This is a genomic window from Extibacter muris (assembly GCF_004345005.1).
In the GTDB taxonomy this organism is placed as follows: domain Bacteria; phylum Bacillota; class Clostridia; order Lachnospirales; family Lachnospiraceae; genus Extibacter; species Extibacter muris.
Genome location: NZ_SMMX01000003.1, coordinates 1 through 57,671, shown reverse-complemented (window position 1 = coordinate 57,671; position 57,671 = coordinate 1). Strand labels below are relative to the sequence as shown.

Here is a 57,671-nt window from a genome sequence, read left to right as displayed (position 1 = left end):
CATCTCAGTGCAGGCACTCAGCAAAGCTCTTGTTTGTACCCTGCGATTCAAGCCTTTCACACGGCTACGGTATGGAAGCACTGCAATCAGTTTTAAGTTCCCGTTTTCTTTCTGCAGTTCCAAAACAATCTCAGCAAAATATTGATCCACACCATCTGCAAAACCAGACAGAAAGACAGTGAAGCCATTCTTCACTGCTTTTTTTATTTCCTGATACAGAGCTTTCTTTATGCTGTTAATCTCTTTATCAGGCACATCCCTATGCCCGGTAATACAACATGTCTTTCCTTTCATTGTATCTCCTTCGTTCGATAGTTATATTTTTTCATCTTACCTAATTATAATAGATTTATTTTTTCAGGTCAATGTAACACCCCTTTTATTTTTGCGAATAAAGCATATGTGCGAGGTACAATCTATTAGAGAATGGAGGTGAAGACGATGTATGAAGATTTTGTCCCGGAACGGCTGGCAAAATTGCGATCACAAAAGGGTGTATCTGCACGCGACATGTCATTGTCGTTGGGGCAAGCAAACAACTACATCAATAACATCGAAAATAAAAAGTCACTTCCGGCCATGCAACCCTTTTTTTACATCTGCGAATATTTGGGCGTAACACCGTGGGAATTCTTCGATAAAGGAAACCCTTATCCAGAGGCTCTGCAGGAATTTATCGAAGAAGCAAAAAAATTGGATCCCAAGTCTATGGCTTATCTCCTCGGCATTATGAAGGAACTGAATAGCAAGAAATAAAGCGGCTGCGCAGGGTTGGCTGCTTTATTTTTTTATTGTCCCTTATTCAATCCTAAATCTTTTCTCCAATTGTCCTTTATTTATCCTTTTATCACTTGTATGGTCAAAACTTCACCGTAGGCGCAGCCAAACACCACACTGCGCTATCTGAAAAACCAAAAACGGAGCAAGCGTAGTCACGGATCCCTGCCTGCTCCATTTTATCGTTTTTTATATGTAATCACATTTTGGGCATTGCAATAATGTGTTTTCACTATCCTCTTTGTAAAAGGATATAGTTAATGCCGTTCCTCATTTTCTTTTAATAAACAAACTTGAGGTTTTACTCTCTGCTATGTTAATATTAAAATATGAGATGATACCATGAAAAGGAGGCTTGTGTGTATGCTTAGTCCTATCGTTATTGGTGCGTAAGCAAGGCTATCGCAACCATCAAATTTGAATACGTGTTGCAGATAGTCTTTGCTGTTCCTGTACAACAATTATTTAGGAGCGCAAAAATGAGCTATAAGAAAGCAACACACGTTCTGCCACAAGATTTATTGCTAAAAGTTCAAGAGTATGTTGACGGGGAATTTCTTTATATTCCCAGAGTAGAAAATAACAAAAAGGGCTGGGGAGAAACAACCTCAATCCGTCAAGAACTACAAGAAAGAAACAGACACATTTATGCAGATTATCTTGCCGGGATAGATATGGAAACTTTAGCAAAAAAATATTATCTATCTTTGAAAAGTATTCAACGGATTATTGGGCAGTTAAGGAATAATGATTAGAGAAAGGCTGATATGGTTTAAGGACCGTATCAGCCTTCCTCTTATATTCTTTTCATAAAAGAACATTAGGTTGGGTTTGAAATGATGGAATGATACAATTTATCCATCGAAGCAAAGGCGGTCTTTTATGAAAAGAAGTTGTGAAATTCCACCTCATTCTTTAATGAACTAAAACAAAGATGGAGACCAGCTATTAAGGTGATTTAAAAAATTTATCGCTATTGGTATACAGACCTCTTATTCGAGGTTGAATTCGATATCGTCAGTATGCATCTTCCAGATGACTCTGACGAGCTAGCCGGCACAATGTCCTAAGGCATTGTAGTGAGTCCGGCCTTCCGCTCTCTTGGCATCGTAATAAGCCTTGAAAGTTTCGCGTCAATGCTAGGCGGAGATCTTTAGATATTTGGCTTATATATAATTGCTTAAATTGCGATAATTCATGGAACGCAAGAGTACACTCCCATATTTCTCCGCAATCATTGAATTTGCTACAATTAGAGGACTTTCAAAATAATAGCCATTCACTTGTAGAAAAATATGCAATGGATATGGATTTTCTTTACAGAAACGGCGTTGATGAAGTCGATATACCTCAATATTCAATTATTGGCGAAGTCTTTCTACCCAGTGAAGATGTGGAACTTGAAATAAAAAGCAAATACCTATTTCCAGTAAAAGTGTCTGCACTAATAAGAGAAAAGTTGCATTTATCACAAGCTGAATATTTACGCTCAATTGATAATGGGAATATAGAAAGTATTCCAGCACAAGACTTAAAAAAAGGTAAATTAAAAAGAGGGATTACACTTGTTTTTCGGTCATGCCACGATTTCTTCATCCCTCACAAACGGATCTTCCCAATATCTCGAATCCAGTGAACGCTCCGCATTGTCTCCAAGAACATAATAGCTTTTTTCCGGTACTGTCAGACTGGCTCCGTTATGCTCTACCTGTTCACTCTCCTTTGCTGCAATGCGCTTGACCAGCAGCTTCCAATCGTGATGAAAAATAATGATGTCGCCGACTTCGAGTCTGGAGTAAATTCGGGTTCCTATGATATAACTGTCTTTTTTCGTCTATTCATAACTTGCCTCCAAAATAAAAAAAGCGGGATGCCGAAAAAAGCACTCAAGGCTCTCAGCATCCCTTATGTTTTGCCTGTCCTCATTCCGTCCCTCCTTTGTCTGTTGACGCTGCTTTACAAAGCCCAATGCAGCCGATCCGGAAAAGATCCTCGTAGGAATACATACCCACCTGATAAGGAGGCTCGGCTCTCCTCAATGACCTGCTTGCAGTAATACTCGCCCAGATAGCCAATATGCGCCTCCGATAAAGGTGCGCAGATCAAATCCGCCAACCACTGATAAGCGTCTTGTTTGCTCATCCTTCGTTTCAACTCTTTCTGATAATTCTTTACAATGCCTTTTACAACTCGTTTTAGCTTACATTCAAATTGGCATTGTATCGTTTTCTGGAAATCAGATGGTTTCATAATCTCACCCCCTTTCCAGCTATGCCTTGAAAAGTGTTTATTCCTCTTTCCGCACCATATCTGTACAGCAAGGTGTGATTTGTTAAGTTGAAACCGAAAAAATAGAAAAAATTTTTGGTACAAAATAAGTGCAGAAGGTAAAGCACTAATGATGTGCTTTATCTCTTAACTAAAAGCACCCAAAGAACCAAAATTCTCTGAGTGCCTTTATTGCCCGAGGGCCTGATATGAAATTGTAACAGATGGGCGGAGGGCTTGTGCCTCCGGACTCCCCATTCTGTGCTTCTTAGAAAAGAAGCAGAAGAAACAAAAAAAGTGCCTGAAAGTATATACTCTCAGACACTGTGTAACCGGAAAAACTCTAATCGCTCGAAAGCAATTACTGATACTGATATAGGTAGTATAACATATCTATTTCAGATTTTCAAGTGGTGGGAATGATTTAGCGAATCTCCCCACTAAGCTCTATCCTAAATTATCAATATCACCTGATTTTATAGCCGCAATGTTTTCTGCAATCTTCTCTATTGACCAATCCCACCATTTCAATTCGTTCAAGAAGTCAATCGTTTTATCTGAAAACCGCCTGCGAATTACATTTGCAGGAATGCCGCCGACAATAGTATATGGCGGCACGTCTTTTGTAACGACAGCACGAGTACCGATGATGGCACCGTCCCCGATGGTAACGCCAGACATAATTACCGCCTCATATCCAATCCAAACATCATTTCCTATGACAATATCACCTTTATTGTCCCATGCTGTAGCTACATCTTCGATATCCAGATCCCATTCCTCGAAAAAGATAGGAAATGGATAGGTAGAAAGGGATGCCTGCGTATGGTTAGCGCTATTGAATAAAAATCGCGCCCCACAGGCTATGGAACAGAACTTCCCTATGATAAGCCGGTCGTGATTGATAGAGTAGTGATACAACACGTTATTTTTTTCAAACATCTGCGGATCATTGACGAAATCATTATAAATGGTGAAATCGCCAATGATAATGTTTGGATTTGTTACAACACTTTTTAAGTAAACAGTTTCTTTATCCTCTGAGCGTGGATATACTTTATTGTCCGATATAGTCATTTTGAAATCCTCCTAATGTTTTGTATTATGCGACTATATCGGTAACTACAATGCAACGCTTCATCATTTTCACCTCACACGAGATAGTTTAGCATATCTATACGGATTTTCAAGAGGGGATGCCAACCTATATGAAATTAAGGCATTTGTATCCATCTCCCTAATTCCCTATCGCTATCCTATCGGCTTCTTCCTGTGTGATTACCCTGTTTCTTACCATGCTTTGCAGCACTTGCCCCACCCTCTGTAAAGCCAGTTCCTTATTTTCGTCCAAAGAATAAATGGACGGGGCATTGGGAAGTCCCGCCAATACCGCACATTCATAATCGCTTAATTCGGATGGTTCTTTTCCAAAATATCCTATAGCAGCCTCCCGGATACCGTAACAGCCATTTCCTTTACTCGCTGAATGGTTCCTTCTAAAATACAGGTCTTATCTTTCATGTTCCTCATCCAATCCTAAAACCGGTATATAAAATACTCTGCGGTACAGTGGCCTTTTCTTTCCACTGTACCGCTTTTCTCTTCCACTCACTCACAGATCGTTTATCGTTTCTGTGATTTCCATATTACGTATCCTTTTGGTTGGAGCGTGCACTGCCAAAACTGCCGCAAGCACAACAAACAAAATGATGATTGCCACCAGAGATACCGGAAAACTCCACACTGCATAACTGAAATGCTCTGTAATGAGGAAATCGTATAGCAGCTTGCTAAAAGGCAATCCAATCCCGCACCCGACTACACATCCCCAAAAAGCATAGGTAAATGCTTCTGCAGTAATCATCTTTGAAATCTGGCGATCATCCATTCCCACCGCACGCATTGCCCCATATTGCTTCATCCTTGCCGATACGCTCATGGAAATACTGTTGACAATGTTCAGCACCGTAACTAATGTGATAATTGCCAGAAAGCCGTAGACACAGGCAACAAATGCCAGATATGTTCCGCCTGTCTGCTCATCGCGCTTATCGCTAAAACGATAATCATTTCCTACCGTGTCAGAAATCGCCTGGACATTTGTATCCGTTGCATCACGCTCCATCTGTACCATGAGAAGTGAATAGTCGGTTTCACCCATCAAACGAGCAAAGGTTTCACCGGAGGTTATGAGGGTCATCTTTCCACCTGTAAGACCATCACTGCTAAATAAATCATGTTTTAGCAATCCGGCAATTTCAAGTTCTTCATCCCCGACCAGAATTTTATCTCCAATTTTCCAGGAACAGCTTCGATCCCATGTTGCAAGGGCATAATGGCTGTTCCCATAAATATCTGACAAATTGCTGCCCCGCTGCAGCATACCGTCTTTTTCCAGACACTCCAGATCGAAATCATCGAAAGAAATCACGTCAATTGTGCCGGAAAGCGTCGTGTCACCATTTAATCCTGCGGGGATATCAAAGGCACTCCTGCGGCCATAGACTTGTTTTACACCTTCCATGCTGCTGATCGTGTCCGCCAAACTGTTGTTGATGGAATTAACGCCATCACTGCTTGAAATACTTATATCAGCAGCTGCGGCGGATTGGGGCATCAAATGATTGACAAAATCAATCAGAACGGAAAAGCTTAAAAACAGGATAATGCTGAGGGCAAAGGATCCCGTCATCAGGATCAGGTTTTTCTTCACGGAAGCCGCATGGTGAATCCCCAGCGCAGTCTCAATTTTTGAAATCCGGGTGTTTACGGAACGACGTACCTTTTTGTTACTTTCAGAATTGCCTGAAACCGCCGTAATAGGAGACACCTTTGCCGCCCGTTTAGATGGGGAACTCGCCGCAAATAATACTGTCACAACACCAACGATAATACCGCTGACAATCCCAATGATGCTGACCCTGAAAAGAGGAATCTCGGAAAACTCTTCGCCAACAAGAAACCGCAAAGCTGCACACAGTCCCCAGGTAGTGACAATTCCAAGTCCTAAACCAATGGGAACCGCTGTTTTACACCAATTCAAAGCTTCCAGTCTCACAAAGCGAATAATTTGTTCTCTGCTCATTCCGATACAGCGCATCATTCCAAAGAACTTTGTTCTCTGAGCGACAATGCTGTTCATGCTGCTCGAAATCATCAATACGCCGGCAATCAAAATCAGAAAGAATAACACTCCCGCTATCAGGATCAGTGATTGCCCCATCTCACTGCTGAACAACTCCTGAAAGGACAGGCTGCCATGTTTCTCCAATAGCCTTGCCTGTTCCATTCTGGCGCCCATCTCTGCCATACTAAATACTGCCGTAACCATGAACACAGCAAAGATAATACATAGAAGCGTCATACGGTTCTGCCGTCTGCGGACCTTTGCGGAGATCGGGATAAGGCTAAGATAACTTCTCATTCACGGCACCTCCCCAGATCAGTTAGTACACCATCCATTACCTGCAATACCCGGTCTGCGGTCTGTGCAATACTGTTATTATGTGTAATCATGATAATGGTCTGCTCATACATCTTGGAAGCTTCTTTTAGAAGCGCAATAACCTCACTGCTGTTTTGAGAATCCAAATTTCCAGTCGGCTCGTCTGCAAGAATCAAGGACGGACGTGTGATAAGCGCACGGCCGATGGCTACTCTCTGCTGCTGGCCGCCAGATAACTGGTTTGGAAGATGGTTTCTGCGTCCTTTCAGATTCAGCACCTCAAGCAGTTCTTCCAGATATTTTTTATTTGGTTTCTGATAGTCCAGCAGTACCGGGAAAATCATATTCTGCTCAACCGTCAGCTCCGGAATCAGATTGAATCCCTGAAAAATGAAACCGATATTCCGGCGGCGGAAAACTGTCAGCTCCTTTTCTTTCATCGTAAAAATATCCTTGCCATCAATCCGTACCTTGCCGGATGTAGGCGTGTCAAGCGCCCCCAGCATATTTAAAAGTGTACTTTTGCCGGATCCGGATTCGCCGACAATCGCTACATATTCTCCTTTCGGAACAGAAAAGCTGACATCTTTCAGTGCATTTACAGCGGTTTCACCGCTGCCATAAGTCTTACATATATGATGGACTTCTAATAAATTCATAGGTAAGAACCCCTTTCAAAATATTTCGGATCAGCACACTGTTTTGTCTTCCGTATGCCTCACCGTAGTAAAAGGATAGCATCAAAACCCTACAGCCCTCTTACAGTAAGCCTACAATTTTGTAGGAATTAAGAAGTTCAGGACAAATGTAGTACCCATTCCCAATTCGCTGTGTACTTCTATTGTCCCTTTATGTGCCTCAACGATCATTTTTGTAAGCGGAAGCCCAAGGCCTACTCCCTGCTTGTCTTTGGAAAACCGGCTCCGGTAAAACCGCTTAAAGATATGATGCAGATCCTCCTGGTGGATTCCGCTTCCGTTGTCTTTTATAACAATCTGAATCATGGATACAGACTGCTTCCACTCGATTCGGATGAAATCCCCGCTGCCTGTATGGTCAAAGGCGTTCTTTACAATATTTTCTACCGCCTCTATCATCCAGTCGCGGTCACAAAGCAATAAGATTTGTTCTTCCCCTGACAAAACCAGTTCCTTTTCTTCCTGCTTCGCACGGTATGCAAAATGCAGCTCCACCTCTCCCATCATATCCGCCACATTTTCAAAAGCCTTCTCAAACACAATGGAGCCAGCGTCCAGCTTCGTAATCTTTAGCAAATTCTGCACCAGCATTTCAATCCGGTCAAGTTCCTTCTCAGACAGCAGTATGAGTTCTCGATGCTCTGGCAGCTCTGCCACCTCTTCCTTTAAGAGCCCATTATAAATATTTAACGCCGCAAGGGGCGTTTTCAATTGATGAGAGATATCCGATATGGTATTTTTCAAAAAGAGCTTTGATTTTCTCTCGTTTTCTGCACTCGCATTCAAGATGGCCGCCAGAGAATTCACCTCATGGAACAGTCTGTACAATTCTCCTTCTTCATCACATGCAATCCGAGTCTCACGGCTGCCGGTGATATACTCCGTAATTTGCTCCACGGCATTTTCCATGATTTCGTTCTGCTTTTTGAAATATCCATAGCAGACAGCCAATATAATAATTCCCATGCCCAGAGAAGATAGCAATATATAAAGGGCTGCATTTTCCGGTTTCAGAACCAGGAAGGCCACAGATAACAAGGTAAGAGCCAGCATACATATCAGAATTTTATAAAATAAGGCTTTGATTTTTTGATTTGCAAATATCCTCATTTGGCACCTCAACAATCCGTGTTCCATTTATAGCCCAAACGCCTGACCGTTATAATACGGGTTGGGTTCCCAGGATCGTCTTCAATCTTCTTCCGCAGTCTACGTATATAAACGGAAAGAGAATTGTTATCAATATAGTTTTCATCACAATCCCACAGCCTGTTTAAAATCTGCTCCTGCGAGAGTACCCTGTCTGGATTCTCCATAAACAAACACAGCAACTTATATTCACTGGCTGTCAGTTCAATCTGCTGGTTATTCTTATAGACCTCGCTCTTCAGGAGATGAACCGAAATTCCATTGGAATTCAGTTCGGCATCTGTCTCACTGAAATTATCACTCCTCCGAAGCAGGGCATTGACCCGCGACATAAAAATCGCCAGTTTGAATGGCTTCGTGATATAGTCATCGCCGCCTATATCGAGCCCCATGATTACATCCGTTTCCTCATCGGCCGCAGTCAGGAACATAATCGGTACTTTTGATGTCTGGCGTATTTTTCTGCATATATCAAATCCGGAGCCATCCGGCAATGACACATCCAAAACCACCAGATCATATTTCCCTTCTGCCCATATCTGATCTGCCTCACGGAAAGTTCGGGCAACATCCAGCATATACCCCTGCTTTTTTATGGCAAAGGACAATCCATTGATTAAACTCAGGTCATCCTCAACTAAAAATATTCGTTTCATTCATTTTTACCATCCTTCTTATAGACTCTAAATTTCATTAAAACCAGCTCTATGTCCTATTACCAATGCACTTATCGGGCAACAGTATGTCACAACTTATTTTACCCATAATGGCATATTACCACAACTTTATCCTCAACAGCACAAAAGAGTTGATAGACTCACCTGTTACCAGATGCCTGCTACCAACTCTATTCGTTCCTTATGTATATAACGAGATCCGTGACTTATCATTCAACTACAAGTGATAAACTCCCAGTAAAATCATCGCCTTTGAGAACAATAAAGTTATATCCGGCATCAAAAGTAAATCTATAAACATCCTCAGCAGTTACTTCCGCAATCATATGCTGCTCTTTATCTCCTAAAAGAATGTGCCCATCTGCACTTTCGAGCCAATAAAGAGCAGCCTTACCGGATTCAATATTTAGTGAATAAGTCACCTTCAGTGCACTGCCGTTCTTACGATCCGGCAAAGTGCCACCGAAAATATATTCTTCTCCGTTAAACCGGATGTACTCAGCTTCATAACTTCCAACATAATCATCCATACCGGGTTCCCGCTCACCTTTTAATTTTTTATCCTCGGTAAGTGTGTATTGAGTTATCGAATCTATCCAGTCATTGAATTCATTGAGCGTACCATCCTTCAGTTCACGGAACTCACTTATAATACCATCTTTATTATCTTCATACTCCTTAATGATTCCACGGATTAAATCCGTACCGCATCCCGTAAGGCATGTCATCACTATCACCAGAAGTAGCAATGCAGAAATTAATTTGCGCAACATAACGGGTCCTCCTTGATTTGTTAATTCGCTACGAAGCTTTTTCGCTGTCCTTTCATTCCTATAATGTCTAAGGGAAAATCAGATCAATAATCCGATACGATTTTATGGGCATTCAGTCGAACCGTTTCAACCAGTTCCAATAGTTTTTGCCTGGCAGTAGAATCTTTAAACACATCCAGTCCCTCCTTGGCTTCTTTCGCGTATTCATCCATCATTCTCAAAGTATACTGGAAGCCATTTGAAGCACTGATGAGTTCTGCTATACGATCGTCTGCCAACTCACTATACAGACCATTTTTGATATCCATTGCAATTTGTCTTAATTCGGCTCCATACCTGCAATCAGAAAATGTATGGATAGCCGGAAGCGTATAATATCCGTTCCAAAAATCATTATGTACTATCTTCCCTGGCAAATCTCCTGTAGGCAGAAAATCCATCAAGTCGTCTCTCAATTGAAAAATCAGGCCAAAGTTTTCAGCATATCGTTTGATTGCTGATATCTCATTATCACTACATTTTCCTTCATATGCACCGGCTTCACAGGCTTCCTCCTCATCCAGCAATATCAATTTTTTCTGTGTTTGCAGTTCATAAGCGCCTCTTTCCCATATTTTCATACAGAAAGTATGCCATAGTTACCTTACTGCAATATTACTGAAAGTCTACAATTTTGTAGGAATAGAATATCCGGGATACATGTAACCGCAGCCTTATCCCCGCTCTTAATCATCCAATACCTTTGACCATTATAACGAGCACTGACACTATACCAATCACAAGAGCGTGTCGCTTCCGTGCTAAACTCAAATACCCAATAAATTCACGGATTAACGCATTCAACGTAAAATACCATTTTGTCTTTGCCCCGAAACCCACACATTTTATTCCCTGCTGCTTTGCCAGAATCAATGCTCTGAACACATGATACGCCGTTGTAACGATGATAATTTTAGGGCTTTTTTTCTCCATCAGCTTCCTTGAAAACAACAGGTTTTCTTTCGTTGATACTGATTCCTGTTCCTTTATAATCCTATCTGGATCCACGCCTTTATCTACCGCATACGCAGCCATAGCCTCGCTTTCTGGAATGGCTTCACCAGGGCCTTGTCCGCCGGACATAATTAGTATCGCGTTTGGATTCCACTTCAGCAACTCCATTCCTCTTTCAATTCGGGCTGCAAGCAGCGGTGTGACCCGCTTTCCAATCACTCCACATCCCAGAACAACAATATAATCTGCATTCCTTTTCTTTTTGAAGTGAACAAGATTTAGGACAGCAGAGAGTGAATATATGGCCATTAAGGATAATAAATACACTGCTGAGAAACCAATAATTATATAAATAATTATTCCTACTGTATTCTTGTTCAGGTTTCCAATCATTGGCCAGACGGCCAAATACACAAATAGCAAGACAGAGAACAGCAACGACAATAAGTTGGATGGTTTCATTCCTTCATGCCTGGCGACCTTTATCCCTTCTATGAAAAACACCGCAGTCAAAGCGATTGGGAACACAAGTATGCAGCCTACGGCCAAAGCAAATAGGAATATCAGGATTACGATTACCACATCATGTGAAGCCAGCCACGCAGAATATTTATATAGAATAAAAAATAGTAGAATTTTTCTCTCTCGCACAAGATGAATAGAAGCCCGTCAAGGGATAGGAAAACGCCGAAAACCCGCATGAACACTACGTTTTTGTGAGTTATCGGCGTTTCTTTTACCCTCTGTTTTCATGGTGCTTTTTCCGTAAATGGTGCCCAAATTCCACGCGGGCATATAAAAGGCTGTAAAGAGCAGTAAAGAGATACAGCGGTTAAAGGTCTATTTCGCCGCGTTTTTTCTTTGCTGCCCTGTTTTCTTTTTTCGGCTCGGCTTCCTTTGGTTTTTCCGGGGCGGCTTTTTCCACCGCGCTATGGTAAGCGTCCAAAACTTCTTTTTTCCGTTCAAGCCGCACATCTACATAACGGGCGGTAACAGCTTCAAAGTTCATGGAAAGCCCAAGCGACGCGCCGATACCTGCAAGCGTATGTCCCAAGACTTCGCCAACCGTATAGAAGTCGCCTGTCAGTTGGTGCATATTGGTCGCTGCCGTATGGCGTAAATCGTGAAAACGAATGTGCGGCATATCCAAATCTTCAAGCAGCTTTCCGAATTGAGAGGACACCCACGACGCGGCGATAGGTGCGCCGTCCGGTTTCGCTACAACAAGGTCATTGTCATAGTAGGGCTTTCCGTCTTTTGCCGCCTGTTCTTTCTGTGCTTCCTGCATGGCAAGCTGTTTGAGGAAGAACGGGCGGGCAAGCTCTGTAATGGGTAGCTTTCTGCCGTTGGATTTTGGCGGTGCCATTTCTTCAATGACTTTTGTTTTCGGCGGTACCTTGAAAGGTAGCTGCTCGGTAACGTCAAAGGTGTTGTTTTCCAAATCTACATTGCGCCAACGCAAGCCTAAGATTTCAGAACGGCTCATACCGTAAAGCCCGCCCAAGATAACGGGCATTTCCCAAACAGTACCCTCGACACGCTGCATTAGGGCTTTCACTTGTTCCGGCGTGTAAGGGTCGGGGGTCTTGTCGCCTTTCCCAAACTTCGTAAGGGTATCTTTTGCCGCGTTGGTTTCGATATAGCGGTATTTGCGGGCATGGCTCAACGCCACACTCAAAACACGTTTTGCCCCGGCTGCGGTGGACGGTTTTAAGCCCTTGTCGATAATCTGCTGAAACATCTTGTCTACCATAGCAGGGGTAAGCTGATTGAGGGCAACGCCGCCGATATAGGGATTGATATAGTTAGCAATAGTCTTTTTGTACCCGTCATAAGTAGAGGGGCGCAAGTTCACTCTTGCATAGCTTTCCACCCAGTCATTGAGATAGGCAGCGACGGTCTGTTTCCTCTGTGAAGTGATAGAAGCAACTTGCCCCGGATTTTGGAGCTTTGTTTTCATTTCCGCTTCATGCTGTGCAGCTTCCTTTTTGGTGGCAAAGCCCTTTTTCGCATACGACTTCTTTTTTCCGTCCGGGGCGGTGTACTTTATGTTCACATCGTAGACTGTGCCTGGTCGCCCGGTCAGTACGCCGTTGCTGTCGCGTTTGTTTTTCACTTGTCTTGTTGAGATTGCCATAACTTAACCCCCTTGCTCTGCCGGGGGCTTTACGGCGGTTTTTACTCGCTCGTACCAATCCCATATAGCGGTATCGGCAATCAAGCGGCGGTTTCCGTTTTGAACGTATTCCAGTTCGCCGTTATCCATAAGCTCGCGTAATTTATTTTCTCCAATACCGCTAACCTTGCTCATTTGCTCTACCGTTTTCAGCATAGGTAAAACAGGGGCGGCATGGTTTGTAGTTTCCTTTTTAGCCATAGGAATACCCCCTTTCAAAATGGCTCAAAGGTCTGTTTTTGAATAAAAGGGGCTTTAATCGAACGGCTATTAGCATAGCTCCACGAGAATTTCACTCCTGCGTGGTTCTCACGCAGCCCTACCCATTGCCTGCGACGCTTCTAACGCTCGGACTGTGGCTGTAAGGGAGTATCATTATCCCTCTTGTGTGTCGTCGCCCGCAAGCTGCTAACTTGCTTTGCGGTGTGGTGTCGTTCGCTCGTTCCCGAAAGGGAAGTCATGACGCACCCGCCGTATGGCTCGGCACAAAAGGAACGTATCCGATTTGCCCTATACTGCGTCGCCGTTCTCTTGCGCCGCTTTCTTTTTCAAAGAGCAGAAAAGGTCAAGATAGAATAAACAGCGGAAAGGGGAACGCTGCTTGTCTGCTATCTCAAACTTTGAATGACAGGACAGCCCGCATAAGACGCGAACGTAATCGGTCGCGTATATCCTCATCTATGCCATAATAGATATTCCCGCGCTCGTCGCGCAGCTTTCGCATAGACAGGAACGCTATGTAACTTTCGTAATGCTGTACGACAATATTCATAGCTTCCGGGTCGCCCTTTGTTGCGGCTATGATTACCGGGTAAGGTAACAAACCGCGTTCGTCCTGTTCTGATTTAATATGTGCAGTCATAGGCTCGTTCATGTTCTCACCTCCTTTCGCTTCCCGCGAAAGCGGTGGAGTTTTGAAATGTCCCCTTTCGTAAACCCTCAAAACCGCGTACCCCCGAATAGTCGGAGAATTTGCGGAGTTTCTCAAAAAAACTTTCGATAAAATACAAAATGCGCCCGTCTGCAAGACGCAGACAGGCGCAAGGGAAACATAAAAAGTATTTAGATGATGTGATTGTTCATCTTCATGCCCGGAATACCCCGTTGCAGGGGATAGGCTTTTTTTTAGAAATTAGGTGGGCGAACAGTAAAAAAGGACACGATGATACCTCCTTGATACCGCCACCACTTTTATAAAATATTCAAACCTATTAAAATCAAAAAAAAGCGGCGGCTCCAAACAAAGCCACCGCGATTTTTGCACGCGAAAATACATCTGCTTCGTGACGGCTTTTTTTCTTTACCGCCACGTGGCAGATACATTATTTATGAAATTGATTTATATACAAAACAGTTACCCAAGCAATAAAATAACCAAAATGCCAAGTACAATACGATACCAACCAAAGATTTTGAAATCATGCTTTTTGATATATCCCATGAGAAATTTAATCACTAAAACAGATACAACAAAAGCAGTTATCATGCCGATTACCAAAAAAAGAAATTCTGTGATTGTAAACGATATTCCAAATTTCAGTATTTTAATTGCACTTAAACCAAACATCACTGGAACAGCAAGGAAAAATGTAAATTCTGCTGCTGCAATTCTTGATACGCCCAATAAAAGCGCACCTATAATCGTGGCTCCTGAACGTGAAGTGCCAGGAATAATGGAAAGCACTTGAAACATTCCGATTAAAAAAGCTGTTCTATAACTTATATCTTCCAAACTCGGTGTAATAGGAATATTCTTTCTATTCCATATTTCAATCACAATAAAAGCTAAACCGTAAATGATAAGTGTTGCTGCGATTACCATTGGGGTATGCAGATGTGCTTCTATATAATCATCAAATAGAATAGTTATGACAGCCCCCGGAATACAAGCAATAATTACTTTCAGCCAAATAATAAAGGTGTTCTTTTTTATTACTGGCTGCATTTTATCTTTTAGTTGAAATGGAAACATCTTTTTCCAAAACATAACGACTACTGCTAAAATTGCACCAAGCTGTATCACTACAAAGAACATTTCCTTAAATGCGGCACTCATGTTGAGGTGGATAAATTCATCTACAAGAAGCATATGTCCGGTGCTGCTAATAGGAAGCCACTCTGTAATACCCTCAACAATTCCAAGAAAAATCACTTTGAGAATTTCTATAGAGTCAAATTCCACTATTTTAAGTCCTCCTTTTTGAAATGAAAAAATGTTAGAAGAAAACCCATTACTGATACAAAGGTAATAAGCCCTACGGATAAAAACATAGGATAACCTGTGTTTTGTATTCTTTCGTTGACAATGAAAAATGTGGCTGTCCAAGGGTACAATGCCCCCATATCTTGATTGCTAAGAGCAGCACTTCCCATAACGATAACAGAAGCAATAATAATAGGCACTACAAATCCCTTTGTTTTTTGTGCAATATAAGCGAATGGAGAAACAGTCGCAAACATTAAAACACCACCAAAAAGAAATTTGAGCAGCCACACGCTTGCTGTAAAAAGGCAATATCCCTCTAAGTGAAATGCAATATGGTATATGCCTGATAAAATAAAAATACCTATCCATGTTACCCCGGTAAGCATGATAATCCAAAGAAATAAAGTGAAAAATTTTACAATCAATAGCCTTGTTCTTGAAATTGGGATAGGCAATATAGTTTTAAGCGTATGTTCCGAGTATTCACGACTAAACAGGTAAGCGATAATTGCTACATAAATTACCATATTGGTTAATAGCATGACATACATCAAACTATTGCTATAAATGTCTGATAAAGTAATTATGCGTTCTGGGTGTCTGAAATGATTTTGCAATGCCTCTGCAAACATTAAACATGGAGTAGATAAAACCCCTAATATACTGATTAGTACCATTTTTGACCGTTTTAACTTTAACAGTTCACAATGGACAAGATTAAGCAATTCCACCACCTCCAATCAAATTTGAAAAATATTCTTCTAAGTTTTCCTCGCTTATGGCTATGCCCGTTACCGACAATCCACTTTTTACAAATATCTTATTGATTTCTGCAACAGGAATTGAAAAATCAAAAATCATAATTGATTTTTCTTGTCTTGAATATTTGGTAAGTCCATAACTATCAAGTAAAATCTTTTCTGCTGCTTTACTGTCTGATACTTCAAATTTAATACATTTTCTGTTGCGTTTATGAAGTTCCGTCATGTTTACTTCTTCTACTAAAACACCCCTGTGCATAACACCGATAATATCTGCGATTTGTTCTATTTCACTTAAAACATGGCTTGAAATAAAAATAGTAGTTCCTTTCTTCTTACTTAATTCAGATAAGAATGAACGAATTTCAGATATTCCAATAGGGTCAAGTCCATTTATCGGTTCGTCCAGTATCAAAAGTTTAGGCTCGTGCATAATTGCCGCCGCAATACCAAGACGCTGTTTCATGCCTAATGAATAGTCTGAAAATATTTTATGATTTTCATGTTCTAACCCAACGGCTTCAAGAGCTTGTTCTATCTTAGACGCAGAAAGCCCACCACGCAACTTTGCAAGAATTTGTAGATTTTCCCGCCCTGTCAAATTATCATAAAAGCCTGGTGTTTCTATGATGGAACCAATTTGCTTATAAGCAGTTTGTGCATATTCTTTTGAGTTGCTACCAAAGAGCCTGATTACTCCTGCGGTTGGATAAACAAGTTGTAACATCATTTTCATAGCTGTTGTTTTTCCAGCTCCATTTCTTCCAAGAAGTCCATAGATTTTACCTTTTGGCACATGAAGATTGATATTATCAACAACAGTTATGGAACCGTACTGTTTTGTTAAGTTTTCTGTTTCAATAACATACTCCATATACATCAGTCCTTTCTTTTTGCTGTATGTGCTATCCACAATTCTATTATTAGCTGCTACATGAAAAGAAACAAGAAACGTACTTTCACAACAAGGGAAAAGAGCGAAACTTTTCGTTTCACTGCTCAAAATGCAATATTTTATAAAATAAAAAAGCCCCGACACTTATCGTGTCAGGGGGTTTTTTACAATGATTTTTCTTCATTTAGACTGTATTTCTTTAATGAGCAAGACAATTTTTGTTGCAAAGAGTAAGAAAAGCAGAGGTGTAACATAAGGTTCTCTTGCTACGGCAAATAAGCAGATTGCCAAAGCACCTAAACCAATAGAACCTTTTGTGATATAGTTACACCATGTATCTTTATGAAGCCTCATGAATGTCAATTTTGCAATTCCAAAACATATTAACAAAATAAAAATTGCCCAATATATAAAAAGGGTAAAATTTGTTATTTCTGTGAAAGATAGCAGATTGACAGAATATATAAAATCACCTTGCGTTTTTCTGTATAGCGGAAGAAAGATAAATACAATAGCTAATAAGTCTACAACACCGCCAATAATATTATAAATTCGTTTCAAATTAGAACGATTTTCGGTTTCAGCTAATTCTAATAATTCGTTGCCGGAAAGTAATTCGTCAATAGAAATAGCAAACAAAGAGGAAATAGCCTTTAATGACTCAATATTCGGATAACCTTTTCCACTTTCCCATTTTGAAACGGCTGCTCTTGTTACATATAACTTTTCTGCAAGTTGTTCTTGTGTCATGTTGTGCTGTTTCCGTAAATGCTGTAATTTTTCATTGAATTCCATTTATATCATTCCTTTCACATTTCTTTTTTCGGGCATCAAAAGGTTTTTCAGCGTCCTTTGGTATTAACCACATATAACCGATTTTTGAAACGCCCGGTATTCGATTTTCTTTGCAAAGTATCTGCACACGCCGTTCAGAAATGCCCCATTTTTCCGCTGCTTCGGGACAAGACATATATTCCATAGTTCAACCGTCCTTTCTTCAAACCTTATCAATATAATTATAATCGGATAGCCGAATAATATCAAGTGCGTAATATGCTCTATTTCTATCCATACTATGATGTGTGTAATCATATCTTGAAAGAGAGATGAAATATACAATGTAGGTGGGTGAAATGATTATGAAGCAGAACAAAGAAAAGTTTGATTTTAAGGCTTTCGGACAGGCTATCAAAGCGGCAAGAAAAGCAAAGGGGATTTCCCGTAACCAGTTAGCGGATAAGCTGAACATTGCGCCGCGATATATCGCGTCCATTGAGAACAGCGGGCAGCACCCAAGTTTACAGATTTTGTATGAGCTTGTAACTCTACTTGACGTATCGGTAGACCAGTTCTTTTTCCCGGAACGGGAACAGGAAAAGTCCACCCGCCGCCGTCAGCTTTATACTATGCTCGACGGTATGAGTGAAAAGGATTTGAAAATCCTGTCAGCTACCGCAAAAGGGATTGAGGAAGCCAACAACGAAACAACGGGGGAATAAAGTTCCCTCGTTTCTTCATAGAAAAAATAGTTTGAAACGTCGCAGTTTACGGCGTTTTTCTTTTGCAAAAGTCCGTCAATTTTGCCTTTCCAAGTGTTGTAGGTAGTGTAGGAATAAGTATCTTAATGAGAAAGCCCATGAAATCGGAAAGCAGCTTGCCGACGCGGTAACAAAGGGGCAATATGAATACGTCCTTACCACCCACATAGACAAAGGGCATATCCATAACCACATCATTTTTTGCGCGGTCAACTTTGTAGACTACCACAAGTACAATTCCAACAAGCGTACCTATTACGGAATACGCAACATCAGCGACAGGCTGTGCCGGGAAAACGGCTTGTCTGTCCTTGTGCCGGAGAAAGGCAGCAAGGGAAAGAATTATGCGGTGTATCAGAAAGAGAAAACCGCCAAAGCCAAATTAAAACTTGCCGTCGATACCCTTATCCCCCAAGTGTCCGATTTTGAAGAATTATTGCAGCGGTTACAGACAGAGGGCTTTATAATCAAACGGGGAAAATATGTGTCCTGTTTAGTGCCGGGACAGGAACGGTTTACCCGCCTTAAAACTCTCGGCGCAGACTATACAGAGGAAGCAATCAGAGAACGGATAGAGGGCAAACGTACCCGCGCCGCCAAAGCTCCCAAGACAGAACGCGGCGTGTCCCTGCTCATTGATATTGAAAACAGTATCAAGGCGGCGCAGAGCCGGGGCTATGAGCAATGGGCGAAAATCCACAATCTGAAACAGGCGGCTAAGACCATGAACTTCCTTACGGAACACAAGATTGAACAGTACGCCGACTTGACCGCGATAATTGCAGAGATACAGACAGAGAGCGAACAGGCGGCGGGCGTTTCCAAGCTCCCGAACCTCACCGCGCTGCAATCGGAATATGAAAAGCTCCGGGAACAGAAAGAAGCCCTTTACGCCGACTACGGCAGACTGAAAAAACAGGTCAAGGAGTACGACGTTATCAAACAGAACATAGACAGCATTTTGCGGCAGCCAAGAGAGCCGGAACGGGCAAAAGGAAAAGAGCGCGGGGAGTAGTTTTGTTCATGCTTATATGATATAATAGTTCCTATCAAAAGCAGTAGTTACATACCAAAGTGATACATTTTCAGCAAAGGAAGTGTCAGAGAATGGAACAGGAAATGCCGGACTATGAAACGATACGCGCCGCCGTTGCGGGCGAAAAGTGGGCGTTGGAAAAGGTGCTTGCTTGTTACGGCGACGAAATCAACCGCCTTGCAATGGTAAAAAAGCGTCAGCCGGACAGAACGACAAAAGAGGAAATCGACGAGGATTTACGGCAAACACTCATAATGAAACTGTTAGAAGCTATCCCACAATTCCCAATGGAAAAGGAGTGATACCATGACACGCGGGGAAATTTGTAAAGACTTTTTCAAGAGAACCGTTTTGCCCGCCGTTATCGCATTGTTTTTATTCTTCATGTTCAAGAACGTCTTTACAGAGGACGGGCAGACCAATTACTTTTATGTATGGCTGTGCTGCGGTATTCCCTTTGGTATTCGCCGTATGTTCGTATGGCTTGTACCGCATGGGTATGACATAGCCGGAACTGTGGGTATTGTTGCCCTCAACTTCATTTTGGGCGGCATTATCGGTGGGGTCATTTTAATATGGCGGCTTGTCGTGGCTGCATGGTATATCCCCCTTACGATATATCGTTTACTTACCGCAGATAAGGGCGCAACCCCTCAAATCAACATGGAAAAATAGCAAAGAAAAAGCCGGGACGCAGACAGTCGGTAAAGACTATCCGGGCCCCGGTTTTCTTATGGGTGCAGTTATGAAATGTTACGCAGTAGAACGCCGTTTTTGAGGAAAAGGTATAAAGCCCTTGCCCTATGGGAAAACGGCTGTCAGAAGCCCGTAAAACAAGGCTTTTTTCGCCCCTATCTCGTAACAAGGGCGCGCCGTTTTCTCATGCGCTCGGCTGCTTGTCTGCGGGTAATGCGTTTCCGGCAGTCCGGGCAGTATTTGACGTTGTTTGAACTGGACGCAAAGAGCGCGCCGCACTCGGTACAACGCTTTTTATCCTCGGTGTTCATCAGCTCCGCATATAAGAGCGTGTCGGCGGGAAGCACCGCCATACGGAACCACTTGCAGAGAAGCGAACAGGAAATAAGCTGTGGGCAGACACATTCCTCCCCGTCGTCAAGCAAGATACAGTTACCGTCTATGCAGTTGCAGCACTCCCGTTTTACAAGGGCGTTGACTTTCCGGCTTTGGGGCGGCGTAAGCCGCTTGCCCGCGCTCATGCTTCATCAGCGGCATACAGGGAAAGCTCGGCATATTCTTCATCAGTCAAAGCGTCCACTTTGGAAAGGGTGCGCTTTGCAAGCTCCCGCATATCTGCGTCTATGTAAGGCAGGGCGGCGGTCATGTTCTCTACAAGCTGCGCCTTGCCGCCCTCATGGTAAATGCTCAAAAGGTTTGTTTCCTCAACGGTTAATCTAATCATGCTCATACCTCCAAATCGTGATTTTTTGTTTTGGCTGTCTTTTTCTGCGCTGCCCGTTCCTTTTCGGCTTTGAGCTGCGCCCGGATGGATAGACGGTTTCTTTTCGGGCGGTGTGCCGCCTTGCTCTTTCTCTGCCTTGATTGCGTTTGCATAGTCGATTAGGGAAATCGGCTCGCCCGCCTTTGCTTTCTGTTCTAGTTCTGCGACAGTAGGGGTCTGCGGGGTGTTGTTGATAAGCCCGTCAAAATTGTTGTCGTTCTGCTCCACAATGTCCTCAATGGTCTTTAAGGGGTTTGCCTTTTCCGGCTGCTCGGCGGCAATGGCAAACGCCCTTGTGCCGTTTCCCATAATCAGATATTTCCCGTCCTCGGATTGATAATGTAAGCCATATCCGGTGGCTTCCATTTGCTCGCGGGTCATGTCCGTTACATAGAAAGTCCCTCGCGGTGTTCGGATTGTTTCGCCTGTTCCCAGTTCGTTGGGGGTAAGCTGCTTTTGCTGTTCCTGTAAAAACTCCGGCACTTCCTTATAACCGAAGCTGTCTACATAATGGGCTGTGTTCTCCCCGTTCTGATGAAGCACCACAATATCGGAAACGGAAAGGCTGTGTCCCTTAAAGTCCTGTGGGTGGTCGATATTGAAACGGGTAAAAATATCTTCAAGGGAAGTTCCCGCAGAGAGGGACGCGGTATAGACAAGCTCATAATTTGCCCGGTCTATGGTGTGTCCCGTCGCCTGTAAGCGGTCGTAAGGCTCAAAGCGCAAGTCCCGCGCCCGTTCCTCATGGACTAACTGGTAAATCCCGAACGTGTCCTCTTTCCCGTAAAGCAAGAGGGCTTCTTTCTCCGGCTCGCTTTCCCTTAGTTCCTGTTTCATGGCGTTGTACTCATAAAAGGCTTCCCATGCTTCCTTTTCCACGCCGAAGATACCGCCATTTGCTGCGTGTTCCTGTAAATCGGAATGGTCGGTTACGGTTCCCTCGGTGCCGTCCTCATAGATACGGAAAATCTCTATATCCTGTGAGAACAGTTTTTCAGCGGCTTCCTGCCGCAGAGGAAGCATACCGTCCCATGAATAGCCGTAGTCCTGCATTTCTTTCCGGCTAATGGTATCGTCCGGGGCGGGGATTTCCTTTGTCGGCTCTTTTTCTTCCGGCTGTGCCTGTGCGTGTTCTTTCTGCTCTTTGATATGCGCCCGCTGTAAATCCGTCGGTTTCTCCCCGGTAAGGGGCGCAATGGCTTTGACATAGTTTGCGGCAAAATAGGCGTTGTCGTTTAACTGCCTTTGCCATGCTCCGGCTTTGGGCGACCAACGGAAGCCGTTGCCCTTTAATTCCTCTCGTACCTCTGCATCCGGCTTTTCCTCAAAGAAGATTTGCAGACGGTTATCCTGTGTATTGGCTTCCACCTTGCCGCCCGCAAATTCCCAACCCACATAGCCGGTTTCCTTTTGACGGGAAAGGGATTTGATACGTTCTTTCACGCGCCGGATTTCCGCATTGTTGTTGGATAACGCCCATGTGGGATAGGGCTTGTCCTCATAGTGCCAACTGCTCGACATTTCCGCTTTCATCTTTTCGATACCCTCCGGCGATAAATGGGGGCAGCCGTCAAGGGTCTTATGCTTGCGATAATAGGCGTTTACCGCTTTCATGGTTTCCTGCGACTTCTCCAAGCCCGCAAGTTTCTTTTCCAGTTTTTCTATGGCGTTCGGGTTGTCTGCGCTGATACCGCCCATGCCGGTACTGCGGATTTTATCAAGCAAGCCTTGTATTTCCTGCCATTCCCGGTAGTTGGTATCGCGGGCAGCGTTCTGCTTTTCTTTCTTGTGTACAGGAAAATTGGAACCACCCGCAATGAGGATAGAGGGATCGCGCGCGTCAATCGCATAGCCCTTGTTCATGTTTGTCGCCAGTTTCCGGGCGTAAGTATCAAGCAGACTGTCTATTTTTTCGTGATACATAGGGTCTACCCGCGCTTTTTGACGCTCGGCAAGCTGTACGGCTTCATCAACGTACTGCCTGTATTCAGCCGTTGCGCTGCCTTGCCTGTAATCGGAATAGCTGTTCATTTCTTTTGCTCTGCGGGCGGCAGCTTCATTGATAGTGTAATAGGTGGCTGTGGTCTGTGGTGTTTCCTGCGGGGCAGCTTCCGGCGTTTCTGCGGTTTCTTCCTGTACCGCCTGTTCTTCCTTTGGGGCTTCCGGCTGTTCCTGTGGCTCTGCTTCGGGCTGTTCGGATTGCTTTGTAAGCTGTCCGTCCTTGTAGGAATAACCCTGTGTGGACCTATGTCAATACATTGGACACAAAAAGTTGAACTTTGCTCTCCCTGCATAACTGAAAGGAGAATAGTGTCTTAAGCTGCTAGAGCCTCATCTTCAACCTGTTGTGGTGTCTTGTAATCAAGAGCACTATGACGCCTTTTTCGGTTGTAGAATGACTCTATATATTCAAAGAGAGCATTTTTTGCCTCCTCAAATGTATGGTAAGTAGTTGTATATATTTCTTCCTTCTTTAATACAGAGTGGAAGGATTCTATACAAGCATTATCATAGGGATTGCCCTTTCGACTAAAGGAATGATGCATCCCTTGTTCTTGTAAGTATTTTTCAAATTCATCACTAGTGTATTGGCTGCCCAAATCACTATGTAAGATTATTCCGTTTGTATCAGGAATGTTTATACAAGCGTTCTTAACAGCCTGCGTAGCAAGTTCTGCGGTTATATTTTTACTATATGACCAGCCTATTATTTTACGGTCATATAAATCCATAACAGAGGCTAGATATGTCCAGCCTTCGTTTACTACGTGAATATATGTTATATCCGTAACAAGCTTTTTAAATACCGTATCAGCCACAAAATCACGATTAAGGATATTTTCCTTATCGTCAGGAACAGAGCCCTGATTCTTTTGATACTGATATTTTTTTACAACAATGCTTTTAATATCGAGTTTTTTCATATGACGCTGAACTCTTTTAACGGAGCATGTAATGTTCCTGTCATTAAGTTCTCTTTGAATTTTAATGGCACCATATCTCTTTTTAAATTCGGTGTACACAGAGAACACAGCATTGCTGAATTCAGCGTATTCCTGCTCTCTTTTGGATGGTACATGATTAAGTGCTGCATAATAAGTGCTACGTGGGAACTTAAGTGCAGAGCAGAGTTGTTTAATAGTATATTTACTAGCATTAGCTTGAATAAAGGACACGTATTCAGCTATTGATTTTTTGTGAATATGGCAGTAGCTTTTTTTAATATTTCATTTTCAATTTCAAGCTCTTTCATCTTTTTTTGAAGAGCCTTATATTCCTTTAATGAAATAGTCTCTGTCTCAGATACTGCAACAGGTGCAAGATTCTTAATCCAGGTAGAAACAGTGCCTTTTGGAATGCCATATTCGTTACTTAATTCAGTTACGCCTTTGCCAGCTTTGCAATGCAGATCAACAATCTGCTGCTTAAATTCTGGTGTGTAAGATTTTTGATTCTTTGCCATTTTTTGAACTCCTTTTTGATAAGTATAAGTTGTTCAACATTTCGTGTCCATAGTTATATCCTAACACCAATCCAGACTATACTGTTGGTTTTGGAATTTCACCAAATCGTGCGATTAACGCTTGCGGACTTTACCGCCAATCGGGAATTACACCCTGCCCCGAAGACACATCTATTCAGTTTGGGATATTATATCCGTTAATTGTGATTCTTCCGAATAAGCGTTTTCCGTTCCCAGCCTTTACTTCTAAAATAAAATAGCCCCAAAATGGCCGGCAGGACCGGTGAAAGAGCTTGTCCATAATAAACGCCCGGAAATCCCATATTGAGCGTAAAGGCAAAAAACCAGCTCACCGGCAAACGTACAATCACCGCATCCAGTAAAGCGTTGAACATGGCGATATTTGCTGCGCCCGCTCCGATGGCAAAGGAATCTAACGTATACATGACAGCATAGATCAGACTATTGACGCCACAGCAGATCCGCAGATAATAAATACCGTCATTCACAGCTTCAGGGCTGATGTTTCCAAAAAGCAAAATAAGTTGTCGTGCGAAAATTTGTACGCCAATTACGACACCGAGCGTTACCGCAGCATTCATCACTAAACTTACTTTTACCACCTTTCGGGCGCGCTCGATTTGTCCAGCCCCCATACACTGGCCTACCATTGCCGTTACTGCCTGCCCAATCGCCCAGCAGGGCATACCGGCAAAGGTGTTGATTTGCAAACCTACATTAGATGCAGCAGACACGGCAGTACCGAACTGATTGAGCATACCTGCCACAAGCAGATAGGCGGTATTGACTACGACCATCTGGATTGCTGTGGGCAGACCGACTTTCACAATGGCGGCCAGCTTATCCCATTGGATCGTAAACTTTCTGTGATTTTTCATAGAGAATAATATCTTACGTCGCTTCAAATAGAATAAAGAAATCACAAAAGAAATTCCTTGCGCGGTGATCGTCGCGTAAGCCGCTCCTGCTGTTCCCATTTCCAAAGGCCCCACCAAGATAATGTCTAAAGCAACATTGATGATGGTAGCAATCCCTACAAAATAGAGTGGAGATTTTGAATCCCCCAGTCCCTTTAACACAGAGCAGACCGCATTATATCCAAAGACGAACACAGTTCCACAACAAATAATTTTCATATAGTCGCAGGCGTCTTGATATGCGTCTGCGGGGACGTTTAACATCTTGAAAAGTGGCTGATAGGTTGCCAAGCTAACAATCGTTACGAGCAAGGAAGATACCAGCGAGAGCAAGGCCAGCATTTGAAAGGACTCCGCCTGGCCCTTTTTATCGTTTGCCCCCTTGTATTGAGCAATCAGCACGGCTCCGCCCATCGTCATCCCAATACAAATTGAATTGATGATATAGCACAATTTAGAAGCGTTGCCAATGGCCGCAAGGCCCGTATCACCCACAACCTGACCGACCACCAGCATGTCCACCACATTGTAAAAGGATTGCAGGACATTTGCTAAAAGTAATGGGATGGCGAAAAGGGCCAGCTTTTTAGGTACGCTTCCGGTTAGCAGGTTTTGTTCTTCAGTCATATTTATTTTCCTCTCCAAAATAATAGAGGGCACACGGTCTTGTGTGCCCTCTGTGTAATCATGATAAACCAAACAATCACAAAAGGCCACAAACAAAACATTGTCTGCGGCCTAAACAGTTAATTCTATCGTTGAACTGATAAAATGGTATAAAAACCAAAGACAGTTTCTTTCTGCCTTGGCCTTTCCGCTTTATAGATCAACTTTCCGAAAAGGCTCCGCACAATGTTTCGTGGTATAATCTTGTGTGGAGCCGAAATCAATACAAAACTTTCCGAACAACATCGTGCTCACCCTTTCTTATGATACTAGTTTTATTATAAGCATATACAGAGTGCTTGTCAACAGGAGGGGAATCTCAATGGCAAACGCTCCGAAGATTGCTCATATGGTTGCTTACCGCTTTGCGTTTCTGCGTTAATGCACCCCTCCTTTCATACAGACCGCTTTCATTCAGCTTTTCCATAAAGAAGTACGGAAATTCGCATATCATATGACTGTGGAAAAGCAAAAAATGCTTGACTTTCACGTTACGTCATAGTGTATGATGTAAAAAAGAAAATCAGAAAGGATAATCTGCTTATGAAAATTACTGCTATCCGTTCAGACGGCGTTTACTCAAAAATTATGGGTGCGCCGCAGGAAAAGAAAAACGATATCTACCGCTACGAGCTGATGATGTCGTTTCAGAAAAAATGGGACTGCTACGGTATCCCGATGAAAGCAGCTACGCCAAATGGCTATGACATTATCATGGCAAGTAAAATGCTCGGCCTGATGGAGCCGACTAAGATTGACAACTCCCAGCAAGAGAATATCAAGCTGATTTCTGATGAAACTCTTTGGACTGCCTGTGAAGAATCCATAACACGAGCTTTGAAAGGCTTTGAAGAACTTGGTGTGGAATTGCCCGTACAGGAATATGTGTTCAGTATTCTTTTGGCAAATCCCGAAAGCCCCTACATTACTATGAACGAGGGTTATTGTGGGGACGGTGGCATTCCCGGCTTCATTATGGCATGGCTCACGCCTAATGAATACACGATAGGCCGTCTGCCTGTTGCCCTTGCCCACGAGGTAAATCACAATGTCCGCTTTCAATTTATCAAATGGAAAAACGATATTACGCTTGGTGAAATGATGGTCAGCGAGGGGCTGGCAGAAAACTACGCCACGCATTTATTTGGAGCGGACAAAGCCGGCCCGTGGGTAACAAAAACGGACATGGAAACCTTGAATGAATATATCAAGCCCATTATCCGTGAGGGGCTTAGTGTGCAGGGGTTGGAAAATCTGAACGCATACCTATACGGTGATGAAATGGCTGCTCTACAAGGCTATCCGCCTGTCGGTCTGCCCTATTGTGCGGGCTATGCGTGCGGCTATCATTTAGTAAAACACTATTTGAAAAAGACAGGAAAGAGCATCGTTGAAGCAACCCTGCTGCCAGCAAGCGAGATTTTGGAAACAGTGGAGGACTTTTGGGATGAATAAGCAACCAATGACTGTACATGAGGTTGTTGATCTCACGGGAATAACCGCAAGAACACTTCACTATTACGATCAGATAGGACTTTTTAAGCCCTCTATCGTGACCGAAGCAAAGTACCGCCTATATACAGAAAGTGACCTGTGCCGTTTGCAGGAAATATTGTTTTTCCGAGAAGTTGGCTTTTCCCTAAAAGAAATCAAGCAGCTTTTGGCTTCCCCCGATTATAACCGTGAGGAAGTGTTGAAAAAACACATTTGTATTCTTGAAGCACAACGGGATCGTATCAATGCACTTATTAAACTTGTAGAAGCTGAAATAAGAGGGGACAGCACCCTTTCCTTTGAGGCTTTCTCTAATTCAAAAATTGCTCGGTTGCAAACGCAATTTAGAGAAGAAATGATAGAGCGTTGGGGCGATACGGACAGCTTCCGGGAATACGAGGAAAATTTCTCTACACAGGCGAGAAAACTTCAAAATGAACAGTTGGACGCCTTTTATTCCTTTGCACAGGAGCTTTTTGAAAGGCTGGCTTTATATGAGGATTGCTCTCCAGGCTGTACGGAAGTGCAGCAAATCGTACAGGAGTGGCAGCAGTACATCTCCGAACACTTCTATAACTGCGATAAACAAAGGCTGATTAATTTAGGAAATCTCTATGTCACCGATAAGCGGTTTTCTAATTTCATAAATCGTAATGGCAGCGGAGATTTAGCCGCGTTTTTGAATGAGGCGATTTCCATATTTTGCAATAACCCGAACGCCATCTGACGGAGCAATCTTCAAAACAAAAACAATAAAAAATGGGATCTGTTCTCTGGAAAAGGAGCATAAACGGAACAAGACCACAAGGGAAGTAAAATCCCTGTGGTCTTTGTTATGATACTTCAAATTTATAACCGACACCGACAATATTTTTGATGTATTCCAGACCATCCGGTGTTCTCTTCAATTTCTTCCGCAGATTGCTCATATGGTTGCTTACCGCTTTGCGTGAGTAAAAGGCATCATCCTCGTTCCAGACCAGCTCCATGATCAGCTCGTAAGTGAACACCCGCTGGGGATGCGTGATCAGCAGGGCAAGAATATCAAATTCTTTCGCCGTCAGATCTACCACTTGTCCATCCACCCGTACCAGCCGCTGCTCCAGGCAAAAGTATAAGTCCCCCATATGAATTTCTGTGAAGATACCTTCAGTCTCTGGCTGCAGCCCGTAAGCTTTGGAGCGGATACACAGGTTATCAGCTGAACCGCCATTCTGCTTTTCTTTGCTAAGAAGATATTTTACTAACTCTTGCTGCTGCCTTGCATCCAACAGCATAAGCAGCTTCTCTCCGATTTTATCTCCCGGCTCGGATATTTCCAGTACAGCTAATTTCCCAAGGGTATCACCTCCGTTTCCTTTACAGCCCTCCATCCTTCAGCAGTCTATGATAAACTATAAATATGACATCGTTCTGTCATATTTCATATCTTTTTTGCGCAATGAAGCCTTGCCCGGGCTTTATGCCCCTACCCTTTTCGCACTGGCCTTATATACTTAAAAAACTGTTCCGGATCATAAAAAAAGTACATGACTCTTCCCGGTGAAGTATCAAGGCAGCATCCAGCTTCTTCATAATCAAACTCGGCCATCGCTTTTTCTATCTTTTCCTCTACACTACAGTTTTCCTGCTCGTAGTTTAATGGACCATGCTCAAAAACAATATACTCAGATTCCGGAACATCCACCATAGACATTTGAGACGGTACATCTCCCGTATAATCTGAAGGAAGCCGCACTCCCCAACATTCCGCACGGTGGATCCCCCAATCGCAAAGCCTGCCGTTTGGATCGTTTATATACGCCATAATCTGTCCGCTGGCACAGTTGACTTCACTTCCGCCGGCATCGTCTAATTTTCCCTTGATACTGTCCAGCAGCCCGCAGATGGTTTCATAGTCCTGCCCCGGAATCAGATTCTGTTTCCGCCAGAAATCCCAATATCCATTACTCTCATAATTTTTAATGCAGAAAAAATTACAAACAATATTTATAGTATCTAAAAACCATTTCTCGTCTGGTTTTTGTTCTGGCATATTTCTCGATTACAAATAGGACATAGAATCCATTGATAATTTTCCATAGTATTGTTACCTCCTTATGTATCAAAACTGTTGAATTGGAATTTATCATAATGAATTAAGGATATTATAGGTTTAAGTAGTAGCAAGACTTTAATAAAGCAGAAAAGCCTCCATTGAATTTCTATACCAGATTAGTTACTGTGTATAACCTCCATATAAACGTCCTCTTCCATCATTTGTTCTTTTGATTTTTTATCCAGATATAGCAGATAACCACTCCGATTAAGGCTATCCCTCCCGTGGTTATATATGGTAATTCAATATTGCTTTCATACAGATACCCAGTTAATAAAGGAGCAATAACTTTGCTAAGATTTCCGGCGGTACTGGCAAATCCCATCAGTGTTCCTTTATGCTGATTGTCAGTTTTTGAAAGGGTTGCGTTTAATGTGGGTACTGTAATAGCAGAAGATACCGCAAATAAGCCAAAAACCACCAACACACTAACAAACCCAGTTGTCAATACCATGGCAAACGCTACTAAGGCTTTGCAAAACATACCTATCAGTATTAGTCGCTTCTCACCAATTTTTTTTGCTAAAGGACCAGTCAAAAAACCTTGTACTACAATCAAAATGCCTGCTAGAGCCATCCAAATAACACCAACTTGCTTAGTGGAAAATCCAAACTTATCTACGACATACAGCCCCGTAATTCCTTGCAAGCCTGTTTGACAGAAATTCACGACGAAAATAAGTATCAAAACCATTCCTGCTGAGCCAAAAATTATACTTTTCAGGTCTGAAAAATCAAAGGGTTTTCTTTTTTCCGTCTGTCCTGAACGCTCAATTGACTCTGGCAAAAGTGTTAGAATTAGCAGAAAGGCAATAAATGAAATGCCAGCTCCTGTAAAAAATGGGAGCGCAAGCGAATAGCCTGCAAGAATGCCTCCCAATAATGGTCCCATCATTACGCCAACGCTCATTGAAGCTCCAAGTTGACTCATATTCTTGCTTCTTTCTTCCTCCGAGCTGGAATCTCCAACATATGCCAAAGATGCAACGGACGTAGCAGATGACAATATACCCGATAAACTGCGAGCTATAAATAGTGTCCAAAAGGATGAAGCCAAACCGAACAGGAACAGACTGATGGAATATCCTATAATACCAATGCTGATAATCGGCTTTCTACCAATTCGGTCAGACAGTGCACCCCAAAAAGGTGCGCATACTGTTTGTGCCAGAGCATATACGGCAGTGAGCCATCCAAGCTCACGACCGCCGGCACCTAGATTTTCCATGTAAAATGGCATGACCGGAAGAATTAAGCTATATCCTAACGCAATCACCAAAGTAGCAAGCTTTAAAGCGAAAATAGGCTTTTTATTCATCAATCGTCACCGTCCCCTCCGAGCCGTCCACCGTTATCATTTGTCCATTTTTAATACTTCTCGTGGCTGTGTGTGTCGCCATGACAGCGGGGATACCATATTCACGGGCAACAATGCTTGAATGGCTAAGAGGGCCGCCAATGTCTGTTACAATCGCACTTGCGGAGGCAAACAACTGCGTCCATGCAGGAGTTGTGGTAACGGCGATCAGGATACTTCCCGGCTGGAATTTATCAAAATCTGCCGGGCTGTTCAGTACACAGGCGGGAGCCGTAACAACGCCTGTGCTGGTTCCTATGCCCGTCAATACAATTTTCCCATCTTTCTGTATTTGAGTTGCATGTGATACGGCTTTTTTGTTTTTTTCCGGCAACTGGGAAGGCGACACATAACCTCGGAATGTATCATGCTCCGCTTGTCGAGCAGGGATTGCCTCACTCAGATTAGATAGGGGTATATTTTTATCAAGCTGTGTTATGAGCGTTTCCAATTCTGTTTTTGTGAGCCAGTAAATATCGTCCAGATGTGAAATAGCTCCGCCAGTTAAGAGACGTTCAGAAATTTCTTGTAACATGCGGCGAATCAGCGGATGCCCCATCCCCATCAAATAAATAGCGTTTTCACGCATGGGGGCAGTATTTTGTGCCCAATGGAGCAGTTTCAAAAATAGCTTTTTACGGTGGCCGCCTATCTGTTGCAAAATCTCGTTTTCGGCTTGTTTCCTGCGCTTTTCAAATGCGATTTGGCGCGAATACGGATTTTCCCCTTTTTCCTCCAAGAATGCTTTTATGGATTCAAAGGTTGGCGTAAGTATCTCCTGTGGTGTGGCATATGCAAAATCAAATTCATAAGCAGTACAGCCAAACTCTTTGAAATAGGCATTAATTCGGCTTTTCCACTCTATCCACACCTCCTGCGAAACTTCCGCAGGCAAAATGGAGGACTTGAAATCTTCTGCTATCTTTGTTGCAGGATTGCTTTTCAGATAGAAGCCTAAAGTGTTATTTTGCTTTGCCCATTCCGAAAGATCCCACAGGTTCTTTTCCGATTGCAGCGCAATCGTATCAAACCCAAGCAAGAGAACGGAAGTGTCTGTTATACCAGCACGGCGGGCCGCTCCCTGAAAAAATTTTGTAAATAATGTTTCGCTGATAGAGGCGGCTGGCAATGTAAGCTGAATCCTCGTGAAATAAATACACGCTCCATAAAACACAGTCTGAATCCCCTCCATTATTTGATGAGCATTCAGCATATGCATGGGCTTTTCTTCCCATTGTTTAATCACATCCTCAAATTCTTTTCGTGCTGTTTCCCAGCGTGCAACACTGTTCGTGAGCGCACGGCGTAAAGATCGGGGTGAAAGGGATTTGACAGCAATCAAAAGAGGCTTTGAATTAGCGGAAAGATAAACATATCCGTTAATTATCGTATATGCTCCGTTTTCTGGCAGTAACTTTTTCGCACTTTTACCAAACATATCTATCCATAAAAGCGCCGACGCGCGGTTGACTATTTCAAGTCCAAGTGTGGCGAATAAGGGCGTAACAGGATTTGGCAAGTGTTCCGCCAGACTGCCTTTTGTATATATAACATCCTTTTCCGGTAACGTCCATTCCGGCGGCAGGACAGTAATGGGGCGGGCCTGAACAATATACAACTTATCTTTTTCCAGTGCCCACTCTACATCCATAGGCATTTCATAATACTTCTCAATTTTTTTCCCAAGCTGTGTCAATCGCATAACTTGATTGCGAGTAAGAGCATGTTTTTTCCTCAACTGTTCAGGAGTTGGGATTTCTTCTGTTCCATCTGAGGTGCGGACTGTCATAATCTCTTTGTTTGCTGCTTCATACGATACAATTCGTTCAGCATTTTTATCTACAACGATTGTATCAGGGGTGACTAAGCTAGAAACCACCGATTCGCCAAGTCCCCACGCGGCGTTAACAATCATTTCGCTACGTCTGCCATTGATAGGGTTTAGCGTAAACATAACGCCGGACGCATCGGAAAACGCAAGCTTTTGTACTACAACAGCAAGTGCAACAATTTCCTGCTTTATACCATTCTTCACGCGGTAAGCAATAGCGCGAGCTGTCCATAGGGAAACCCAGCACCTCTTTACAGCGTCAAGAACTTCATTCTCACCTTGTATGTTAAGATAGGTTTCCTGCTGGCCTGCAAAAGAAGCGTCGGGCAAATCCTCGGCGGTTGCAGAGGAACGGACAGCCACTGCTATATTTCCCAATCCGGCATATGCGGTTTTAATTGCATCTGATACTTCCTGCGGCATTTCTCCATTATGGAAAAGCATCCCTATCTGCGTAGATACATTTTCAAGCTGGCTGGTATTGTTAGAGTCAATACCGTCCAGCAACTTATTAATATGAGGCTGAATATGGTTCTTTTCAACAAAAATCTTGTATGAAGCAGTCGTAACATGAAAGCCCTCCGGCACAGGGATACCCGCTGTCAAAAGTTTTGATAAAGACATACCTTTTCCGCCGACCATTTCAAGGGTTGCCTGTTTATGCAACAAGGGTAGAGTATAATAAATCATAATAATTCACCTCCATCTTTCATAATTCCGTGTAGAAATATATCCATTGTTTCATCAAGCATTTTCTCCGGACTGGCTGATGGTCGGGATGTGTAAATGATTGATATAATGGAGTTAATTAACAAACGCGCCACTAAATCGGCATCCGTCTTACGGAAGACGCCTGATTCCACTCCATTTTCAATTACAGATTTTATAATATCCTGATATGTGTAACGCGCAGTTTTCAGCCGCTTTCGATAATCTTCTTCTAAATAGTCAGATTCTGTATTTAACCACATCAGCACCGTTCGATACTGCTTTGGTACTCCAAGATGATTCAGCATGATTTTTCTAAGACACTGTTCCGGCGAGGATTCATCGGCAATAATCCTATGAACCTTTTTAATTGTTTCTTCTATTTCTTTCTCAACTGCATATACAACAATCTCGTCTTTCGTTTTGAAAAAATCATACAGACTGGACTTTCCCATGTTTGCTAAAATCGCAATTTCCCTCATTGATGTTTTTTGGAATCCATTTTTCTCTATGAGCTGCAAAGCAACACTGATTATTTCTTCTCGGCGCTCTTCTTGTTGTTCTGGTGTAAGCATAATTCCTTTTGGCATATTATGATACCTCCTCATAGCGACCATCGGTCGTTTCTTGTTTCGCTTTTATTATATAGCGACCGATGGTCGCTTGTCAAGGCTAATTTTTTATACAAAAAGTAAAGCGTACAAATCTTATAAGAAATGCACGCTTTAAATTATTATTTCACAATTTTCCAGTTACTATCCTTATGTAGCACAAGTTCAAACTGCGATACCTGCGTCGCCTTTGTCTGGTTATCAAGGAATTTCACAGCAACTTTGACTTTCACATTGTCTCCGTCCTTTGTAAAGATAGGGTTTACCAATTCAGAATAAAGGTAGTCCCTGCCGATAGGTTCAAGTACATTTCCCGATACGTATGACTACGAATGGATTTCATTTTTGTTTTCCCTTTCCTTTGTGTGAGATTCTATAAAGAAATCAATATGCTTTATTAGCCGTTTTTCAATATCCCCATAAGATTCATTTTCATCCGATATATTGATAAGTAAAAAAATCGGGGAGAAAAATTCTATTGCAAGTTGGTATGGATCATTCTCCTTTAACACACCACATCTAATCATCTCACGAAAAATATCTTTTAAATAAAGAACAGGCCCACGTACAAGGCTATCCTGATACAACTTGTTTAATTCTGGATTACGATACTGCTCTAATGTGAGCATCTTACGATAATCAGCGGCAAATTCATCTGAAGTCCAAAACCGGTATTGTGAAACGGCAAAATTTTTTAGATTTTCCAATCCGATTTTCTCATATTGTTCCGGTGTACAATCAAACACATTTTCTGGCACACCATATTTTCGTGCTATTTCATGATTCGATTGTGACATACGCGCGACAATACTGTTGAAAATATCCTTCTTGTTTTCATAGTGCTTATACAGCGCCCCTTTCGTGATTCCCAATTTTTCTGCTATTTTACTGACGGAAACTGCCTCATATCCGTCTTTTGCAAATAATTGCAATGCAACGGCTAATATTTTTTCCTTCGTATTAGTCATTCTATGTACCTCCTACAATGTAAACAATCGTTTACTCGCCTCTTTGATATATAGTAAACGGTCGTTTACTTGTCAAGAGTATTTTTACGGGTCAATCTATGCAAAGCAGACTGGCTCATTTCGTCTGGTGGCTGACCCGTCTTGATATAATTGAAAAATAAAATTTATAAACAGTCTATCCATCATTTTTCAGATATACTTCAAGTAAGTCGGCTAACTCTTTTTCATCAAATAATCGTCAAGAAAGCAGGCCGGACAAATCTGCATTTTATCCATTTTCTTCAGCATCGTTTCATTAGAAAAGCGGTGCGGGATCATACCCACACACCGCTGTACTTTAGATTATTTCTCCCATTTTCTGCGATAAGTTTTCTTTTTCATCACCAGAAGCGTTGTAAGAAGACCAACTAAAGAAACTGCCAGCAAGGAAATCCAGAGTGTTACATTACTGTTATCTCCCGTCTGTGGATTGCCACCGCTCGGCTTGCTGGGATTGTCCGTCTGCGAACTGCCTCCGCTCGGCTTGCTGGGATTGCCCGTCTGCGAACTGCCTCCGTCCGGCTTGCTGGAATTGTCCGTGTTTCCGCCGAGTGCGGGGATCTCTACAGCCGCTTTCTTGTAATGACAAACAGCGCATTCCTCATGCTTGCTTCCCTTTTGGGCAACGGTAGCTTCTTTGTCAACAATCCACTTAAATAAATGTTCTGCTATATCTGCTCTTTCATCACAGTCATTGCAATCATGCCAATGATTTGTTTCATCAGAAGACCATTCCTCTTTGTAGTCATGTCCTTTTACAGGGAGCTTATCGGCTTCGACAGCAATTTCTTGTTCAGCTTTTTCCAATGCTTTTCGTAAAAGGTCTTCAATATTTCCTTCATTTAATAATGTATTAGCAAGTCCAGTTTTCTTTTCTTCAAGAAGTTTATATAATGTATCTATACTTTCATCTGTGTAGTTTTTATCTTGAAGAAGTTGTGCAACAAAATCTTCTAATTTTTTCTGTGTATCTTCATATGCAGTATATGTTGTATCATCAACTAAAAAGACGACATCACTTCCCGTACTGATTGCTTTAGCGTTTGTACTTGTAGTTTCCTGCAATGAAATTGGTATATTTGTTATAGCACCTTTTGCTTGATATACATCAAATGAAGTACCATTGGTTGTATCTTCTGATGGATTTTCAAGAGTAACATTAGCAGCAATCGTTAATTTTCCTTTGTTGACAATCGCATGATATTCTTGTTCACTTTCGTCTTTATTGCTGTTTTCTGCTCTTGCAGCACTGACAATTTTGCCGCCACCAACAGTATCAATAATATTTAGACTTGCACCTGCTTCTACAGTGATGCCAATACGCTCGGTGACGTCTCCCGACATGGCTGCTGGTCCCGGTTCTTTATCTGCAATTATATCTTGAATGTCCATTTGGGGAAATACAGCCGTTCTTCCATTCATCGTTGAAGCAGTGATAGTATGCCCGTTAAGATCAAGAGTGATATTCTTATCCTTTGGTACTGTAAAGTTAGAGGATACTTCATAAGTAACTGTTACTGTACCATTCTTGCATAACTCACTTCCAACATGGCCATTCAATGATACATCGTTATAATCACCGTTGAGTATGATTGTATCGCCATCTTCAGCATACATAAACGCCTCATCTAAAGTTGCAAATACTATCCAATCCCAAAATTCAGGCAATCTTTGGCTTTTAATTTTGACAACGGCTTGACCATGCATACTGGTCACTATTTCGCCGCCCTGTGTATCATAGTGAGTTTCCTTTGCCGCTTCAAATCCCTCTCTGACATCAGGAGTTGTCCACCATGAACTATGCTTCCTTTCCCCCGACGGAACAACAACAAATTTGCAAAAATAAGTCGTTCCGTTTAGCGTCAGGCTTTTCCCGGGATAATTGCCGTTGGAATCTGTCCATTCTGTTTGCAAGTCTGCTAAACTTATTTCAGCGGCAAATGCAACATTGGAGAAAGATAAACCAAGTATAAAACATAAAGTCACTATTAAACACATTGTTTTTCTAAATCTTCTCACCATGTCTCACTCCTATTTTATAAGAATAACCGTATATCCAATGGTACTATCTCCAATGACCATGCAATTATTTGCGGTATACCCATTGTCTTGGGGATTAAATTCATATGTTCCACCAGTTATAAAACCTCTCAATGAAGTCATAAATCCATTCGTTCCTTTATTAAATGAACCACCCTCAAAAGATACGTTTGGGTCAAATCCCTTTATACTTGTGTAGAAACCATACTTCGTACCATCAAAATCACCATCTTTCACAGTTACGTTGAAATTTCCTTGAGCGCCGCCATTGGCAGTTGTTTTAATATACAAACCTGTTCTGGTGCCTGCAAAACGTCCGCCATTGATATTTACTTCAATCTTTTTGGCATTTGTTTCTTCGGAAGTGATTTTTAATCCATCCTTTGTTCCCGTAAAATTACCATTATCAATGTTTACAATACCATTTTTTACAAATAACGAAGCGGCTTCTGGTGATAGTGATGTAAATGTACCATTCTTAATGTTCAATGTACCATAACTTGCCCAGTAAATACCTACATAAGACCAGTTACCATTTGCATTAGTACATTTATATGTTCCGCCATCAATCGTAACATTCATGCTTGAGTCACTTTGAGCAGCGCTTGTAGAAATTGGGTTTCCACCAGTCAATACATTCATATTTGTGAGGTTTGCTTGTGCTGAATTTAGCAATCCTATACCATAATCATTAGAGTTTACATTAACACCATTGGCATCTAACTGACCATTGTATGCAACAACAATTGCAATTGACTGACCACTAGTGGAAGTTGCATTAACTGTCAGATTATCTGAAAGTACTGCTTTTCCTGCTGATATTACAATTGTTGCATCATTTGTAGATGATCCGTTATAAGTAACTGTACCATTTTGAATAGATACATTTGCATCTGCATTACTAATTCTGATCTGGCCGTTTAATGTTTTTCCATTTAAGTCCAATGTAAACTGCTTATTTGATGAGACTTCCACATTACCAGCAATATTGCCCGCAAGTGTAACAGTTCCACCATTTTCAATATTATTGATAGCTCTAATCAGCTCGTCAGACGTAGTGACTCCACTTTCTGATAAAGTTTCCACTTGTTCTTCAACAGCTTCTTCTGTAGCTGTTTCTTCCGTTGTATCAGAAGGTTCTAATTTATTTTCTTCTGTTGCCGTTGTATTTTCTGCCTCTGTTGCTTCTGTCAGCTCTGCAACAGGTTCCGTTTTGGGTTCTGCAATGGCGCACTCTCCTTCATGCCCATCCTCCAGCGTGCAGCCTTCGGTCACAGTGCATCGCTCCGCTGGTGTGCTCTTGGTTTCTTCTGCAAAGGCCACAGTGGGGAGCATACTCAGCAACATAGCGGCCGACAACAAAATGACCAACAGTCTGCTCTTTATTGTTTGTTTCATAATCTTTACCTCTTTTCATGGTTTTCTGCAAATTGATTCAGCATGCACCCTACTAAATATTGCTTCGCTTGTTCTGGTGCTGTGAAGGATTGACTCTGTCCGGTCAAATAGGAAACCGTATCTTCCCATTCCCGCAGGCTAAATTCCTGCGCATTGATTTCATGCAGGTGGTGAGGCATGATCATATTTGTTCCCGTTTTCGCCAGATCAGACAGATACATACATCCGCTTTTAGCCGCCAAAATATCCAGCAGCCCTATCGTGCCAGTTTTCATTCCATTCATAACTCACCTCCTTGCCATACAATTTTCCGATTCGCCTTCTTTAAACATGCGGCTTGATACCACAGACTAACTCATCTGTGGTAAATTGGGTATGGCCGCAGTCGGTAGATTTAGGAAGAAAAGGGAAAAAGGCGACTTGCTTTGTCCGCAAATCGCCTCACTTGACCACAACAAGAAAGCCTGCAAATAAAACAGCAGATGCAGGCTTTCTTGTCATGCACAAATATCGTTTTATGTGGGATTTCCCCCTTACTTTTGCTATGTATCACTTGAAAATATGGGGATTTTACGCTATACTATAAATGCTTGTAACGTGCTTCACGATACAGGTGTGATAATGTTTACCACAGATGAGTTAGTCTGTGGTTTTTTTATAAAATGAGCCTCATTTTATTCAAAATCCGCTCGTGAGCTGTAGCGCTGGCCGCCACATAGATTCGCGTAGTTTCAATACGGCTGTGGCCGAGGATATCCGCCAAATGGGCCAGGTTCTTCTCTATGGCGTAAAAGCTGCGGGCGAACAAATGCCGCAGGTTGTGAGGAAAAACCTTACGGGAATCCACTCTGGCGCTGGCGCAGAGCTTTTTCATATCATGGCAGATGTTTGTCCGGTCCAGGGGCTTTCCACTTCTGGTACGAAAAATGTGGCCCTCGTCTATGCCCAGCTTTTTTGCGTATTTTAATAGCCTGGTACGCAGCTCCTTTTGCAGAAGAACCGTGCGGTTTTTTCCTTTCATGCAGATTTCCGCCCGCCCGGTTTGGGCCGCCTCCACTGTAATATGCTGCAGCTCGCTGACCCGAATACCTGTACCGCAAATGGTCAGCATGACCAGGTATAACCGCTCATTTCCTTTGGCCTGAGCTGCCGCCAAGAGCTGTTTGTATTCCGCTTCAGACAGTTCCCGCGTCTCATCCAGAAACGCTTTCCTCTGTACCTTTAAGAGTTTTATCTTGCAGTCCTGCCACCCGCAGAACTCCAGAAACGCATTGATGGACGACAGTGCGCCGTTGACTGTCTGGGCCTTCACCTGGCTTTGCAGTATCTTCCGGTATTCCAAAAGCCGGGACTTCGTAAGTCCTTCTCCGCTCAAATACTCCGCCAGTTTACGCACCGCACGAAGATATTTGTTTACAGTTGCTTTGGATTTCTCATTTAGATATAGGCTTTCTTCAAACGCCTGTATTTTTTCTACAGTCAATTGATTCATGATCATAAACCTCCTGTATATCATTTTTTATCATTTTACCCACAAACATACAGGAGATTACGATACTCTATAAAAAGTAAAGCACCTTATGCCACTTGCCCCAATAAACTTACAATCTTTTACTTCTTCAAGCTATCACTAGGCAATGCAAAAATCAAAATATGTATACGGGTATGGCTCGTCTGCCAAGACATAATGCCACCATTCATATCGGTAGGCTTCAAATCCGCTGCGCTCCATGATATCACGCAGGCGCTCACGGTTTCCGGCCTCCTCTTCGTTCAAACCGCTGGCGGCATGATGTGACCGTACATCCATAAAGTCGAAATCTCCGCCCATTGGCACAAGCATCCCCGTATCCAAACGAAAAATCGTGAGGTCAACCGCACTCCCGCGACTGTGGCTGGACTGGGAAGCCACATACCCTTTCGTGATCATCTCGTTGCTTTTGATATTTGGGTAGTAACGCTTTTTCGTCAGATTGTTCTTCGGCAGGGAAGCCCAAGTCAGAAAGCAGTCCACTGCACACTGGGGACGGTAGCCGTCCCATAAGAGCAGACCGTATCCCAGTTTCTCCGCCGCCTTCTGTGCCTAACGTAAAGCAGCACCAAGCTCTTTCGTTCCCACAATGCGGTTTACCTCGTATCCGTCTACTGGTTTCCCGGTGAAATTGTCCCATGTGGCATATTTGGCATCCCACCGGATGCCCGGCAGCATTTCATCCAAAAAGACAAAGTTCTTTTCCATGATGGTTACCTCCTAAGTGAAAGTCCAATCAAGCGGTCCAATATTTCAGAAAGCGTAAACCCTGCTGCTGTTATCATGCGTGGATAACGGCTATAGGAAGTAAATCCAGGCATGGTGTTCACTTCATTCAGGACAATGCTTCCATCCTCCCGTAAAAACAAATCAATGCGGGCCAGACCTCTGCAGCCAAGTACCCGGTAAATCTTCTTCGCCGTTTCCTGAATCTGCTCCCTAACTTCATCCGGCAGGGCGGCCGGAGATCCCGCATAGTTCTCCCAGTCCCGGCAGGGCTTATCGCATAGTTTCCATGCGCCGGACTTTGTGATTCCAATATAAAATAGCTGGTATTTTTCCTTGTTTATATTTGCTGCAACCTCCATCGCAGATTTCACTGAAACATCATGTTCCTCTGAGCAGCCCCCAAACAGGACTGCAATTTTAAGCTTATACATTTCCAAGACTCCTTTCAAAATTCAGACAATTTCGGATGGTATTGCTCACGGTATCGACCAGTACCCGGTCCGTATGATAGGCCCTATGCGGCGTAACAATGACATTGGGCATTTTCTGCAAAACGGAGAGGTAAGGATGCCCTGTCGTTTTTTGTGTGCATTCATGGTAAAAGATGCCTTCTTCCCCTTCCAGGACATCTAAGGCGGCTCCTCCGATTTTTTGTTCTTTCAGCGCAGCAACCAGTGCTGCCGTATCCACTAAAGCCCCCCGTGCCGTGTTGATCAGAAGCGCCTCCCTCTTCATCATCTCTAGCTGCTCGCGCCCAATCATATGGCGGGTATCCTCTGCCAGAGGCACATGCAGCGTAACAATGTCGCTGCTCTTCAATAATTCACAAAACGAAACATAATTTGCTCCGGCTTTGTGATTTCGGTCGTAGGCCAATACCTTGCAGCCGAATCCCTCCAGGCGTTCCATGACTGCCTGTCCGATTCGTCCGGTTCCCAAGACGCCAACCGTCAAATCCTGCAGTTCTTTTCCACGGCAGTCATTCAGACAATAATTCTGCTTCTGGGTTCCTCGCAGAACCGACTTTGTGCCGCGCAGCAGCATAAGCATCAGCATGACGGTATAATCGGCCACGCTTCCCGGTGAGTATTCCGCTAATTTTGCATTGTGCTCTGATACGGCATCTTCTATGAGCGAAACTGTGACGCCATACTCAGATGAAAGTTTACGGAATGCCGCCGCTTCATCCCGCTCACACCCAAAAACCGTAATATCTATTTTTTCCTGCATTCGTTTCCTCCTTAACATTTCACCGGGCTTTGATTTTATCCAAAATGGCAACGCTGTCCTGAAACCTGCTTTCTTTCGTAGAGCCCATGACTACGCAGATATAGGTTTCTCCGTCAATCACTGCTGCGGAGACGACACAGGCGCCACCAAGGCTGCTGGTCCCGGTTTTCAGGCCGATGACCTCCGGACGATAATAGGGACTGTTCGGATTAAGAAGCTCATTGAAATTGTTGTAAGTGACCTCCCTGCCGTTCGGCCATCTTTCATATGACGTATTGCTCGCCACAATTTCTGAAATAATGGGATCCTCCAAACATGCCTTTGCAATGATGGCAAGATCATAGGCCGTGGTATACTGCCCCTCGGCGTCATACCCATCCGGAACCACAAAATTCGAGTCTGTAACACCAATTGCCTTGGCCTTCTCATTTACCTTATCCATGAATATTTGAATGGCCTGCTGATTGGACAGGCTGTTATCACCCGCAATGGTCTTTCCGGTATTGACTGCAAGGGTATAGGCTGCATCATTGCCGGACGGAAGCATCAGGGCAATCAGGAGCTGCCTGACAGTCAGGGTATCGCCTTTCATAAGCCATGCGGTTGACGAATCACTATGGATCATTTCAATCTCCGCACCGACTCTCATCCTCCGGAGAACAATATTCAAGCACGGTCAACGCTGTAATCATTTTGGCTGTACTGGCCGGCGCAATTCTGTCCGTGCCGTTTTTTTGATACAATAACGCATCGGTGTCTTTATTCACCACAATGGCATTTGCTGCTATGATGTTAAGGTCAATCGCATTCGCCCGGTTGGATATGGCTGGCTCCGAAACTGGAGACTCCTCCTCACTCTGGCCGTCGGCCAGAAATGAATAGCCCTTGCTTGTCTTTGTATTTTCTTTGGATGGAAGAGCGGGATCTTTACTCTCTCTGAGAAAATACACAGCTCCAAAAATTACACAGACTATGAGCAGACCGAGCATGGCACATGCTGCTCTGTAAAAAAACAATTTTCTTCTTTTGTCTTTTCTGCGGTTCCTTCCATACTGGTTTTCATTGTTATTTTGACGTTCCACGTTTCTCTTAACTCCTTTCCACATACAAAAAAATCGCTCCCTCTGATATAAAGAATACCAGAATGGAGCGATTTATTTTTTCGCATTATTTTATGGATAACACACGGTTTATCTCGGAATTTCTTACGATTTTCCTACGAAGTGAAAGTGTATAAAAAATATCTTTATTGAATGTAGCTCTTTAAAAGCTTTTTACGCAGGATAAAAAAGATGATAGATTGCAATGCTACTACTAACCCGCATACACCGGCGACTACCAGCATAGTCTTTCCGATGTAAATAACACCAGATACAAGCATAATGCGGTAGGTTGTAAATGAGCCGATAACACACCCTATTGCCGTCGGAACAAAATAAACAAAAACCATTTGCTTAGTGATAAGTTCTCGAATACTGCGTTGCTTCATCCCTAACCTGCGGAGATTTTCATAAACAGCTGCATCGTCCCAAATTGTACTGATGAGTTTAAGCCCGACAACCATTATCGACGATACAAAGGCCACGATGGCAATAAAAAGCATAAGCATTAGATAAGTAGGGAAGGCTTCAAATTGCGTTGTTGCACTACTTAATTTTGATTGAGGATAAAGCGCCCATACTCGGGCAATCCGTGTTTCGTTACCTTCAAAAGGCAGATATTCAGCTTTGCTTTCTGTCTTATCAAAGGTTGCACTATTATGCCAATTTGTAAAAATGTCTCCATTATTATCGTTTATGACAGCCTGCAGAATATTCTCTTGAAATACCTCTGTGTTTTTCCAGTCAGCCACATTCAGCAAAAATGAAGTAGCTTTATACTCATTCCCAAGGTTATTAAACATCGCTGCATAGTCATAGTCATTCAAGATCAAAAACGACGAAAAGAATGAGCGTGAGTTAAAAAGCCGATCAACGCATACCGGCTCATTTTTATGAGGTAGGTTTCGTCCTGTGTAGTCGGATTATAAAATAAGCTATTATCGCCACAAAAAGCATTTTTCTTATACTGCATGGAGCTGTCATAATACAGGGTATAGCTGCCTTCTGGGACAACAATGTTCTGCCCCGAAATGTGATTGAAATTACTCTGACTTATGACAACACGAGAACTCCAATCGGTCGATCCATCTTTATAGGTGCTTTCCACACCGAGCAAAAGACTGTCTATGCGAACAATCTCCGTTATTTCAGCATTGCTGTCTTCCGCAATTCTATAAATGCGTTCCTCTGTCATTTCTCCTTTGTCAGCGGTTGTGCAGATGGTGTAGTCATAAGGCTCGTTAAGTGCTACATTGTATCCATCAATAAACCCGGCAGCGATAAAGCCAATACCGAAAATGGTAAAAATGATGAGCAGAGTAGCGACAAAAATAGACCTTGTATATTGTCTGATCTTCTGCTTCAGCAAATTGTAAAACACGATGTTTTTGTAATAGGCTTGCGCACGAAACCGTTTCAGAATATCTCCGATTGACGCCAACTGGATAATCAAAAGATAGACCCCCCATACAGCGAGAGCTAAACCGATAAAGGCAAGAAACGTACATAGAACGCCACCGATGTTCTGTAATGTAAAAAAAGCTACAATTCCAGTTGGAACAAACATACATCCCATGAATAGACGGAATGTGCTGCCGTCTTTCGCCTTCTCGTTTTCATCCGAGCTTTTCAAGATTTTCAAAATATCCACGGTCTGGATATACTTGCGATTTACCGTCCGCAGGATCAGCCATGATACAATCGCAAAAACTAGAGAAACCGCAAGTCCCATCCAGCCGATTGTGAACGCCGTTTCCTGTGTCCTTAAAAATACGTTCAGGAGTGACCAACACAAATAGGCAAGAGGAACCGACAAAAACAATCCGAGTAATGCCGCAAGCTGGAATAGCACAGTAAATTCTTTTGTGATAATTTTCTGTACGCTGCGCCGGTCAATTCCGAGGGAGAGGAAAACACCAATTTCCCGTGATTTATATTTGAGGAATAGCGTATCGGCGTAAACAAGAAAAACAATAATTCCAAGCATTGATGACGGCATTTCTCAGCACATTATCGAACACTCTCTGCAGCTTGTTGGCATCGCAGGACAGCATCATATCCGGCTGAACATCAAATTCACATTTGAGATTTTTTCCGGCCAGCATCGGCTTAAACTCATGCCCCAGCTGTTCCAGCATCATCGTCAGATTGATTTTGCTGTACACAAGCGTGATGTTTGAAAGGTTAAACCTTGTAATTTCAAAAAACTCGTTAATCAGTTCTTCCAGACGCTCAGCCTTATCCAGCGAAATGTTCAGATATTTTTCCCTGAGTTCCTCTGAGATCTGCTTTTCATCCCTTAACAGGTTCAAATATCCTATGACCGATGAAAGCGGGGTCTTCAGGTCATGAGCCAGGTACATGACAAGGTCGTTTTTCCGCTGTTCCGCAAGCTCGGCGTCCGTTTTCCGTTTCGTCAGTGTATGCCGTATGGAATTGATTTTCCTTTCGGTCGAAGCCAGTTCCGGAGGCAGGGCGATATCATTGGTATCTTCATGCACCAGGGTATCAATCCCCCGGTTGATCTCCTTAAAATACTTTGAGATACTGTCCAGATAACGGCGAAAAATGATGAAAAACACTCCCATGACGGCGATCAGGAAAAGCCATATCTCATACGCCTTAAAGGTTCTCAGGTAAACAGCCACCGCCTCATCCCGGTCATGATAAATGAAACGTTCTAATATGGCTACCACCACATTTGCAAAATTATCTTTTAAGACGAACAGATAAACCACCGCTATAATCAGAATGGCGCACGCCATCATCAGCAGTATTTTAACGGACAGTCTGTTCTTAAAAAGTAAATAGTCATCTTCATGACTGGTCTTGTTTTTATTATTCAATGGTATATCCCACTCCCCACACGGTTTTTATAAATTTCGGGTTTCTTGACGGTTCCTTCATTTTCTCTCTGAGGCGCCCAATATGCGCCATCACGGTATTATTGCTGTCAAAATACCGTTCTCCCCATACTGCCTCAAATAATTCCTCTGTAGAAACAACCGTTCCCTGACGCTCGCACAGATACCAAAGGATGGAAAACTCCGTTGGCGTCAGTTGAATTTCCTTTCCAAACAGGATACACTTATGGCTGCTCTTGCTGATTGTCATTCCCCGGATATCGTATTCCGTGCGTTCAGCCTCCTGCTTTATGCCGGGCTGCTTGTACCTCATGTACTGCCTTAGCTGCGCCTTTACCCGCGCAACCACTTCCAGCGGGTTAAACGGCTTCGTAATATAATCATCTGCAACGGACAGCCCCATGATTTTATCCCCGTCCTCGACTTTGGCTGTCAGCATGATAACAGGGAAGTAGAACTTCTCCCGGATTTTCTGGCAGATCTGAAAGCCGTCAACATCCGGAAGCATGATATCCAGTATGGCTAAATCCAGTTCCACGGATTCAATACACTTTAGTGCATCCTTGCCATTATAAAATTTATAAACGGTATATCCATCGTTTTTCAGATATACTTCAACTAAATCGGCCAATTCTTTTTCATCATCAACCACTAAGATTTTTTCATTCATTGCATTACTCCTTACATTGCGATAATCTGTCTTTATTATGTGTCAAAATCGCATATGAAACAACAATAGCAGAATCGCAAATAACCGTCAAGGCACGGCGAGCTGGCAGGCCAGTTTACCCAGATTCTTGACGATTACCGCTATTCTGCTAACAATGGCAGATTATATGTTTTTTATAGCGCTTCAAATTTATAGCCGACACCAACAATGTTTTTAATATAGTCCAGAGCATCCGGTGTAACTTTGAGTTTCTTCCGCAGGTTACTCATGTGATTGCTTACCGCTTTTTTGGAATAAAAAGTATAATCCTCGTTCCAGACCAACTCCATGATCAGTTCATAAGTAAATACCCTTTTGGGATGTGTGAGCAATAGCGCAAGAATATCAAATTCTTTCGCTGTTAACTCAATCACTTGTCCTCTCACACGTACAAGCCGCTGCTGCACATTTAACAGCATAAGCAGTTTTTCTCCAATTTTATCTCCTGACTCAGAGATTTCTATCACGGCTAGTTTCCCATATCATCATCTCCTGTTAGTGTAGGTCCATGCTCTATGAAAAAATTCATTTAAACATTATAAAGCTTACTATATTGTTTTGGAGTAACCATGGCGTATTTCTTGAAAAAATTAGTAAAGTGGCTTTGGCTGCTAAAACCAAGCTGATAGGTAATATTTGATAAATCTTCTCCGGCCTTCAGCATTTTTTTGGCTTCAGTCATTTTAGTACATTCAATAAAGCGATAAGGAGATATTCCCTTTTCTCTCGTAAACATCCGTATAAAGTGGTACTTGCCAAAACCTGTAAAGGTACTTAAATCGCATAAAGATATGTTTGAGGCGTAATGCCTTTCAATATACTCACAAGCACGTTCTACGATATCCGAAGCTTCTATTTGTTCGCATTCCAATGGTTGAGAATAATCTGCAACCAAATCACCAATGATCATATAAAGCAATTCTTCCTTTTGTAAATCGCAATATGAACCATTCTCAATCAAGTCAATCAACTCTGTGATTTGCGGAATAAGATCACTCTGATAAACAATCTGCGGTTCAAAATACGGACATATGGCAAATCCTAAACATTCCAATGTCAATTCTTCCATGCGTTCAGTAGTGATGTGGAAACATCTAAAATCTAACAGTTCCTTTTTCAATTCCAAACAAGTATGATTATCTTTCGGGTTGAAAAGGAGCAAATCATTTTTTCCTATGGTGTATTCCTTACCTTGACATATTACTCGTCGGCTCCCGCTTTCGATATAGCCTAATTCATAGTAATCATGAAAATGCGGTGGCAAACTTTCAATCATTCCTGTCAGTGTTAATACCTCTATATTCAGTTTTTCGTCAAAAACAATTTTACTGTTGGAATTATCCATAAGTCACCTCCGCAAAAATTACTCCAATAATATCATTATAGTTTATACATATGCCTTTTTCTTGCATAATGTTGCTATTTTTCGTTAAGGTCTGTCGAATACCGTTCTTTTATACCTATTCTATAAAAAGAGATAGGTATCGTCTATATCCAATAGATCTAAATAATTACGCCATCCTGTACGGTAATCACGCGGCCGCTGCTTTTTGCTGCTTCCGGGGAATGCGTTACCATAATGATCGTCTGGCCGATGGTCTGATTGATCTCACACAACAGGTTCATAATCTCCGCTCCGGTCTCGCTGTCCAGGTTTCCCGTGGGTTCATCTGCGAAGAGGATCTCAGGATTGCCAATCAGGGCTCGGGCGATGGCCACACGCTGCTGCTGGCCGCCGGACAGTTCACGGGGCGTATGCTTACGACGTTCTGACAGACCGACAATTTCCAAAATCTGATGGAGCTGCTTTTTATAGCTGCCCATCTTTTTCCCGTCCAGAAGCAAAGGGAGCATAATATTTTCCTCCACATTCAGGTTCGGGATGAGGTTATAGAACTGAAAGACAAAGCCAATCTTCTGTCTGCGGATCTGGCTCATTTTCTCATCTCCAAAGCGGGAAATATCTGTCCCATTCAGTAAAACCTGGCCTTTGGTCGGGGCGTCCAGGCCTCCGAGGATATAAAGCAGGGTGCTTTTGCCCGAACCGGACGGTCCCATGATGGATACAAACTCCCCCCGCATCACCTGCAGGGAAATATCTCTCAGCACCTTTGTAGTCGTGCTGCCAATCTGAAAATTCTTGATGATATGCTTTCCTTCAACGGCAATCTTGCCAACATTTTGTTTCATTTTAAAAGACCTCCTTCATTCCGAATTACTCAAATTTGATTTCTTCCACCAGCTTCATCCTGCAGCTCTTAAAAATCGGAACAACAGAGCCGAGCAGTGTCACGGCAATTCCCATGCCGCCGGCGGCTAAAAACGTGACTGCATCCAGTTTGGGCACCATCGAAATCTTAGGTCCGGCCACAAGGAATATCGTCTGGATCTCCATATAGGAAACAAAAATGGCAATCACGGCTCCAATCAGGCCGGAGGAAAAGCCCTCAATCAATGTCATTTTCATATTCTGGCGGTTGGAAAGACCCACGGACTTATACATGGCAATACTGCGCCGCTTTTGGATGTAGTTGATCAGCAGGTTATTAATCACGCCCACCGTAGCCAGCAGTAAAATGAACCAGGTCATGCTGTGCATGGGCTGCAAAAAGGCTCCCACGGTAGAAAGTGCATCTGTGTTAAATTCGTCTACCGTCCGGCTCCAGTTTGACGTTTCGCCAAACAGGTCACGGATCTGTACCATGATTGCATCCGGATCTGCGGCGGTGAAGGCAAGGAAATCATAGGCAAATGCATTAAAATCGGAAACTGCAAAAGCGGAAGGAATCACTGCCTCCACATCCGTAGCCCTCGACTTGAAGCTGCCAACGACCCTGTAATCCGCCTGGCTGCTGCCTGCTGACAGAGATAAGGTATCTCCGACCGCAAAGCCGGTCCTGTCCATACAGCTTTCGCTAAGCACTACGGCCCGCTCTCCGGCAAAGGCAGAAACCGCCTGCTCCTCCATTCCCTTTTCCGTGTAATGGAGCGCCAGCATGGAACCATACCAATCCAGATCATCGGTTGCCTCCAGTCTGCCAAGCGTCGTGCCGTTTGCCTGCATCTGGTTTTCATATACATAGACGGGAAGCACTTTTTCTATCCCATCCATCTCTTTTACCTGGTCTACAAACTCCTGTTCCATGTAACCGTCCGCAAAGCCCTGTAATTCCGCGCCATTGAACACGTCACTGACATAGGTTGTAACAAAGTTACCCACGACCGTGATTGCAATCACAGCGGAAATGCTGATAAACAGCAAGGTAATGTTCTGGACCGTATTTTTGTTATCCCGCATATTTCGGGCGGCAAGCCTGCCTGTATTCCCCAAAACCGCGCAATAGATACGCTCCAATCCCATTGCCATCAGGTTTGTCAGCAGCGGAACAATCAGAATCGTGGCGGCGATCAGCCCCAGCAGGGAAAACCCGCCAAATAGATACAGCATATTTCCGGAGGCCAGCTTCGGCAGAATGATGGAAACCACAAAAAGCACCACGCCTGCGGCCAGGATAAAACGCCGGGGAACCTGCTTTTCTTCCACGCTGCCCAGCACCACATCCTTGATCGGAAGTCGGCTGGCACGACGTACCGGCATCCATGCGGACAGCAGGGACACCACCACTGCCACAGCAAAGGAAAAAATAATGCTGAAGGGTGAAATGACAATCGGAATTTCAATCCCCTGGGAAAGTGACTGCCCCATCCCCTGTAAAATAAGTTTCAGAACCAGTGTACCCACCGGAATTCCAATCAGCCCTCCCAGGATTCCATACAGCCCGCTTTCCAACAGGAGGATTCGGGTAACTGCTTTCTGCGTCGCACCGATGCTGCGGAATGTTCCGATTACCGGCAGACGGTCTAAGGTAATGACCTTATAGCTGCTGTAAATGATAAAGACGCTCATAGTCAGGGAGAAAAAGCTGATGAGGAAGAATGGCATGGATTTCTGCCTTGCATCCGCTGCAATCTGCGCTTCATTGACGACTGCCGATACCCGGTATGTGCCCTCCGGCAAGGCTGCGGACAGCTCACTTTTCAGTTCTGAAGTAGCCCCCCCCTCTGCAGGCTCCACTAAAATTTCCGAATAGCCGTCCGTCTTGCCTAACAGCTCAGACAATGTCTCAAGGGGCAGAAGAGCTGTCGTGCCTCTGGTATGGCGGAGAAAAACCGTATCATAGGCGGCTACTGCCGCCACTTCCAAAGAAGCCGGCTGTCCTCCGATCTGCAGCGTAATGGTATCACCTGCCTGAATCCCATATTTTGAAGCGAAGCGGTCCGGCAGGATTACCTTGTTCCCGGTAAAGTCTGCAATCTCTCCGCCATCCGCTAACCGGGGCGGATTAATCGCATTCAGCTTGGAGATGTCTGCTCCAATCAAGTCAAAGGTTTCATAATATCCGTCCTCATGGTATAGGGCTGCCCCTGTAAGCAACGGAACGCTTGCCCGGATAGAAGACAGCTCCGGCAGGGCGTTCTCCGCAATCTCCCCCTCCACAGCGGTTACGGACAGGGTGGCGCTGCCTGCCATACCGCGGGCCATCTTCCGCTGGGCGCTTTCATAGGATCCTCCGATAGAGAACGATACAAACAATAAGGTGGTAGAGAGCAGAATAGACAGCAGCATGACCGCTGTTCTCGTCTTCCGCTCTTTGACATTCGTTAAAATATATTTCAGGATAATTTTCAAGACTGCACCTACTTTCCATCAGACGGCTTACCGTCCTGTTCTAATGCGTTTTCGATTGCTTTTAATACGGTATCACTGGTGAGCGTGGCGCCGGATATGGCATCCACCTCCAGGCTTTGCGCTGCGGAAACCGCACCAGCAATCTGCTTTGCCTGCTCCATATAGGAAGCTTTATGCTCCACAACCTCAATATCGGTAATTTTGTGGTCCTGAACCTCTACCTTAACAACAGCAAAAAGAATTTTGTTTTGGCATACGCCGATATACTCACCATCCGCAACCGTGTTTAAGTCAACCGTACCGATGCTCAAAGTCTGTGGACGTAACACAACTGCGACAATCGCAAGACAGACACAGATCGTAACCGCAATCGTGATTAGATAAGAAACCGCTTTTTTCCACTTACCCTTCATCCTCTCACCTCCAAACTAAAAAAAGGCTGGCACCTATCATATAAAATAGAATAGCGTGCCAACCTTAATCTAATTTTTAGGCAACCTTAATTAACCTTAACTGATAAGAAATTCGATTTGAAAAGCAGTACCCACATTCGGAATACTGGAAACAGAGATTACGCCGCCATGCAGGTCAATGATCCCTTTTGCGATTGCGAGACCCAGCCCCGTTCCCTCCGGCTTTTGTTCCGTATTTGTTCCACGATAATAACGGTCGAAAAGATGCCGGACCGCTTTTGCACTCATGCCCTTTCCATTATCTGCGACTTCAATTTTCAATGCGGTTTTGGACGCCGGTATGCTTACTGTAACCTCCGTATGCTCCTCTCCATGCACAAAGTCATTGATGATCAAATTCCGAAACGCTCTGGTGAAAAGCATCTGGTCAAACGGGAACATCACCGTTTCTTCTTCACTTTCAAAATGGATGCTGCGTGTTTCGTATTCCGGCGTATTCAAAATGTCTATGACCAGCTCCTTCAGGAAACGGGCAATGATCTGATTCTCCCGTGTATGGGAATCATACCGTTTTCTAACTGATAGGTCAGCTTCAGATCGTCAACCAGCTTTTCCATATAGGAGATATTTTTCAGCATCACCTCGGCATAATGCTTGCGGCGTTCCCCGTTTACATACATGGTGACTTTGGATACATTCACGGGAAAATATAAGAGATAGGCATATTCTTTTTCGGCGTCAAAGGCTACACCTGAAAAGACAGTCATTTCTCCATCCGCTGATTTTCCGGCAAGAACAAGCTGCAGCAGCTCCGTACCGGAATACGCTTCATCGGACTGCTCCGGTTCCCGATAACCAAAAACCACCTTTCCGGAGCTGTCGATGATCTGAATGCCGACCTTGTGCTTCTGAAGCTGCTCAAGCCCGGACTGCTTGACCTGCGGAATGTTATCTATAAAAATAATTTGATCTTTGAAATCCTCTGTAAATACTTTCTGATCATTTCCGTTCAGACACCAGACGGCAAAAGCGTAAGGAGCGACTGGCCAAAAAGCAGATAGAGAATTCCCGGATGGCTTTGCACACCTCAAAGCCATCCATATCCGGCAGCATCACATCTAAAACGATCACATCCGGCTGGTATTCTCTGCATATGGGGATCGCATCCGCACCTGTATAGGCTTTCTTAATGGACGCAAAGCTGTCCTGCCGTAAAGCTTCTGCAATCAGGTCCACAATATCTTTCTCATCATCGATCAACAGTATTTTATTCTTCATTCAAAACACCCTCTTTTTACACTGCGTAACTATATGTGAACCATCCATTGTCTAAAGCCAATGGGCTTCCTGCTTCATCGACCTCGCAACCTACTATCTCCACAGGCGTAAATTCGGGTCGCACCGACCCTATATGATTACCGTTTTATGCTATCTGTCTTAATCCTTCCATAAGAATATTTTTTGCCGCATTTACATCACTGTCATGTTCTGCCCCGCAAACAGGACATGTCCACTTCCTGACAGATAAATCTTTTGTGACGGCGTTAACAGAGGGTTACAACGGAGACCTGACATCAAGACAGAATGGTTCTGTTGGTGGTTATATGGTTAAGAAAATGATCGAGCAGCAAGAAAAACAGATGGCTGGTAAATAACAACCAGATTAAATGATTAGAAAGAATTCTGATTTGATGCATTCTTGTTTGATGCATTTCTGTTAGAAGCGTTGACAGGCTTTTCCTCTTTTTCGTATGCTTCTTTCCGATATGCCAATGTCTGGTTATACACAAAGCGGTAGCACCCAAACGTTTTTGCAATCTGGATTTTCTGCTCATTGTTTGGGTATATTCTATATTTATACGCTTTTAACATTTAATGCCGCCCCCTTTTTTCTACCCTTGGTTTTCTATGTATTTCTTTAACATTTCTTCTGAAACATTACCCACGCTACAGGCATACAACAGAACATTAGCAGTTCTGTTGTCATAAATTATCCGTCTGTCCAAAAAGTATGTTCTTTCCAGAAATGACTTCTGAGATGGTTCGGATATCTCTCCCAAATATGATATGTTGTGTAGCTTTTCATCAGATTTACAATTTTACTAACGGACATCGTTGGTTCTGTTTCTATCATATAGTGTATATGGTCTTTATTTGTGTCTGTTTTTTGATTTCCATGTTCCCATAGAGGAAGTGTATCACAGACCGCTACTTTTGGCTACCTTAACCCACCGTCTAAAGCCAGTGGGATTGCGGTAGCCTTTTTCAAATCCCATAATTTGAGCTGCTGCCCAACATATTTCATCCCCTCCTATTTTCCTTCCAACGATTTCATGCCCTCTATCAGAACATTAAGTGAAAATTCAAAACTGTCCTCTATGGAGGGGGAATCTCCAAAAGCCTTATGATTGACCAGCAGGATAAACCCCTGCAGAAGGCCCCTTACGGTTCGGATCAGATGCAGGCGGCTTTCCTCAGAAATATTCAGTGAATCCATGATTCTATGGAGGGCGGCAAACAGTTCAGAGGTATTCTCTGAAGTTTCCTTATCCTCATATTGGTTGTACCACAGCATTACATTAAGTACACCCGGATTATTGACAGCGAACCTGTAAAAGGCATAGGACACCGCTCGGATCGCATCATAACCGCTTACCCCAATCATGGAGCGGAGCAGCTGTTCCTCCATCTGGCGCCATCCATAGAGCATCAGCTCCCGCTTGAGGTCATCCAGGCTTTTGAAATAATAGTACAATGACGGAGGCTGAATTCCTAAATCCTGAGCCAATAGTTTCAAAGAAATGCTCTGTTCCCCAGACTCATTTGCCATTTGCGCTGCTCTGCTTATGATTGCTTCTTTGCCTGTTTTCATCCGTGACATAGCCATCCTCCCCCAACCTAATCTAATAAGTATTATACCTTATTGGATTAGGAAATTCAAGTCGGCATAAATACTGGAAATGCTGCCATGTCATGACATTCTCAGTCTGGAGAGAACAGGAAAAGTCGGATGCAGCTTTTCAAGTCTGCACCCGACTCTTGCTATCTAAATGATTCTTGAGTAAAAAGGACGCCGGTTTTTCAGCGTCCTCTAATAAAGTATTCTGTTGTTACATTCCCATTATCGGCTTGTTCGGCTCCTGTTCGAGACTGACTGCCAAATCAAAAGCTGGAACAAGGATCAGATTGTATCTCGCCTTTATATAGTGCTTGTAAAAGGCTCTTTGCAGATCCGACAGATATGGTGTAGAATCAATGAATTCACTAATTACTTCCATATCAATCCGGTGAACAATCCGTTTGACTGCCTCACTGCAGTCTTCATATTCCGCACTCATTAGAAAATCACGGTAGTTAATTTTTCTGTCGTTCTGCTTTATGGCAGAGGTCGGATACAGATAAACTCTCGAATGCAGCGCATCCTCGTTTGACAGCACTTCATTCATGATCTTCTCATCCGCCTGCGGCAAAAGACAGCTTCCGCAATCGTAGATGGGTGCTATGCTTGATTCTCCCGTTTTTTCATCAAACAGGAATCCCCAATTTCCGTTATGACGGTCGAAGTTTCCAAGTAAGGCATCTACAACAAATACATCCCAAAAGTGCCGTTCCAACACCTCGGGCGAAACGTACTGCTGCTTTCCAATCGTATCAAGTATATCTTCAAGCTCTGTTCCCGTACCATTTGAATCTGATTCCAGAATCGTATTCTTGATGGAACAGAAATCAAAAAATCTCTTTCCGTCCGCTGTAAAGTCCTTGCAGGCACAGACAATCTTCTCCTTGCCGCCTACCTTAAATGTGCCAAGCATGGTTTCGTGCGCCCTTACGCCGATCAGATTGAAGATACTGCTTGCGATATGCTCGCTGAAACAGCTATTGGTATAGGAAAGCCCAGTGGGCTTATTCTTGCCGAAGGGTGGGAATTTCAGCATATACAGTGTGCCGTCATATTCTACGGCAATCTTCTTGCCGTTTGCTCCGTTGTATGCTCTGCCGGGTACCACCCGACAGTTTGTAAAATCAATTTTTTCAGCCATTCGTCATCATTTCCTTAAAGATATTTTGCTCTGAGATAATCGGCATGTTCCTTTGTGATCACGCCGTCGTTAATCTCAGCAATATTGATACTGCCATAGAGTTCTCCCCACAGGCAGTCAAGCAGAGGAGATTTGTTTTTCAATCCGTCCTTGTATGCGTCCAAATCATGCTTCAGATATGCAGGCAGTCCGTACTCATAGGAGCGTTCCTTTTCTGCCTGATGGATTCCCTCGGCAGTTAAGAGCTCCATTGTCACGCCAAGCGTCTTTGCCAGCTTATACACCGTTTCAGCAGAGCATTTTTCAAGCTTTGTCTTACCGCTGCATATATCGTTGAGCGTAGCGTGAGGGATTCCCGCGTCTACGGCTAATCTGTATTTTGTCATGTTGCGCTTTTTCAGCAAGCTCTCGATCATCATTCCTGCCACATCCTCTCTGCCATTATTATATCGGTATGCCGAAATAATGTCAAGAGGACTGCATGAAACTTAACCAAAAATCCGTATTTACCTTGCTCCCCTTGCTACGCTGCGGGTAAGGTTGACCGCCGTAGTAGGCATAGACGACACTCATCATCTGTATAAGTTTCTTTTAAGGAAAACTTGATCCCGATATCCCGGACTCTCCCACCACACTCTTTTGCAGCGGCTTCTCAGATCACTTTGCAAGGTTGGTAAGTGTATCCCCTGTAATACGATATACTGTCCAGTCAGACATGGGTTCTGCTCCTAAAGAAAGGTAAAAATCAATGCTTGATCTATTCCAGTCAAGGCACCACCATTCTAATCGGCCACAACCACGTTCAACAGCAATGGCCGCCAGTCTTTTTAGGATTGCTTTTCCATATCCTTTTCCTCTGCATTCTGGCTCTACATACAAATCTTCAAGGTAAATTCCGGCTCTACCCAAGAAAGTAGAGAAATTGTGAAAGAAAAGAGCAAAGCCAACTTCTTTTCCGTTTACTACAGCGAAAATCACTTCTGCCTTTTGTTTGTCAAAAATCCATTCCTCCAATGTTTTTTCATCAGCAACGACTTCGTTAAGCATTTTTTCATAATCAGCAAGTTCTTTGATAAATTGCAAAATCAATGCTGTGTCTTCTCGTTTAGCATATCTAAAATCTAAGTCTTTAGTATACACAGTGAATCACTCCTCTCTGTATTTCCAGTTCAGCAATGCCCCCGTAACCCCGGAGGCCAGGAGCAAAGCAATCCACCCTGTACCTTTTGCATACCAACACAAAAATGCGAAGAAAGAGGATACCGCCGTAAATGTAATCCAGATAAGGGCATAGCTTTTCGGGAAAAATCCAGCTATGAAATTGCTGTACAAGTAGTAGCTTGATACCATTCTCGCAAAAAAGGCAAAAACATTGATGCCAGCCTTGATAGGTGTTGTGCTGTAAACGGCAATGCACACCGCAATAACAAGCCAGGGTGCTAATTTCCCCAGAAAGTTATGCAAATCCACTGCACGGTCAATCAGGTGCAGTAACGTCGGGAGGTTTGCCTGCCGGTAGTCCAAATATTTTGAAAAAGCCCCCATAAAAGCCCCCAACAGCAGGATGCCCATGGAAATAAGCACTTGCTTCCGAATGAAATATAACTTTTGGGGAGTCCGTATTTTACCCAAAAACTCCTTCATAGTTTTTATCATTCCTTTCGCTTCGCTCAAGGCACAAACAAGTGGGACTTTGAGCCCGGACTCTTATCATTGGTAATAAACCATGTTTATTCAGTCGCAGGATGACAGTCAATGTTGCTATTCCTTTTTATTAAGTCCAGCTAATAAATGTCAATAGATAAATAAAAAAATATTTTTTTCGAAAAAAGGGCGCACTTATCCCTTGGTGAAAATATCATTTTTTGAAAAGATATTATTTCGCCGGATTTACAGTATTTTA

59 protein-coding genes, 12 pseudogenes and 1 riboswitch (1 of these 72 running past the window's edge) are annotated in these 57,671 nt (G+C 43.2%); of the genes and pseudogenes, 10 read left to right on the top strand and 61 right to left on the bottom strand.

Annotated features, from left to right (window positions below; translation table 11 throughout):
• Positions 1-294: the 5' portion of an SLOG family protein gene (locus E1963_RS23460; protein WP_330570676.1), read on the bottom strand. It extends 12 nt beyond the left edge of the window; 294 of the gene's 306 nt are visible here — the first part of the coding sequence; the start codon lies at positions 292-294; its stop codon lies beyond the left edge, outside the window.
• 147 nt (positions 295-441) lie between these two features.
• Between E1963_RS23460 and E1963_RS03880 the strand changes: the two genes are divergently transcribed.
• The 3 genes and pseudogenes from E1963_RS03880 to E1963_RS20395 all read left to right on the top strand — a co-directional run.
• Positions 442-756: a helix-turn-helix domain-containing protein gene (locus E1963_RS03880; protein WP_132275493.1), complete on the top strand. Its 315-nt coding sequence runs from the start codon at positions 442-444 to the stop codon at positions 754-756.
• 500 nt (positions 757-1,256) lie between these two features.
• Positions 1,257-1,532 (top strand): CD3324 family protein, encoded by a 276-nt coding sequence (locus E1963_RS03875; protein ID WP_132275490.1) that lies wholly within the window; start codon positions 1,257-1,259, stop codon positions 1,530-1,532.
• 389 nt (positions 1,533-1,921) lie between these two features.
• Positions 1,922-2,413 (top strand): annotated as a pseudogene (locus tag E1963_RS20395) (DUF1062 domain-containing protein); the annotation flags it as partial.
• On the opposite strand, the gene E1963_RS22505 reads toward E1963_RS20395, so the two are convergent.
• From E1963_RS22505 to E1963_RS03780, 19 genes are all read right to left on the bottom strand, one after another.
• On the bottom strand, positions 2,354-2,509 hold the full coding sequence (locus E1963_RS22505; protein WP_334295639.1) for a S26 family signal peptidase: 156 nt from the start codon (positions 2,507-2,509) through the stop codon (positions 2,354-2,356). The pseudogene E1963_RS20395 and the gene E1963_RS22505 sit on opposite strands and share 60 nt — an antisense overlap.
• A gap of 224 nt (positions 2,510-2,733) precedes the next feature.
• Complete coding sequence (locus tag E1963_RS03865) at positions 2,734-3,027, bottom strand: zinc-finger-containing protein (RefSeq protein ID WP_132275484.1); 294 nt, start codon at positions 3,025-3,027, stop codon at positions 2,734-2,736.
• 465 nt (positions 3,028-3,492) lie between these two features.
• The gene (locus E1963_RS03860; RefSeq protein ID WP_132275481.1) at positions 3,493-4,122 is read right to left on the bottom strand and encodes a CatB-related O-acetyltransferase; all 630 of its coding nucleotides are present in this window, start codon (positions 4,120-4,122) and stop codon (positions 3,493-3,495) included.
• A gap of 160 nt (positions 4,123-4,282) precedes the next feature.
• Positions 4,283-4,552: a transglycosylase domain-containing protein gene (locus E1963_RS23030; RefSeq protein ID WP_132276092.1), complete on the bottom strand. Its 270-nt coding sequence runs from the start codon at positions 4,550-4,552 to the stop codon at positions 4,283-4,285.
• A 105-nt stretch (positions 4,553-4,657) separates the two neighbouring features.
• Positions 4,658-6,469, bottom strand: a complete 1,812-nt coding sequence (locus E1963_RS03850; protein WP_132275478.1) for an ABC transporter permease — start codon at positions 6,467-6,469, stop codon at positions 4,658-4,660.
• Positions 6,466-7,149 (bottom strand): ABC transporter ATP-binding protein, encoded by a 684-nt coding sequence (locus E1963_RS03845; RefSeq protein WP_132275475.1) that lies wholly within the window; start codon positions 7,147-7,149, stop codon positions 6,466-6,468. Before E1963_RS03845 ends, E1963_RS03850 begins: the two co-directional genes overlap by 4 nt.
• A gap of 111 nt (positions 7,150-7,260) precedes the next feature.
• Positions 7,261-8,298: a sensor histidine kinase gene (locus E1963_RS03840; protein WP_132275472.1), complete on the bottom strand. Its 1,038-nt coding sequence runs from the start codon at positions 8,296-8,298 to the stop codon at positions 7,261-7,263.
• An 8-nt stretch (positions 8,299-8,306) separates the two neighbouring features.
• Positions 8,307-8,993, bottom strand: a complete 687-nt coding sequence (locus E1963_RS03835) for a response regulator transcription factor (protein ID WP_132275469.1) — start codon at positions 8,991-8,993, stop codon at positions 8,307-8,309.
• Positions 8,994-9,223: 230 nt separating this feature from the next.
• The gene (locus E1963_RS03830) at positions 9,224-9,787 is read right to left on the bottom strand and encodes a hypothetical protein (RefSeq protein WP_132275466.1); all 564 of its coding nucleotides are present in this window, start codon (positions 9,785-9,787) and stop codon (positions 9,224-9,226) included.
• Between the two features lie 83 nt (positions 9,788-9,870).
• Complete coding sequence (locus tag E1963_RS03825) at positions 9,871-10,407, bottom strand: polyprenyl synthetase family protein (RefSeq protein ID WP_132275463.1); 537 nt, start codon at positions 10,405-10,407, stop codon at positions 9,871-9,873.
• A 109-nt stretch (positions 10,408-10,516) separates the two neighbouring features.
• Complete coding sequence (locus E1963_RS03820; RefSeq protein ID WP_243117551.1) at positions 10,517-11,362, bottom strand: YdcF family protein; 846 nt, start codon at positions 11,360-11,362, stop codon at positions 10,517-10,519.
• A 250-nt stretch (positions 11,363-11,612) separates the two neighbouring features.
• Positions 11,613-12,917 (bottom strand): Arm DNA-binding domain-containing protein, encoded by a 1,305-nt coding sequence (locus E1963_RS03815; RefSeq protein ID WP_132275457.1) that lies wholly within the window; start codon positions 12,915-12,917, stop codon positions 11,613-11,615.
• 3 nt (positions 12,918-12,920) lie between these two features.
• Positions 12,921-13,157, bottom strand: a complete 237-nt coding sequence (locus tag E1963_RS03810) for a MerR family transcriptional regulator (protein ID WP_132275454.1) — start codon at positions 13,155-13,157, stop codon at positions 12,921-12,923.
• A 412-nt stretch (positions 13,158-13,569) separates the two neighbouring features.
• The gene (locus E1963_RS03805) at positions 13,570-13,830 is read right to left on the bottom strand and encodes a helix-turn-helix domain-containing protein (protein WP_414655366.1); all 261 of its coding nucleotides are present in this window, start codon (positions 13,828-13,830) and stop codon (positions 13,570-13,572) included.
• Positions 13,831-14,310: 480 nt separating this feature from the next.
• The gene (locus tag E1963_RS03800) at positions 14,311-15,138 is read right to left on the bottom strand and encodes an undecaprenyl-diphosphate phosphatase (RefSeq protein ID WP_132275451.1); all 828 of its coding nucleotides are present in this window, start codon (positions 15,136-15,138) and stop codon (positions 14,311-14,313) included.
• Positions 15,138-15,893, bottom strand: a complete 756-nt coding sequence (locus E1963_RS03795; RefSeq protein WP_479686845.1) for an ABC transporter permease — start codon at positions 15,891-15,893, stop codon at positions 15,138-15,140. The genes E1963_RS03800 and E1963_RS03795 overlap by 1 nt, the downstream gene beginning before the upstream one ends.
• On the bottom strand, positions 15,880-16,803 hold the full coding sequence (locus tag E1963_RS03790) for an ABC transporter ATP-binding protein (RefSeq protein WP_465221084.1): 924 nt from the start codon (positions 16,801-16,803) through the stop codon (positions 15,880-15,882). Before E1963_RS03790 ends, E1963_RS03795 begins: the two co-directional genes overlap by 14 nt.
• Positions 16,804-16,998: 195 nt before the next feature.
• Positions 16,999-17,613: a helix-turn-helix domain-containing protein gene (locus tag E1963_RS03785; RefSeq protein ID WP_132275442.1), complete on the bottom strand. Its 615-nt coding sequence runs from the start codon at positions 17,611-17,613 to the stop codon at positions 16,999-17,001.
• Positions 17,600-17,797, bottom strand: a complete 198-nt coding sequence (locus tag E1963_RS03780) for a helix-turn-helix domain-containing protein (protein WP_065532035.1) — start codon at positions 17,795-17,797, stop codon at positions 17,600-17,602. Before E1963_RS03780 ends, E1963_RS03785 begins: the two co-directional genes overlap by 14 nt.
• Positions 17,798-17,957: 160 nt before the next feature.
• Between E1963_RS03780 and E1963_RS03775 the strand changes: the two genes are divergently transcribed.
• The 4 genes and pseudogenes from E1963_RS03775 to E1963_RS03760 all read left to right on the top strand — a co-directional run bounded on the left by E1963_RS03775 (position 17,958) and on the right by E1963_RS03760 (position 20,067).
• Positions 17,958-18,317 carry a helix-turn-helix domain-containing protein gene (locus E1963_RS03775; protein ID WP_349764509.1) on the top strand — a complete coding sequence of 120 codons (360 nt, stop codon included), beginning with the start codon at positions 17,958-17,960 and terminating at the stop codon, positions 18,315-18,317.
• Between the two features lie 127 nt (positions 18,318-18,444).
• Positions 18,445-19,371: pseudogene (locus E1963_RS03770) on the top strand (relaxase/mobilization nuclease domain-containing protein); the annotation flags it as partial.
• Positions 19,372-19,463: 92 nt separating this feature from the next.
• A complete protein-coding gene (locus tag E1963_RS03765) occupies positions 19,464-19,694 on the top strand; it encodes a helix-turn-helix domain-containing protein (protein ID WP_132275436.1) in 231 nt (76 codons plus the stop codon).
• A 4-nt stretch (positions 19,695-19,698) separates the two neighbouring features.
• On the top strand, positions 19,699-20,067 hold the full coding sequence (locus E1963_RS03760; RefSeq protein WP_132275433.1) for a DUF6050 family protein: 369 nt from the start codon (positions 19,699-19,701) through the stop codon (positions 20,065-20,067).
• Between the two features lie 176 nt (positions 20,068-20,243).
• On the opposite strand, the gene E1963_RS03755 is transcribed toward E1963_RS03760, so the two are convergent.
• The 6 genes and pseudogenes from E1963_RS03755 to E1963_RS03730 all read right to left on the bottom strand — a co-directional run bounded on the left by E1963_RS03755 (position 20,244) and on the right by E1963_RS03730 (position 25,879).
• On the bottom strand, positions 20,244-20,609 hold the full coding sequence (locus E1963_RS03755) for a cysteine-rich VLP domain-containing protein (protein ID WP_132275431.1): 366 nt from the start codon (positions 20,607-20,609) through the stop codon (positions 20,244-20,246).
• Positions 20,606-20,791: pseudogene (locus E1963_RS23455) on the bottom strand (transposon-transfer assisting family protein); the annotation flags it as partial. The pseudogene E1963_RS23455 and the gene E1963_RS03755, both read right to left, overlap by 4 nt.
• Before the next feature lie 23 nt (positions 20,792-20,814).
• Positions 20,815-21,628: pseudogene (locus E1963_RS23330) on the bottom strand (YodL domain-containing protein); the annotation flags it as partial.
• Positions 21,629-23,166: 1,538 nt separating this feature from the next.
• Positions 23,167-24,027, bottom strand: a complete 861-nt coding sequence (locus E1963_RS03735; RefSeq protein WP_243117549.1) for an IS3 family transposase — start codon at positions 24,025-24,027, stop codon at positions 23,167-23,169.
• An 8-nt stretch (positions 24,028-24,035) separates the two neighbouring features.
• Positions 24,036-24,314 (bottom strand): transposase, encoded by a 279-nt coding sequence (locus E1963_RS20385; RefSeq protein WP_243117548.1) that lies wholly within the window; start codon positions 24,312-24,314, stop codon positions 24,036-24,038.
• Positions 24,315-24,367: 53 nt separating this feature from the next.
• Positions 24,368-24,485: riboswitch (FMN riboswitch) on the bottom strand.
• 26 nt (positions 24,486-24,511) lie between these two features.
• Positions 24,512-25,879 (bottom strand): MATE family efflux transporter, encoded by a 1,368-nt coding sequence (locus E1963_RS03730; RefSeq protein WP_132275425.1) that lies wholly within the window; start codon positions 25,877-25,879, stop codon positions 24,512-24,514.
• A 582-nt stretch (positions 25,880-26,461) separates the two neighbouring features.
• Between E1963_RS03730 and E1963_RS03725 the strand changes: the two genes are divergently transcribed.
• Positions 26,462-27,373 carry a DUF2268 domain-containing putative Zn-dependent protease gene (locus E1963_RS03725; RefSeq protein ID WP_132275421.1) on the top strand — a complete coding sequence of 304 codons (912 nt, stop codon included), beginning with the start codon at positions 26,462-26,464 and terminating at the stop codon, positions 27,371-27,373.
• Positions 27,366-28,139: a MerR family transcriptional regulator gene (locus tag E1963_RS03720; protein ID WP_132275418.1), complete on the top strand. Its 774-nt coding sequence runs from the start codon at positions 27,366-27,368 to the stop codon at positions 28,137-28,139. The genes E1963_RS03725 and E1963_RS03720 overlap by 8 nt, the downstream gene beginning before the upstream one ends.
• 106 nt (positions 28,140-28,245) lie before the next feature.
• Here the strand turns inward: E1963_RS03720 and E1963_RS03715 are convergent, their stop codons facing one another.
• From E1963_RS03715 to E1963_RS03585, 28 genes and pseudogenes are all read right to left on the bottom strand, one after another.
• On the bottom strand, positions 28,246-28,785 hold the full coding sequence (locus E1963_RS03715) for a winged helix-turn-helix domain-containing protein (protein ID WP_330570673.1): 540 nt from the start codon (positions 28,783-28,785) through the stop codon (positions 28,246-28,248).
• Positions 28,786-28,880: 95 nt separating this feature from the next.
• Positions 28,881-29,387, bottom strand: a pseudogene (locus tag E1963_RS03710) (AraC family transcriptional regulator); the annotation flags it as partial.
• Positions 29,388-29,667: 280 nt separating this feature from the next.
• Complete coding sequence (locus E1963_RS03705; protein WP_201271993.1) at positions 29,668-30,828, bottom strand: MFS transporter; 1,161 nt, start codon at positions 30,826-30,828, stop codon at positions 29,668-29,670.
• On the bottom strand, positions 30,821-33,388 hold the full coding sequence (locus E1963_RS03700) for a PEP/pyruvate-binding domain-containing protein (protein WP_132275412.1): 2,568 nt from the start codon (positions 33,386-33,388) through the stop codon (positions 30,821-30,823). Before E1963_RS03700 ends, E1963_RS03705 begins: the two co-directional genes overlap by 8 nt.
• Entirely contained in the window at positions 33,385-33,996 is a 612-nt protein-coding gene (locus E1963_RS03695) for a TetR/AcrR family transcriptional regulator (protein WP_016295742.1), read from the bottom strand. Before E1963_RS03695 ends, E1963_RS03700 begins: the two co-directional genes overlap by 4 nt.
• A 143-nt stretch (positions 33,997-34,139) precedes the next feature.
• Positions 34,140-34,340 (bottom strand): annotated as a pseudogene (locus tag E1963_RS03690) (conjugal transfer protein); the annotation flags it as partial.
• Positions 34,341-34,343: 3 nt separating this feature from the next.
• Entirely contained in the window at positions 34,344-34,985 is a 642-nt protein-coding gene (locus tag E1963_RS03685; RefSeq protein ID WP_132275409.1) for a TetR/AcrR family transcriptional regulator, read from the bottom strand.
• A 342-nt stretch (positions 34,986-35,327) separates the two neighbouring features.
• Positions 35,328-37,046: a hypothetical protein gene (locus E1963_RS03680; RefSeq protein ID WP_132275406.1), complete on the bottom strand. Its 1,719-nt coding sequence runs from the start codon at positions 37,044-37,046 to the stop codon at positions 35,328-35,330.
• Positions 37,047-37,055: 9 nt separating this feature from the next.
• Positions 37,056-38,462: an autotransporter outer membrane beta-barrel domain-containing protein gene (locus E1963_RS03675; RefSeq protein WP_132275403.1), complete on the bottom strand. Its 1,407-nt coding sequence runs from the start codon at positions 38,460-38,462 to the stop codon at positions 37,056-37,058.
• 5 nt (positions 38,463-38,467) lie between these two features.
• The gene (locus E1963_RS03670) at positions 38,468-38,746 is read right to left on the bottom strand and encodes a hypothetical protein (RefSeq protein WP_016295757.1); all 279 of its coding nucleotides are present in this window, start codon (positions 38,744-38,746) and stop codon (positions 38,468-38,470) included.
• Positions 38,747-39,117: 371 nt separating this feature from the next.
• Entirely contained in the window at positions 39,118-39,954 is an 837-nt protein-coding gene (locus tag E1963_RS03665) for a tyrosine-type recombinase/integrase (RefSeq protein ID WP_132275400.1), read from the bottom strand.
• A 138-nt stretch (positions 39,955-40,092) separates the two neighbouring features.
• Positions 40,093-40,701, bottom strand: a pseudogene (gene vanX, locus E1963_RS03660) (D-Ala-D-Ala dipeptidase VanX).
• Positions 40,702-40,706: 5 nt separating this feature from the next.
• The gene (locus tag E1963_RS03655) at positions 40,707-41,153 is read right to left on the bottom strand and encodes a D-alanine--D-alanine ligase (RefSeq protein ID WP_132275397.1); all 447 of its coding nucleotides are present in this window, start codon (positions 41,151-41,153) and stop codon (positions 40,707-40,709) included.
• Entirely contained in the window at positions 41,146-41,952 is an 807-nt protein-coding gene (locus E1963_RS03650) for an NAD(P)-dependent oxidoreductase (RefSeq protein WP_132275394.1), read from the bottom strand. Before E1963_RS03650 ends, E1963_RS03655 begins: the two co-directional genes overlap by 8 nt.
• Positions 41,953-41,971: 19 nt before the next feature.
• Positions 41,972-43,058 (bottom strand): annotated as a pseudogene (gene vanY-D, locus E1963_RS03645) (transpeptidase-like D-Ala-D-Ala carboxypeptidase VanY-D).
• 140 nt (positions 43,059-43,198) lie between these two features.
• Entirely contained in the window at positions 43,199-43,879 is a 681-nt protein-coding gene (locus tag E1963_RS03640) for a hypothetical protein (RefSeq protein ID WP_207669399.1), read from the bottom strand.
• A gap of 2 nt (positions 43,880-43,881) precedes the next feature.
• The gene (locus E1963_RS03635) at positions 43,882-45,039 is read right to left on the bottom strand and encodes an FtsX-like permease family protein (RefSeq protein WP_167482102.1); all 1,158 of its coding nucleotides are present in this window, start codon (positions 45,037-45,039) and stop codon (positions 43,882-43,884) included.
• Positions 45,020-45,898: pseudogene (locus E1963_RS03630) on the bottom strand (sensor histidine kinase); the annotation flags it as partial. The pseudogene E1963_RS03630 and the gene E1963_RS03635, both read right to left, overlap by 20 nt.
• The gene (vanR-D, locus tag E1963_RS03625) at positions 45,891-46,586 is read right to left on the bottom strand and encodes a vancomycin resistance response regulator transcription factor VanR-D (protein WP_132275385.1); all 696 of its coding nucleotides are present in this window, start codon (positions 46,584-46,586) and stop codon (positions 45,891-45,893) included. The gene vanR-D and the pseudogene E1963_RS03630, both read right to left, overlap by 8 nt.
• 173 nt (positions 46,587-46,759) lie before the next feature.
• Positions 46,760-47,092 carry a winged helix-turn-helix domain-containing protein gene (locus E1963_RS03620; RefSeq protein WP_315974365.1) on the bottom strand — a complete coding sequence of 111 codons (333 nt, stop codon included), beginning with the start codon at positions 47,090-47,092 and terminating at the stop codon, positions 46,760-46,762.
• A 62-nt stretch (positions 47,093-47,154) separates the two neighbouring features.
• Positions 47,155-47,970, bottom strand: coding sequence for an AraC family transcriptional regulator (locus tag E1963_RS03615; protein WP_132275382.1), 816 nt, complete (start codon positions 47,968-47,970; stop codon positions 47,155-47,157).
• 158 nt (positions 47,971-48,128) lie between these two features.
• Positions 48,129-48,815: an ABC transporter ATP-binding protein gene (locus tag E1963_RS03610; RefSeq protein WP_132275379.1), complete on the bottom strand. Its 687-nt coding sequence runs from the start codon at positions 48,813-48,815 to the stop codon at positions 48,129-48,131.
• A gap of 25 nt (positions 48,816-48,840) precedes the next feature.
• Entirely contained in the window at positions 48,841-51,306 is a 2,466-nt protein-coding gene (locus E1963_RS03605; RefSeq protein ID WP_167482115.1) for an ABC transporter permease, read from the bottom strand.
• Positions 51,307-51,323: 17 nt separating this feature from the next.
• Positions 51,324-51,728, bottom strand: a complete 405-nt coding sequence (locus E1963_RS03600) for an FMN-binding protein (protein WP_132275376.1) — start codon at positions 51,726-51,728, stop codon at positions 51,324-51,326.
• A gap of 96 nt (positions 51,729-51,824) precedes the next feature.
• Positions 51,825-52,229 (bottom strand): sensor histidine kinase, encoded by a 405-nt coding sequence (locus E1963_RS20380; RefSeq protein ID WP_243117546.1) that lies wholly within the window; start codon positions 52,227-52,229, stop codon positions 51,825-51,827.
• A 20-nt stretch (positions 52,230-52,249) separates the two neighbouring features.
• Complete coding sequence (locus tag E1963_RS20375; protein ID WP_243117545.1) at positions 52,250-52,594, bottom strand: hypothetical protein; 345 nt, start codon at positions 52,592-52,594, stop codon at positions 52,250-52,252.
• 133 nt (positions 52,595-52,727) lie between these two features.
• Positions 52,728-53,006 (bottom strand): response regulator, encoded by a 279-nt coding sequence (locus E1963_RS03590; RefSeq protein ID WP_132275373.1) that lies wholly within the window; start codon positions 53,004-53,006, stop codon positions 52,728-52,730.
• A 145-nt stretch (positions 53,007-53,151) separates the two neighbouring features.
• Positions 53,152-53,244 (bottom strand): annotated as a pseudogene (locus tag E1963_RS03585) (zinc ribbon domain-containing protein); the annotation flags it as partial.
• A gap of 28 nt (positions 53,245-53,272) precedes the next feature.
• Between E1963_RS03585 and E1963_RS03580 the strand changes: the two are divergent.
• A pseudogene (locus E1963_RS03580) lies at positions 53,273-53,383 on the top strand (small, acid-soluble spore protein, alpha/beta type); the annotation flags it as partial.
• Positions 53,384-53,399: 16 nt separating this feature from the next.
• Here E1963_RS03580 and E1963_RS22875 read toward each other — a convergent pair.
• From E1963_RS22875 to E1963_RS03545, 7 genes and pseudogenes are all read right to left on the bottom strand, one after another.
• Positions 53,400-53,600: a helix-turn-helix domain-containing protein gene (locus tag E1963_RS22875; protein ID WP_330570670.1), complete on the bottom strand. Its 201-nt coding sequence runs from the start codon at positions 53,598-53,600 to the stop codon at positions 53,400-53,402.
• A 20-nt stretch (positions 53,601-53,620) separates the two neighbouring features.
• Positions 53,621-53,889, bottom strand: a pseudogene (gene tnpA / locus E1963_RS23305) (IS200/IS605 family transposase); the annotation flags it as partial.
• 150 nt (positions 53,890-54,039) lie between these two features.
• On the bottom strand, positions 54,040-54,609 hold the full coding sequence (locus tag E1963_RS03565; protein ID WP_132275370.1) for a TetR/AcrR family transcriptional regulator: 570 nt from the start codon (positions 54,607-54,609) through the stop codon (positions 54,040-54,042).
• Positions 54,610-54,838: 229 nt separating this feature from the next.
• Positions 54,839-55,768 carry a HipA domain-containing protein gene (locus tag E1963_RS03560; protein WP_132275367.1) on the bottom strand — a complete coding sequence of 310 codons (930 nt, stop codon included), beginning with the start codon at positions 55,766-55,768 and terminating at the stop codon, positions 54,839-54,841.
• 14 nt (positions 55,769-55,782) lie between these two features.
• Positions 55,783-56,187 (bottom strand): helix-turn-helix transcriptional regulator, encoded by a 405-nt coding sequence (locus E1963_RS03555; RefSeq protein ID WP_132275364.1) that lies wholly within the window; start codon positions 56,185-56,187, stop codon positions 55,783-55,785.
• A 238-nt stretch (positions 56,188-56,425) separates the two neighbouring features.
• Positions 56,426-56,908, bottom strand: a complete 483-nt coding sequence (locus E1963_RS03550; RefSeq protein ID WP_132275361.1) for a GNAT family N-acetyltransferase — start codon at positions 56,906-56,908, stop codon at positions 56,426-56,428.
• Positions 56,909-56,914: 6 nt separating this feature from the next.
• A complete protein-coding gene (locus E1963_RS03545; RefSeq protein WP_145964155.1) occupies positions 56,915-57,442 on the bottom strand; it encodes a hypothetical protein in 528 nt (175 codons plus the stop codon).
• Positions 57,443-57,671: the final 229 nt, after the last annotated feature.

Coding starts and splice junctions, on each gene's coding strand:
- E1963_RS03755 (WP_132275431.1), bottom strand. CDS start 20,609: ATGAGCGCGGGCAAGCGGCTTACGCCGCCCCAAAGCCGGAAAGTCAAC.
- E1963_RS03815 (WP_132275457.1), bottom strand. CDS start 12,917: ATGGCAATCTCAACAAGACAAGTGAAAAACAAACGCGACAGCAACGGC.
- E1963_RS03715 (WP_330570673.1), bottom strand. CDS start 28,785: ATGGAGGGCTGTAAAGGAAACGGAGGTGATACCCTTGGGAAATTAGCT.
- E1963_RS03875 (WP_132275490.1), top strand. CDS start 1,257: ATGAGCTATAAGAAAGCAACACACGTTCTGCCACAAGATTTATTGCTA.
- E1963_RS03785 (WP_132275442.1), bottom strand. CDS start 17,613: ATGGAATTCAATGAAAAATTACAGCATTTACGGAAACAGCACAACATG.
- E1963_RS03850 (WP_132275478.1), bottom strand. CDS start 6,469: ATGAGAAGTTATCTTAGCCTTATCCCGATCTCCGCAAAGGTCCGCAGA.
- E1963_RS03720 (WP_132275418.1), top strand. CDS start 27,366: ATGAATAAGCAACCAATGACTGTACATGAGGTTGTTGATCTCACGGGA.
- E1963_RS03685 (WP_132275409.1), bottom strand. CDS start 34,985: ATGACTAATACGAAGGAAAAAATATTAGCCGTTGCATTGCAATTATTT.
- E1963_RS03680 (WP_132275406.1), bottom strand. CDS start 37,046: ATGGTGAGAAGATTTAGAAAAACAATGTGTTTAATAGTGACTTTATGT.
- E1963_RS03880 (WP_132275493.1), top strand. CDS start 442: ATGTATGAAGATTTTGTCCCGGAACGGCTGGCAAAATTGCGATCACAA.
- E1963_RS03835 (WP_132275469.1), bottom strand. CDS start 8,993: ATGAAACGAATATTTTTAGTTGAGGATGACCTGAGTTTAATCAATGGA.
- E1963_RS03825 (WP_132275463.1), bottom strand. CDS start 10,407: ATGAAAATATGGGAAAGAGGCGCTTATGAACTGCAAACACAGAAAAAA.
- E1963_RS03565 (WP_132275370.1), bottom strand. CDS start 54,609: ATGTCACGGATGAAAACAGGCAAAGAAGCAATCATAAGCAGAGCAGCG.
- E1963_RS03560 (WP_132275367.1), bottom strand. CDS start 55,768: ATGGCTGAAAAAATTGATTTTACAAACTGTCGGGTGGTACCCGGCAGA.
- E1963_RS03790 (WP_465221084.1), bottom strand. CDS start 16,803: ATGTATATGGAGTATGTTATTGAAACAGAAAACTTAACAAAACAGTAC.
- E1963_RS20385 (WP_243117548.1), bottom strand. CDS start 24,314: ATGGCAAAGAATCAAAAATCTTACACACCAGAATTTAAGCAGCAGATT.
- E1963_RS03725 (WP_132275421.1), top strand. CDS start 26,462: ATGAAAATTACTGCTATCCGTTCAGACGGCGTTTACTCAAAAATTATG.
- E1963_RS03840 (WP_132275472.1), bottom strand. CDS start 8,298: ATGAGGATATTTGCAAATCAAAAAATCAAAGCCTTATTTTATAAAATT.
- E1963_RS03655 (WP_132275397.1), bottom strand. CDS start 41,153: ATGTATAAGCTTAAAATTGCAGTCCTGTTTGGGGGCTGCTCAGAGGAA.
- E1963_RS03635 (WP_167482102.1), bottom strand. CDS start 45,039: ATGCTTGGAATTATTGTTTTTCTTGTTTACGCCGATACGCTATTCCTC.
- E1963_RS03670 (WP_016295757.1), bottom strand. CDS start 38,746: ATGAATGGAATGAAAACTGGCACGATAGGGCTGCTGGATATTTTGGCG.
- E1963_RS03765 (WP_132275436.1), top strand. CDS start 19,464: ATGGAACAGGAAATGCCGGACTATGAAACGATACGCGCCGCCGTTGCG.
- E1963_RS03675 (WP_132275403.1), bottom strand. CDS start 38,462: ATGAAACAAACAATAAAGAGCAGACTGTTGGTCATTTTGTTGTCGGCC.
- E1963_RS03805 (WP_414655366.1), bottom strand. CDS start 13,830: ATGAACGAGCCTATGACTGCACATATTAAATCAGAACAGGACGAACGC.
- E1963_RS03775 (WP_349764509.1), top strand. CDS start 17,958: ATGAAGCAGAACAAAGAAAAGTTTGATTTTAAGGCTTTCGGACAGGCT.
- E1963_RS03695 (WP_016295742.1), bottom strand. CDS start 33,996: ATGCCAAAAGGAATTATGCTTACACCAGAACAACAAGAAGAGCGCCGA.
- E1963_RS22875 (WP_330570670.1), bottom strand. CDS start 53,600: ATGTTAAAAGCGTATAAATATAGAATATACCCAAACAATGAGCAGAAA.
- E1963_RS03665 (WP_132275400.1), bottom strand. CDS start 39,954: ATGAATCAATTGACTGTAGAAAAAATACAGGCGTTTGAAGAAAGCCTA.
- E1963_RS03615 (WP_132275382.1), bottom strand. CDS start 47,970: ATGGATAATTCCAACAGTAAAATTGTTTTTGACGAAAAACTGAATATA.
- E1963_RS03650 (WP_132275394.1), bottom strand. CDS start 41,952: ATGCAGGAAAAAATAGATATTACGGTTTTTGGGTGTGAGCGGGATGAA.
- vanR-D (WP_132275385.1), bottom strand. CDS start 46,586: ATGAATGAAAAAATCTTAGTGGTTGATGATGAAAAAGAATTGGCCGAT.
- E1963_RS03590 (WP_132275373.1), bottom strand. CDS start 53,006: ATGAAGAATAAAATACTGTTGATCGATGATGAGAAAGATATTGTGGAC.
- E1963_RS03865 (WP_132275484.1), bottom strand. CDS start 3,027: ATGAAACCATCTGATTTCCAGAAAACGATACAATGCCAATTTGAATGT.
- E1963_RS03610 (WP_132275379.1), bottom strand. CDS start 48,815: ATGAAACAAAATGTTGGCAAGATTGCCGTTGAAGGAAAGCATATCATC.
- E1963_RS03700 (WP_132275412.1), bottom strand. CDS start 33,388: ATGATTTATTATACTCTACCCTTGTTGCATAAACAGGCAACCCTTGAA.
- E1963_RS03780 (WP_065532035.1), bottom strand. CDS start 17,797: ATGGAATATATGTCTTGTCCCGAAGCAGCGGAAAAATGGGGCATTTCT.
- E1963_RS03730 (WP_132275425.1), bottom strand. CDS start 25,879: ATGACTGAAGAACAAAACCTGCTAACCGGAAGCGTACCTAAAAAGCTG.
- E1963_RS03830 (WP_132275466.1), bottom strand. CDS start 9,787: ATGTTGCGCAAATTAATTTCTGCATTGCTACTTCTGGTGATAGTGATG.
- E1963_RS03860 (WP_132275481.1), bottom strand. CDS start 4,122: ATGACTATATCGGACAATAAAGTATATCCACGCTCAGAGGATAAAGAA.
- E1963_RS03705 (WP_201271993.1), bottom strand. CDS start 30,828: ATGAATAAAAAGCCTATTTTCGCTTTAAAGCTTGCTACTTTGGTGATT.
- E1963_RS03760 (WP_132275433.1), top strand. CDS start 19,699: ATGACACGCGGGGAAATTTGTAAAGACTTTTTCAAGAGAACCGTTTTG.
- E1963_RS03555 (WP_132275364.1), bottom strand. CDS start 56,187: ATGATGATCGAGAGCTTGCTGAAAAAGCGCAACATGACAAAATACAGA.
- E1963_RS03845 (WP_132275475.1), bottom strand. CDS start 7,149: ATGAATTTATTAGAAGTCCATCATATATGTAAGACTTATGGCAGCGGT.
- E1963_RS03600 (WP_132275376.1), bottom strand. CDS start 51,728: ATGAAGGGTAAGTGGAAAAAAGCGGTTTCTTATCTAATCACGATTGCG.
- E1963_RS03810 (WP_132275454.1), bottom strand. CDS start 13,157: ATGGCTAAAAAGGAAACTACAAACCATGCCGCCCCTGTTTTACCTATG.